The 54,918-nt window shown below is 68.9% G+C and carries 58 protein-coding genes, 1 tRNA gene and 1 pseudogene; 31 read left to right on the forward strand and 29 right to left on the reverse strand.

Annotated elements, in window-relative coordinates; translation table 11 throughout:
- The first annotated feature begins 17 nt into the window (after positions 1-17).
- Positions 18-794, forward strand: coding sequence for a tyrosine-type recombinase/integrase (locus tag RIF23_RS06775; RefSeq protein WP_310912072.1), 777 nt, complete (start codon positions 18-20; stop codon positions 792-794).
- Positions 795-809: 15 nt separating this feature from the next.
- Here RIF23_RS06775 and RIF23_RS06780 read toward each other — a convergent pair.
- Together RIF23_RS06780 and RIF23_RS06785 are read right to left on the reverse strand one after the other, a co-directional pair.
- Positions 810-883, reverse strand: a tRNA-Pro gene (locus tag RIF23_RS06780).
- Between the two features lie 79 nt (positions 884-962).
- The gene (locus tag RIF23_RS06785) at positions 963-1,862 is read right to left on the reverse strand and encodes a metallophosphoesterase (RefSeq protein WP_310912073.1); all 900 of its coding nucleotides are present in this window, start codon (positions 1,860-1,862) and stop codon (positions 963-965) included.
- A 139-nt stretch (positions 1,863-2,001) separates the two neighbouring features.
- Between RIF23_RS06785 and RIF23_RS06790 the strand changes: the two genes are divergently transcribed.
- On the forward strand, positions 2,002-2,454 hold the full coding sequence (locus RIF23_RS06790) for a GatB/YqeY domain-containing protein (protein ID WP_310911551.1): 453 nt from the start codon (positions 2,002-2,004) through the stop codon (positions 2,452-2,454).
- A 108-nt stretch (positions 2,455-2,562) separates the two neighbouring features.
- On the opposite strand, the gene RIF23_RS06795 is transcribed toward RIF23_RS06790, so the two are convergent.
- The 3 genes from RIF23_RS06795 to RIF23_RS06805 all read right to left on the reverse strand — a co-directional run bounded on the left by RIF23_RS06795 (position 2,563) and on the right by RIF23_RS06805 (position 7,372).
- Positions 2,563-4,767, reverse strand: a complete 2,205-nt coding sequence (locus RIF23_RS06795) for a penicillin-binding protein (protein WP_310912074.1) — start codon at positions 4,765-4,767, stop codon at positions 2,563-2,565.
- A 404-nt stretch (positions 4,768-5,171) separates the two neighbouring features.
- The gene (locus RIF23_RS06800; protein WP_310911552.1) at positions 5,172-6,347 is read right to left on the reverse strand and encodes an ArsA family ATPase; all 1,176 of its coding nucleotides are present in this window, start codon (positions 6,345-6,347) and stop codon (positions 5,172-5,174) included.
- Entirely contained in the window at positions 6,344-7,372 is a 1,029-nt protein-coding gene (locus RIF23_RS06805) for an ArsA-related P-loop ATPase (protein ID WP_310911553.1), read from the reverse strand. The genes RIF23_RS06800 and RIF23_RS06805 overlap by 4 nt, the downstream gene beginning before the upstream one ends.
- A 96-nt stretch (positions 7,373-7,468) precedes the next feature.
- Here RIF23_RS06805 and RIF23_RS06810 point away from each other — a divergent pair, with 96 nt between their 5' ends.
- From RIF23_RS06810 to RIF23_RS06825, 4 genes are all read left to right on the forward strand, one after another.
- Complete coding sequence (locus RIF23_RS06810) at positions 7,469-7,645, forward strand: DUF4177 domain-containing protein (RefSeq protein ID WP_310911554.1); 177 nt, start codon at positions 7,469-7,471, stop codon at positions 7,643-7,645.
- Positions 7,642-8,106 (forward strand): RidA family protein, encoded by a 465-nt coding sequence (locus RIF23_RS06815; protein WP_310911555.1) that lies wholly within the window; start codon positions 7,642-7,644, stop codon positions 8,104-8,106. Before RIF23_RS06810 ends, RIF23_RS06815 begins: the two co-directional genes overlap by 4 nt.
- 75 nt (positions 8,107-8,181) lie before the next feature.
- Entirely contained in the window at positions 8,182-8,994 is an 813-nt protein-coding gene (locus RIF23_RS06820; protein ID WP_310911556.1) for an NUDIX hydrolase, read from the forward strand.
- A gap of 29 nt (positions 8,995-9,023) precedes the next feature.
- Positions 9,024-9,848 (forward strand): MBL fold metallo-hydrolase, encoded by an 825-nt coding sequence (locus RIF23_RS06825; RefSeq protein WP_310911557.1) that lies wholly within the window; start codon positions 9,024-9,026, stop codon positions 9,846-9,848.
- A gap of 253 nt (positions 9,849-10,101) precedes the next feature.
- On the opposite strand, the gene RIF23_RS06830 is transcribed toward RIF23_RS06825, so the two are convergent.
- Entirely contained in the window at positions 10,102-10,788 is a 687-nt protein-coding gene (locus RIF23_RS06830) for a Crp/Fnr family transcriptional regulator (protein ID WP_310911558.1), read from the reverse strand.
- A 350-nt stretch (positions 10,789-11,138) separates the two neighbouring features.
- On the opposite strand from RIF23_RS06830, the gene nth reads away from it, so the two are divergent.
- The 3 genes from nth (at position 11,139) to RIF23_RS06845 (ending at position 13,786) form a co-directional block, all read left to right on the forward strand.
- Positions 11,139-11,816 carry an endonuclease III gene (nth, locus tag RIF23_RS06835; RefSeq protein WP_310912075.1) on the forward strand — a complete coding sequence of 226 codons (678 nt, stop codon included), beginning with the start codon at positions 11,139-11,141 and terminating at the stop codon, positions 11,814-11,816.
- A 98-nt stretch (positions 11,817-11,914) separates the two neighbouring features.
- Positions 11,915-12,556, forward strand: a complete 642-nt coding sequence (locus RIF23_RS06840) for an NUDIX hydrolase (RefSeq protein ID WP_310912076.1) — start codon at positions 11,915-11,917, stop codon at positions 12,554-12,556.
- Between the two features lie 51 nt (positions 12,557-12,607).
- Positions 12,608-13,786 carry a MarP family serine protease gene (locus RIF23_RS06845; RefSeq protein WP_310911559.1) on the forward strand — a complete coding sequence of 393 codons (1,179 nt, stop codon included), beginning with the start codon at positions 12,608-12,610 and terminating at the stop codon, positions 13,784-13,786.
- Between the two features lie 40 nt (positions 13,787-13,826).
- On the opposite strand, the gene RIF23_RS06850 is transcribed toward RIF23_RS06845, so the two are convergent.
- On the reverse strand, positions 13,827-14,432 hold the full coding sequence (locus RIF23_RS06850) for an ATP-binding protein (RefSeq protein ID WP_310911560.1): 606 nt from the start codon (positions 14,430-14,432) through the stop codon (positions 13,827-13,829).
- A 19-nt stretch (positions 14,433-14,451) separates the two neighbouring features.
- The gene (locus tag RIF23_RS06855; RefSeq protein WP_310911561.1) at positions 14,452-14,799 is read right to left on the reverse strand and encodes an STAS domain-containing protein; all 348 of its coding nucleotides are present in this window, start codon (positions 14,797-14,799) and stop codon (positions 14,452-14,454) included.
- A 237-nt stretch (positions 14,800-15,036) separates the two neighbouring features.
- Here RIF23_RS06855 and RIF23_RS06860 point away from each other — a divergent pair, with 237 nt between their 5' ends.
- On the forward strand, positions 15,037-17,388 hold the full coding sequence (locus RIF23_RS06860; protein ID WP_310911562.1) for a DEAD/DEAH box helicase: 2,352 nt from the start codon (positions 15,037-15,039) through the stop codon (positions 17,386-17,388).
- A gap of 62 nt (positions 17,389-17,450) precedes the next feature.
- Here the strand turns inward: RIF23_RS06860 and RIF23_RS06865 are convergent, their stop codons facing one another.
- The 3 genes from RIF23_RS06865 to RIF23_RS06875 are packed head-to-tail and all read right to left on the reverse strand — an operon-like array spanning position 17,451 to position 18,491.
- Positions 17,451-17,861 carry an Rv3654c family TadE-like protein gene (locus RIF23_RS06865; RefSeq protein ID WP_310911563.1) on the reverse strand — a complete coding sequence of 137 codons (411 nt, stop codon included), beginning with the start codon at positions 17,859-17,861 and terminating at the stop codon, positions 17,451-17,453.
- The gene (locus RIF23_RS06870) at positions 17,858-18,229 is read right to left on the reverse strand and encodes a TadE family type IV pilus minor pilin (protein ID WP_310911564.1); all 372 of its coding nucleotides are present in this window, start codon (positions 18,227-18,229) and stop codon (positions 17,858-17,860) included. Before RIF23_RS06870 ends, RIF23_RS06865 begins: the two co-directional genes overlap by 4 nt.
- Positions 18,222-18,491 (reverse strand): DUF4244 domain-containing protein, encoded by a 270-nt coding sequence (locus tag RIF23_RS06875; RefSeq protein WP_310911565.1) that lies wholly within the window; start codon positions 18,489-18,491, stop codon positions 18,222-18,224. Before RIF23_RS06875 ends, RIF23_RS06870 begins: the two co-directional genes overlap by 8 nt.
- 117 nt (positions 18,492-18,608) lie before the next feature.
- Between RIF23_RS06875 and RIF23_RS06880 the strand changes: the two genes are divergently transcribed.
- Positions 18,609-19,532 carry a LysR family transcriptional regulator gene (locus RIF23_RS06880; RefSeq protein ID WP_310911566.1) on the forward strand — a complete coding sequence of 308 codons (924 nt, stop codon included), beginning with the start codon at positions 18,609-18,611 and terminating at the stop codon, positions 19,530-19,532.
- A gap of 48 nt (positions 19,533-19,580) precedes the next feature.
- On the opposite strand, the gene RIF23_RS06885 is transcribed toward RIF23_RS06880, so the two are convergent.
- From RIF23_RS06885 to ssd, 4 genes are read right to left on the reverse strand one after another with little or no spacing between them, the layout of a single operon-like run.
- Positions 19,581-20,363, reverse strand: coding sequence for a type II secretion system F family protein (locus RIF23_RS06885; RefSeq protein WP_310911567.1), 783 nt, complete (start codon positions 20,361-20,363; stop codon positions 19,581-19,583).
- On the reverse strand, positions 20,360-21,136 hold the full coding sequence (locus tag RIF23_RS06890) for a type II secretion system F family protein (protein WP_310911568.1): 777 nt from the start codon (positions 21,134-21,136) through the stop codon (positions 20,360-20,362). The genes RIF23_RS06885 and RIF23_RS06890 overlap by 4 nt, the downstream gene beginning before the upstream one ends.
- The gene (locus RIF23_RS06895; RefSeq protein ID WP_407659414.1) at positions 21,133-22,332 is read right to left on the reverse strand and encodes a TadA family conjugal transfer-associated ATPase; all 1,200 of its coding nucleotides are present in this window, start codon (positions 22,330-22,332) and stop codon (positions 21,133-21,135) included. Before RIF23_RS06895 ends, RIF23_RS06890 begins: the two co-directional genes overlap by 4 nt.
- Positions 22,329-23,432 carry a septum site-determining protein Ssd gene (gene ssd / locus RIF23_RS06900; RefSeq protein WP_310911569.1) on the reverse strand — a complete coding sequence of 368 codons (1,104 nt, stop codon included), beginning with the start codon at positions 23,430-23,432 and terminating at the stop codon, positions 22,329-22,331. The genes RIF23_RS06895 and ssd overlap by 4 nt, the downstream gene beginning before the upstream one ends.
- 169 nt (positions 23,433-23,601) lie before the next feature.
- On the opposite strand from ssd, the gene RIF23_RS06905 reads away from it, so the two are divergent.
- On the forward strand, positions 23,602-24,207 hold the full coding sequence (locus tag RIF23_RS06905) for a TenA family protein (RefSeq protein WP_310911570.1): 606 nt from the start codon (positions 23,602-23,604) through the stop codon (positions 24,205-24,207).
- Positions 24,208-24,752: 545 nt separating this feature from the next.
- Here the strand turns inward: RIF23_RS06905 and RIF23_RS06910 are convergent.
- Positions 24,753-25,658, reverse strand: coding sequence for a Fic family protein (locus RIF23_RS06910; RefSeq protein ID WP_310911571.1), 906 nt, complete (start codon positions 25,656-25,658; stop codon positions 24,753-24,755).
- A gap of 248 nt (positions 25,659-25,906) precedes the next feature.
- Between RIF23_RS06910 and acs the strand changes: the two genes are divergently transcribed.
- The 5 genes from acs (at position 25,907) to RIF23_RS06935 (ending at position 33,055) form a co-directional block, all read left to right on the forward strand.
- The gene (gene acs / locus RIF23_RS06915; RefSeq protein WP_310912078.1) at positions 25,907-27,835 is read left to right on the forward strand and encodes an acetate--CoA ligase; all 1,929 of its coding nucleotides are present in this window, start codon (positions 25,907-25,909) and stop codon (positions 27,833-27,835) included.
- A 245-nt stretch (positions 27,836-28,080) separates the two neighbouring features.
- Positions 28,081-28,599 (forward strand): phage holin family protein, encoded by a 519-nt coding sequence (locus tag RIF23_RS06920; protein WP_310911572.1) that lies wholly within the window; start codon positions 28,081-28,083, stop codon positions 28,597-28,599.
- Positions 28,600-28,828: 229 nt separating this feature from the next.
- Positions 28,829-29,338 carry a DUF309 domain-containing protein gene (locus RIF23_RS06925; RefSeq protein ID WP_310911573.1) on the forward strand — a complete coding sequence of 170 codons (510 nt, stop codon included), beginning with the start codon at positions 28,829-28,831 and terminating at the stop codon, positions 29,336-29,338.
- A gap of 644 nt (positions 29,339-29,982) precedes the next feature.
- The gene (locus RIF23_RS06930; RefSeq protein ID WP_407659436.1) at positions 29,983-32,364 is read left to right on the forward strand and encodes a sodium-translocating pyrophosphatase; all 2,382 of its coding nucleotides are present in this window, start codon (positions 29,983-29,985) and stop codon (positions 32,362-32,364) included.
- 184 nt (positions 32,365-32,548) lie between these two features.
- The gene (locus tag RIF23_RS06935; protein WP_310911575.1) at positions 32,549-33,055 is read left to right on the forward strand and encodes a SixA phosphatase family protein; all 507 of its coding nucleotides are present in this window, start codon (positions 32,549-32,551) and stop codon (positions 33,053-33,055) included.
- 190 nt (positions 33,056-33,245) lie between these two features.
- Here the strand turns inward: RIF23_RS06935 and serB are convergent, their stop codons facing one another.
- The 3 genes from serB to RIF23_RS06950 all read right to left on the reverse strand — a co-directional run bounded on the left by serB (position 33,246) and on the right by RIF23_RS06950 (position 36,131).
- Positions 33,246-34,457, reverse strand: coding sequence for a phosphoserine phosphatase SerB (gene serB / locus RIF23_RS06940; RefSeq protein ID WP_310911576.1), 1,212 nt, complete (start codon positions 34,455-34,457; stop codon positions 33,246-33,248).
- A gap of 120 nt (positions 34,458-34,577) precedes the next feature.
- Positions 34,578-35,216, reverse strand: coding sequence for a DUF1707 SHOCT-like domain-containing protein (locus RIF23_RS06945; protein ID WP_310911577.1), 639 nt, complete (start codon positions 35,214-35,216; stop codon positions 34,578-34,580).
- Between the two features lie 138 nt (positions 35,217-35,354).
- Positions 35,355-36,131, reverse strand: a complete 777-nt coding sequence (locus RIF23_RS06950; protein WP_310911578.1) for a hypothetical protein — start codon at positions 36,129-36,131, stop codon at positions 35,355-35,357.
- An 87-nt stretch (positions 36,132-36,218) separates the two neighbouring features.
- Between RIF23_RS06950 and RIF23_RS06955 the strand changes: the two genes are divergently transcribed.
- From RIF23_RS06955 to RIF23_RS06970, 4 genes are all read left to right on the forward strand, one after another.
- Entirely contained in the window at positions 36,219-37,004 is a 786-nt protein-coding gene (locus tag RIF23_RS06955) for an ABC transporter ATP-binding protein (protein ID WP_310911579.1), read from the forward strand.
- A 188-nt stretch (positions 37,005-37,192) separates the two neighbouring features.
- Entirely contained in the window at positions 37,193-37,720 is a 528-nt protein-coding gene (locus RIF23_RS06960; protein WP_310911580.1) for an SPFH domain-containing protein, read from the forward strand.
- A gap of 199 nt (positions 37,721-37,919) precedes the next feature.
- Positions 37,920-38,981, forward strand: coding sequence for an SPFH domain-containing protein (locus RIF23_RS06965; protein ID WP_310911581.1), 1,062 nt, complete (start codon positions 37,920-37,922; stop codon positions 38,979-38,981).
- 536 nt (positions 38,982-39,517) lie between these two features.
- Positions 39,518-40,288, forward strand: coding sequence for a sulfite exporter TauE/SafE family protein (locus RIF23_RS06970; RefSeq protein ID WP_310911582.1), 771 nt, complete (start codon positions 39,518-39,520; stop codon positions 40,286-40,288).
- A gap of 9 nt (positions 40,289-40,297) precedes the next feature.
- On the opposite strand, the gene RIF23_RS06975 is transcribed toward RIF23_RS06970, so the two are convergent.
- The 3 genes from RIF23_RS06975 to RIF23_RS06985 all read right to left on the reverse strand — a co-directional run bounded on the left by RIF23_RS06975 (position 40,298) and on the right by RIF23_RS06985 (position 43,564).
- Positions 40,298-41,185 (reverse strand): alpha/beta hydrolase family protein, encoded by an 888-nt coding sequence (locus RIF23_RS06975; protein WP_310911583.1) that lies wholly within the window; start codon positions 41,183-41,185, stop codon positions 40,298-40,300.
- 144 nt (positions 41,186-41,329) lie between these two features.
- Positions 41,330-42,289 carry a TetR/AcrR family transcriptional regulator gene (locus tag RIF23_RS06980; protein ID WP_310911584.1) on the reverse strand — a complete coding sequence of 320 codons (960 nt, stop codon included), beginning with the start codon at positions 42,287-42,289 and terminating at the stop codon, positions 41,330-41,332.
- A 162-nt stretch (positions 42,290-42,451) separates the two neighbouring features.
- Positions 42,452-43,564, reverse strand: coding sequence for a CapA family protein (locus RIF23_RS06985; RefSeq protein WP_310911585.1), 1,113 nt, complete (start codon positions 43,562-43,564; stop codon positions 42,452-42,454).
- Between the two features lie 913 nt (positions 43,565-44,477).
- On the opposite strand from RIF23_RS06985, the pseudogene RIF23_RS20780 reads away from it, so the two are divergent.
- A pseudogene (locus RIF23_RS20780) lies at positions 44,478-45,125 on the forward strand (chaplin family protein); the annotation flags it as partial.
- 31 nt (positions 45,126-45,156) lie between these two features.
- Here the strand turns inward: RIF23_RS20780 and RIF23_RS20785 are convergent.
- A complete protein-coding gene (locus RIF23_RS20785) occupies positions 45,157-45,555 on the reverse strand; it encodes a pentapeptide repeat-containing protein (RefSeq protein ID WP_407659437.1) in 399 nt (132 codons plus the stop codon).
- 84 nt (positions 45,556-45,639) lie between these two features.
- Here RIF23_RS20785 and RIF23_RS06995 point away from each other — a divergent pair, with 84 nt between their 5' ends.
- The 3 genes from RIF23_RS06995 to RIF23_RS07005 are packed head-to-tail and all read left to right on the forward strand — an operon-like array spanning position 45,640 to position 47,550.
- Positions 45,640-46,455, forward strand: coding sequence for an SURF1 family cytochrome oxidase biogenesis protein (locus RIF23_RS06995; RefSeq protein WP_456085736.1), 816 nt, complete (start codon positions 45,640-45,642; stop codon positions 46,453-46,455).
- Between the two features lie 7 nt (positions 46,456-46,462).
- The gene (locus RIF23_RS07000) at positions 46,463-47,302 is read left to right on the forward strand and encodes a class I SAM-dependent methyltransferase (RefSeq protein WP_310911588.1); all 840 of its coding nucleotides are present in this window, start codon (positions 46,463-46,465) and stop codon (positions 47,300-47,302) included.
- The gene (locus tag RIF23_RS07005) at positions 47,299-47,550 is read left to right on the forward strand and encodes a Smr/MutS family protein (RefSeq protein WP_310911589.1); all 252 of its coding nucleotides are present in this window, start codon (positions 47,299-47,301) and stop codon (positions 47,548-47,550) included. The genes RIF23_RS07000 and RIF23_RS07005 overlap by 4 nt, the downstream gene beginning before the upstream one ends.
- Here the strand turns inward: RIF23_RS07005 and RIF23_RS07010 are convergent.
- The 4 genes from RIF23_RS07010 to RIF23_RS07025 all read right to left on the reverse strand — a co-directional run bounded on the left by RIF23_RS07010 (position 47,547) and on the right by RIF23_RS07025 (position 49,494).
- The gene (locus tag RIF23_RS07010) at positions 47,547-47,969 is read right to left on the reverse strand and encodes a type II toxin-antitoxin system VapC family toxin (protein WP_310911590.1); all 423 of its coding nucleotides are present in this window, start codon (positions 47,967-47,969) and stop codon (positions 47,547-47,549) included. The two genes, RIF23_RS07005 and RIF23_RS07010, sit on opposite strands and share 4 nt — an antisense overlap.
- Complete coding sequence (locus RIF23_RS07015; RefSeq protein ID WP_310911591.1) at positions 47,966-48,199, reverse strand: FitA-like ribbon-helix-helix domain-containing protein; 234 nt, start codon at positions 48,197-48,199, stop codon at positions 47,966-47,968. The genes RIF23_RS07010 and RIF23_RS07015 overlap by 4 nt, the downstream gene beginning before the upstream one ends.
- A 77-nt stretch (positions 48,200-48,276) precedes the next feature.
- Entirely contained in the window at positions 48,277-48,501 is a 225-nt protein-coding gene (locus RIF23_RS07020; protein WP_407659415.1) for a hypothetical protein, read from the reverse strand.
- 306 nt (positions 48,502-48,807) lie between these two features.
- A complete protein-coding gene (locus RIF23_RS07025; RefSeq protein ID WP_310911592.1) occupies positions 48,808-49,494 on the reverse strand; it encodes a class I SAM-dependent methyltransferase in 687 nt (228 codons plus the stop codon).
- Between the two features lie 56 nt (positions 49,495-49,550).
- On the opposite strand from RIF23_RS07025, the gene RIF23_RS07030 reads away from it, so the two are divergent.
- From RIF23_RS07030 to RIF23_RS07045, 4 genes are all read left to right on the forward strand, one after another.
- Positions 49,551-50,393: an SDR family NAD(P)-dependent oxidoreductase gene (locus tag RIF23_RS07030; protein ID WP_310911593.1), complete on the forward strand. Its 843-nt coding sequence runs from the start codon at positions 49,551-49,553 to the stop codon at positions 50,391-50,393.
- A 177-nt stretch (positions 50,394-50,570) separates the two neighbouring features.
- On the forward strand, positions 50,571-50,834 hold the full coding sequence (locus RIF23_RS07035; RefSeq protein ID WP_310911594.1) for a phosphoribosyl-ATP diphosphatase: 264 nt from the start codon (positions 50,571-50,573) through the stop codon (positions 50,832-50,834).
- A 110-nt stretch (positions 50,835-50,944) separates the two neighbouring features.
- Positions 50,945-51,799, forward strand: coding sequence for an ATP phosphoribosyltransferase (gene hisG, locus RIF23_RS07040; protein ID WP_310911595.1), 855 nt, complete (start codon positions 50,945-50,947; stop codon positions 51,797-51,799).
- 50 nt (positions 51,800-51,849) lie between these two features.
- Positions 51,850-52,509 carry a spermidine synthase family protein gene (locus tag RIF23_RS07045; protein ID WP_310911596.1) on the forward strand — a complete coding sequence of 220 codons (660 nt, stop codon included), beginning with the start codon at positions 51,850-51,852 and terminating at the stop codon, positions 52,507-52,509.
- Between the two features lie 55 nt (positions 52,510-52,564).
- On the opposite strand, the gene trxA is transcribed toward RIF23_RS07045, so the two are convergent.
- Positions 52,565-52,942 carry a thioredoxin gene (trxA, locus tag RIF23_RS07050; RefSeq protein ID WP_310911597.1) on the reverse strand — a complete coding sequence of 126 codons (378 nt, stop codon included), beginning with the start codon at positions 52,940-52,942 and terminating at the stop codon, positions 52,565-52,567.
- Positions 52,943-53,139: 197 nt separating this feature from the next.
- Here trxA and RIF23_RS07055 point away from each other — a divergent pair, with 197 nt between their 5' ends.
- Together RIF23_RS07055 and RIF23_RS07060 are read left to right on the forward strand one after the other, a co-directional pair.
- Positions 53,140-53,478, forward strand: a complete 339-nt coding sequence (locus RIF23_RS07055) for a YidH family protein (protein WP_310912079.1) — start codon at positions 53,140-53,142, stop codon at positions 53,476-53,478.
- Complete coding sequence (locus RIF23_RS07060; RefSeq protein WP_310911598.1) at positions 53,475-53,864, forward strand: DUF202 domain-containing protein; 390 nt, start codon at positions 53,475-53,477, stop codon at positions 53,862-53,864. The genes RIF23_RS07055 and RIF23_RS07060 overlap by 4 nt, the downstream gene beginning before the upstream one ends.
- Before the next feature lie 23 nt (positions 53,865-53,887).
- On the opposite strand, the gene RIF23_RS07065 is transcribed toward RIF23_RS07060, so the two are convergent.
- Positions 53,888-54,877, reverse strand: coding sequence for an NAD-dependent epimerase/dehydratase family protein (locus RIF23_RS07065; protein ID WP_310911599.1), 990 nt, complete (start codon positions 54,875-54,877; stop codon positions 53,888-53,890).
- Between the last annotated feature and the right edge of the window lie 41 nt (positions 54,878-54,918).

Below are 54,918 nucleotides of genomic sequence, written 5' to 3' on the forward strand. Positions count from 1 at the left end.
ACCTGGCAGGAATCCCGATGGCATCCCCGACCGCTCGGCCCGTGGTACTCGACCGCGCCACGGCGCTCGCGGCGCACGGCCACGGTCACACGATCCCGTGCCACCGGACCCCTACGACGACCCGGAACAGCCTGCCCCACCAACCCCCAGCACCCGGCCACCTCCCCCCAACGCAACACACACGCGGCACCCCAAATGGAGGGACAGTCCAAGACCGGACACCAGCCCACAGCCCGCCCCACCCCCACGACGGCGCGGAGCGCCACCACCGGGACCGGTGGGGCGACCTTCTGGAACAGCTTCCCAAGACCGATGAGCGGCGGACCGTACCCATTCCCGCCTCCCTCGTCCCAGAGCTGAAACCGCTGGTCGACAGGCGCGGCGATGACGCCCACGTCTTCACGACCAAGCGGGGCGCTCCACTGCGCAACGCGCGCCGGGGGCAGTGGGAGCCCATCAAAGCCGGACTCACCCCTCACGGCCTGCGGCACTCGCACAAGACGTGGATGATCGAGGACGGCATTCCCGAGATTCTGCAACACGAGCGCCTCGGCCACGAGCTTGGCGGCATCGGCGCGGTGTACTCGCACATCACCGAGCGGATGCGGCAGCAGCTGCGGGACGCGCTGACCGCGCGATGGGAGCAGGCGCTGGAGGAGCGCGCGGCGCTCGCGCCGGGCTCGGCAGTGAGAGTGCTGGAGCGGCTTCTCGGCGACCTCGACAAGAAAAACTCTAGAAAAACAGAAGAAAAGGCGGTTACTCGCCTCCGTTCTCGGAGGCAAGTAACCGCCTGACCTGCTACTGCGCTGTCGGGGTGGCGGGATTTGAACCCACGACCTCCTCGTCCCGAACGAGGCGCGCTGCCAAACTGCGCTACACCCCGTGTGCTCCGCACCGCAGTCTAGCGGACGTAGCTGGGTGCGCGCATCCTGGACGACGTCTCCTTCGCTGGGGCGACCGGATCAGTCCCGGGGCACCAGGTCGAGCAGGCTGGCCTCCGGTCGGCAGGCGAACCGCACCGGGGCGTACGGAGAGGTGCCCAGCCCGGCCGAGACGTGCAGCCACGCCCCCGCGTACCTGCTCAGCCCGCGGGCGCGACGCCGGTCGATTCCGCAGTTGGTCACCAGCGTGCCGTAGCCCGGCAGGCACAGCTGCCCCCCGTGGGTGTGCCCGGTCAGCAGCAGATCGTAGCCGTCGGCGGCGAACCGGTTCAACACCTCGGGTTCCGGGGAGTGGGCCAGGCCCACCCGGATGTCGGCGTCCGGGGCCGGGCCGGCAATACGGTCGTAGCGGTCCAGCCCGATGTGGGGATCGTTCACACCGGCCAGCGCCACCGTGTTCCCGTTCACATCCAGGCTGCCCACAGCGTTGTTCAGGTCCAGCCAGCCGGCCCGTGTCATGCCCGCTCCGAGGTGTTGCCAGGGTAGATCGGGAACACTCCGGTGTGCGTAATCCCCGGCACTGTCCCCCCACAGGTAGCGGGCAGGGTTCTTCAGGCGCGGCGAGAACAGGTCGTTCGACCCGTACACGAACGCCCCCGGTCGTTCCAGGAGCGGACCCAGCGCATCCAGAAACGGGTGTACCGCCTGAGGGTGCGCCAGCGAGTCGCCCGTGTTCACCACCAGATCCGGATCGTGTTCGTCAAGGCCACGGATCCAGGTCCGTAGCAGCCGACGATGCGGGGTGAGGTGGGCGTCGGACAGGTGCAGGATCCGGATTCGGGGCTGGCCGGGCTCCAGAACCGGGATTTCGTGGTGGCGCAGCCGGAACCAGTTGCGTTCGACGATCGCGGCGTATCCGAGGCCGACCGTCCCTGCCGCGGCCAGCAGGGCCGCGCCCCGCCCAGCGCCGCGCAGGGTCATGCGCAGGGTGCTCACTGTGGGGTGCCTCCTTTGGTTGTGTCCGTCATGGTGCCAGACCGTGGCGGTTCCGGAGACAGAGGCGAGGATCCCCTCGCGGTTGGCGCACGGCCGCTGCCCTGGTGGTCTATGCTCACGTGACATGGCGCACCTCAAGGAACGGCTCCAGGCCGACCTCACCACGGCGATGCGGGAACGCGACGACGTGCGAACCCGCACCCTACGAATGGCTCTCACCGCGATCACCAACGAGGAGGTGGCGGGCACCTCCGCGCGGGAACTCTCCGACGAGGAGATTGTGACCGTACTCACCCGGGAGGCCAAGAAGCGTCGGGAGGCCGCTGAGGCCTTCACCGACGGTGGGCGGACCGAACAGGCAGCCGCGGAGCGCGCCGAGGGTGAGGTCCTGGCCGAGTACCTGCCCGCGCAGCTGGACGACACCGAACTGGCCGACATCGTCGCGGCCGCCATCACCGAGACCGCAGCCAGTGGACCATCCGCGATGGGATCGGTCATGAAGCTGGTCAAGCCACGCGTTGCCGGGCGCGCCGAGGGCGGCCGGATCGCGGCCGAGGTACGCCGCCAGCTGGGATAGGCACTGCGATCCGATCCGGCGTGGGGCTGGACTGGCCCGAGACGCCGGCGCGCACAGCGTCAACCGTCCCGGGCCACCGACCGCGGTGACCGCGGCAGGGCACCATCCCTAGCCGACGGTGGGTTGGAGCGAGATCGGATCGCCGGGGATCGCCGAGGTCGCGTCGGTGTTGTCATCGGCGCTGAGGAAGACGTTCACGGTCGCGCCGGACGGCAGCGCCGTTCCGGGATTCGGGTTCACCGCGGCGACACTGCCGGCGGCCTCCTCCGAACGGATCGGATTGTCGGACACGTTCACCGTGTAGCCGGCCTCCTCCAGTGTGCTGACCGCGGCCTGCTCGGACTGGCCCACCACATCGGGCACTCCGCCGCTCTGCTGGCTGGCCTGGGTCGCGTTCCCACCGCCGGAACGGTACTGCGACGGTGCAGCCGGGAAGTCCTCATTGGGGATGTGCTGCACCGACTCCTGGAAGGTCTCCTGCCAGATGGGGCCGGGAATCGTGGCGCCGTAGACGAAGCTGTAGTGACGCCCCCCGAGCGTGATGTTGCGCAGCGGGTAGTTCTGCGGCCCGCGCGGGTCACCCACGAACACCGTTCCGGCCAGGTTCGGCGTGTAGCCCGCGAACCAGGCGGCCGCCCCGCCGTCCGTGGTTCCGGTCTTTCCGGCCGCGGGGCGTCCGATCTCCAGACCGTCGGCCGTGCCTCCGCTGAAGGTCTGCTGGAGCAGGTAGCTCACCCCGTCCGCCACATCGGAGTCGATGACCTGTTCACAGTCGGACTCCAACTCGATGGTGGTGTCTGACTGGTTGTCTTCGATCCTGGTGAACGGCAGCGGCTCGCACAGCTCGCCGCCCGAGGCGAAGGTGGCGTAGGCGTTGGCGAGCCCCATCGGGGAGATCTCCTCACTGCCCAGGGTGAACGAGTTGTTCGCCTGGGTGTTGGGATTGTCGAAACTGGTTCCGTCTCCCCGCTGGAGTCCCAGGGTCTCGGCCATCTCGATGGTCTCGCACAACCCAACATCGGCTTGGAGCTGGGCGAAGTAGGTGTTGGAGGACTGCTGGGTCCCGCCCACCATGTCCAATCGGCCCGCGTCACTGTCGCCCGCGTTGCTCATCGTCCAGGAGGGCAGTCGCCCCCCGTTGCAGTTGACCTGGCCGCTCACCGTGGTGCTGCCCGGGGAGTCGTAGGAGGTACCGAAGCCCATTCCCTGGTCGAGCGCGGCGGCCAGGGTGATCGGTTTGAACGTGGATCCGGGCTGGAAACCGGTGCTGCCGCCATGGTCGTAGTCGGCCATGAAGTTGATGGAGGTCTCACCGAGGTTGCTCTCGTCGGGCCCGTAGTCGCGGCTCTGGGCCATCGCGCGGATCTCACCGGTTCCGGGCTCGATCAACACCTGGGCGGCGACCTTACGTGACTCGTTGTCCCGCGGCACCCAGGAGTCCACCGCATCCTGCGCCGCCTGTTGCATATCCGGGTGGAGGGTGGTGTGGATCTCCAGCCCGGCGGTGCGCAGCCACCGCGCCCGCTCGGCGGCATCCTCACCGAACTCCTCGTTCTGTTCGATCTCCCGCACGATGTAGTCACAGAAGAAGGGGGCGGTTGCGGGCATGCATCCGTTGTCGGGCTCGCTGACGTCGAGGTCGAGCTCCTCCTCCGCACGGACCTCGTCCGCCTCCTCCTCGGTGATCATCTCCGCGTCGACCATGCCGTTGAGTACGGTCTGCCGGCGGTCCATGGCCTGTTCCGGATTGGTGCGGGGGTTGTACTGGTAGGGGTAGCGCACGATCCCGGCGAGCAGTGAGGACTGGCTCAGATCCAGCTCGTCGGCGCTGACTCCGAAGTAGTGCTGGGCGGCGGACTCCAGGCCGTAGGCCCCGTCCCCGAAGTAGGCGATGTTGAGATAGCCCTCGAGGATCTCGTCCTTGGTCATGTCCTGTTCCAGGCTGGCCGCGTAGCGCAGTTCCCGGATCTTACGGTCGAGAGTCTCCTCCCGCGCCGCCTCCAGCTCCTCCTGGGACTCGGCGCTCTCGATCAGGATGTTCTTGACGTACTGCTGGGTGATCGAGGAGCCACCCTCGGTCTGCCCCTGGAGGGTGCGCAGGGCCGCCCGGAAGGTCCCCTGGAAATCGAACCCGCCGTGTTCGTAGAACCGGTTGTCCTCGATCGCGATCATGGCGTCCTGGGCGATAGGCGCCATGTCCTCGAGATCGATGAGCTCGCGGTTTTGGTCATAGATGTCCGCGATCACGCCACCCTCGGTGTCGAGCATCGTCGAGCGTTCGGGTGGCGGCGGGGTCTCCAGGTCTGCGGGCATGTTGAGGAAACTCGTGGCGATATTGCGGGCCGTGATTCCGGCCCCACCGAGCGCGGGAAGAGCGAGCGCAGCAACAAGCACCCCCGCAACGACACTGACCCCGACGAGCTGACCGACCTTGTGCAGTGAAATCCCATGCCCCACTCTTCTAGCCTACGTCCTTAACGCCAGGGATTGGCAGGTATGTGTGCCCTCGGCGCGTGATTTGCGGCCCGAGTTTCGGTTTGGTGCGGCGACCGGGTGCGGCAACCGGGTGCGGGGCACGCCACCGGCCACGGCGGACCCGAGGCGACGACGCCCGGGATGAACCGGAGGTTTCGGGGTCCGACCGTGCAGCGAACCTCCGAAATCCCGCCATCCGGGACGCGAGATGGTGCGCGGCACCGCCGTCCTTTCGCCGGTCCTCAGGTGGACTCCGCGCCGGAGCCGCTGCCCAGGTCGTGCCCGACACGGCGCAGCCCCGTCAGGTCAGCCACGGCATCGGGTTGGGCGGGGACCTCGACCACGGGGGTGGTGGGGTGGGCCGCGACGAAGCTGGACCGTTCCCGCGCCTCCGCCGCCTGGGTGTCCATCCTACGGGCGTGCAGCCGCAGGGCCGCGGCCGCGAGGGTGTGTTCCCCCAGATCCTCGAGAGTTTCGGCCGCGGCGTCGCTTCGGGCTGCGGACAGGCGCGCCGGCGTGGGGGCCGCGCCGTGGCCGTGGGTCTTGTTGAGTACCAGTCCAGCCAGGGGCATTCCTTCCGCGGCGAGCCGCTCCACGAAGTAGGAGGCCTCCCGGAGCGCGTCCGACTCCGGGGCCGCCACCACCAGGAACTCGGTCCCCGGGGCCTTGAGGAGCTCGTAGGTGTGCCGGGCCCGATCCTGGAAACCACCGAATACGGCGTCGAACGCCGAAACGAACGTACGCACGTCGGACAGGAGCTGAGCCCCGATGACCCGGTTGATCACCGTGGTGATCAACCCGAAGCCACTGCCCAGCATCCGCAGGTAGGACCGGCCACCGGTCCCGCCGAGCATCCGGATCAACCGTCCGTCCAGAAATCGGCCGAGCCGGTTGGGAGCGTCCAGGAAGTCCAGGGCGGAGCGGCTGGGCGGGGTGTCGACCACGATCAGGTCCCACTCCTCCGAGGCACGCAGCTGACCCAGCTTCTCCATCGCCATGTACTCCTGGGTTCCGGAGAAGCTCGTGGATAGGGACTGGTAGAAGGGGTTGGCGAGAATCTGTTCGGCACGTTCCGGGTCGGCGTGCGCCCGCACCACCTCATCGAAGGTGCGCTTCATGTCCAGCATCATGGCGTGCAGCGTGCCCCGCCCCGAGTCCCGCGGCCCCAGGTCGATCTGTCGCGGCGTGTTGTCCAGCTCGTCCAAACCAAGCGACTGGGCGAGACGACGAGCCGGATCGACGGTGATGACCACCGCCGTTCGTCCCCGTTCCGCCGCTCGCAGCGCCAGCGCGGCGGCCGTGGTGGTTTTGCCCACGCCACCGGAGCCGCAGCACACCACGATGCGGGTCTGGGTGTCGTCCAGGAGGGCGTCCACGTTCAGGGGCGGGGCTTCCTGGTGAAGCTTCTGCACGGTCACACAGCCCCCTGAGTTCGTAGCACGTTCGCCAGGTGGTAGAGGCCTGCGAGGTCAATGGGCCCCTCGAGTAACGGCAGGTCGAATGTGGGGCGCTGTGCGGCCTCCAGGCGCTCGCGCAGCCCCTGCTCGGCGGCGACGGTATGCGCGTGGGCCAGAAGTTCGGGCACGAGCTCCTGCGCGGTCTGCTCGGCCTGCTCCAGACCGGCTGCCTTGAGTCCGCGGGCCAGGGCCTCGGTGTCGACCCGTCCCTCGGCTGCCGCCCGTTGGTCGGTCTCGTTCAGGAACCGAGGGCGCCGCATGTTCACCAGGATGGAGCCCACCGGAATGTTGACGTCGGTGATCTGCTCGACACCGTCGAGGCACTCCTGGACCGGCATGTCCTCCAGGGTGGTTACCACGTGCACGGCGGTCTGGGCCGAACGAATCACCTCCATCACGCGGTCCGCGTGGTGATGGACGGGACCCATGCGGGCGAGGCCGGCCACCTCGGTGTTGACGTTCAGAAACTGGGCGATCCTCCCGGTCGGGGGAGCATCCAGAACCACCGCGTCGTACACGAACGGGGCGCGTCGCGTCGCATCCCGCGGTGTCCGCCCGCGCTCCTCGCCCTGACGGCGACGGACGGCCTCCGTGACCTTGCCGGTCAACAGGACATCCCGGGTGCCCGGAGCGACCGTCGTGGCGAAGTCCACCACTCCGAACCGCGTGAGCGCGGCCCCGGCCCGCCGCAGGCCGTAGAACATCTCCAGATAGTCGAGGAGGGCTGCCTCGGCGTCGATCGCCAGCGCGTAGACGTCGCCTCCGTCCGGGGCGACGGCCACGCGCCGTTCCGCGTAGGGCAACGGTGCGCAGTCGAACACCTGGGCGATGCCCTGGCGCTCCTCCACCTCGGTCAGCAGCACCGTGCGTCCCGACGCGGCGAGCGCCAGGGCCAGGGCCGCCGCTATGGTTGTTTTCCCGGTGCCACCTTTGCCGGTGACGACATGAAGTCGGGCATCGTTCCAGCCCCGGTCACGCACACTCACCCTCCAGAAGTTTACGCACGCCACCGCGGTTTCGGGGAGTGCCGTTCCCGCTTGGCGCGGTGAGGCCGCGCGAGCCGGGTGAGTAGGGTGGCGCCCATGACGAAATGGGAGTACCAGACAGTGCCGCTGTTGGCACACGCGACCAAGCAGATCCTGGACAACTGGGGAGAGGACGGCTGGGAGCTCGTCGCAGTCGTTCCGGCTCCGTTGCCGGAGGGCACCGACCCCCGGAACCAGCAGTACGTGGCCTACATGAAACGGCAGCAACAGTGAGCCCCACCCCGGAACAACGGCTGGCCGAGCTGGGCCACGAGCTGCCCCAGGTTGTCCGGCCGTTGGCGTCCTACGCGCCCACGGTCCGTTCCGGTCCGCACATCTACGTGGCCGGACAGCTGCCGTTGGTGAACGGGGAATTGCCGCATCGCGGCAAGGTGGGAGCCGAGGTCGATCCGGAGACCGCACGAGACCTGGCTGCGACCTGCGCGCTGAACGCCATCGCGGCGGTCCGGTCCGAGCTGGGAGAACTGTCCCAGGTGCGCCGGATCGTGAAGGTTGTGGGATTCGTGGCCAGTTCTCCCGACTTCACCGGGCAACCCCAGGTCATCAACGGGGCCAGCGAGCTCCTGGGGGCGGTGTTCGGGGACGCGGGTGTGCACGCCCGCAGCGCGGTCGGCGCGGCTGCCCTGCCACTGGACGCCCCCGTCGAGGTGGAGATGATCGTCGAGGTCGTCTAGAAACGAGCCGAGACAGGGATGGCTGGCGTGGGTCGCCTGATCCGGGCGGCCCAAACAGAGAGCAGGGACGACGCTATGACAGAGACCGGTGCGGCAGGAGCTTCGGAGTCGCCGCGGCCGCGTGACTCCGCGACCGTGATGCTGCTGCGTTCGGTGGCGGAACCGGCAGGGTCGGGCTTCGAGGTGTACCTGCTGCGCCGGGCCTCGTCGATGGCCTTCGCTCCCGGGGCGCACGCCTTTCCCGGCGGGGGCGTGGACCGGCGTGATGTGGAGCTGGCTCCCGGCTGGACGGGCCCCAGCCCTCAGGTGTGGGCCCAGCGGCTCGGCGTCGATACCGCCACGGCCCGGGCTCTGGTGTGTGCTGCGGTTCGGGAGACGTTCGAAGAGTCGGGGGTGCTGCTCGCGGGACCGTCCACGCGGGAGCTCGTGGCCGACACCCGCGACGAGGCATGGGAACGGGACCGCCGGGCGCTGCTGGACCGCTCCCTGTCCCTGGCCGAGCTCCTGGCCCGGCGTGGACTCGTGCTGCGGTCCGACCTCCTGTGCCCCTGGTCGCGGTGGATCACTCCGCGGGGGCAGCCCCGACGCTTCGACACCCGGTTCTTTGCCGCCGCGCTGCCTGCGGGGCAACAGGCACGGGATGTCGGGGGAGAGGCCGACCGGGCGGCTTGGTACGCGCCTGCGGCGGCCCTCTCCGCGTGGAAGCGAGGTGAGCTGCCGATGCTGCCTCCGACCATGATCTCCCTGCGCCAGCTGGCGGAATACACCGCGGTAACCGAGGTTCTGGCGGCCCACCGAGACCTGACCCCGATCGAACCAGAGCTGGACCGGGTGGACGGTCGGGAGCGGGTCCTGCTGCCGGACGGGACCACACACCCGCTACGGTGAGCCCGAGGCCTGCCGGACGAGCGGACGAGGTGACCACTGTGATCGACGGCTCGGGAACACTGCGTGCACACTGCCTGCTGTGTCCCAACCCGGGACCGATGACCCTGTCCGGTACCAACACCTGGGTGTTGCGGGAGCCGGGAGCAGATCGGGTTGTCGTGGTGGATCCTGGTCCCCAGGACGAGCGGCACCTGGAGCGGGTGGCGCGTTCCGTGCAGGAGCAGGGGGCCCGCGTGGTGCTCACGCTGCTCACGCATGGACATCCCGACCATAGTGAGGGCGCCCGGTACTTCTCCGAGCTGACGGGCGCACCCGTGCATGCTGTGGACCCTCGGCTCGGCATTGCCGGGGAGGGGCAGGACGCCACGCTGACCGACGGCCAGGAGTTCGAGGTCGACGGCCTCCACCTACGCATTCTGGAAACCCCGGGACACACGCCCGACTCGGTGTGTGTCCAGGTGGGCGCGGACGACGTCCTGCTGACCGGGGACACGGTCCTGGGGCAGGGAACGACGGTCATCACGGAGGACGGGCTCGGCGCCTACCTGGACTCCCTGCGCCGGCTCCGAGACCTCGTCGCCGCCTCCGGGATTCGCGCCCTGTTGCCCGGACACGGACCCATCTGCCCCGACCCCGCGCAGCGGCTCACCGAGTACCTGACCCATCGGGAACAGCGCCTGGAACAGGTCAGCGCCGCGGTGGCCGCCGGTGCGCAGGAGCTGCGTGGGGTCGTAGCCCGCGTCTACGGTGACCTGGACCCCGCACTGGTCCCGGCGGCGGAGTCCTCGGTGCGGGCACAGCTGCGCTACCTGGCCGCGCGGGGCGAGGTTCCGGCCGAGTTGGCCCGGTCCTGACCCGGGGGCGTGCACACCTGCGGGCCTGTGGGCGGCCCGCACCCCGACCGGGGCTCCATGGCGACACGGTCGCAACGAGGCCCGGGCGGGAATGCGTGCGTCACAGTCACGTCACGCCACAGCACGCCACGGCACACTGGGATACACGGTGGCGAACCGTGACATCACACCACGTGGTTGGCTGTGCGTGCGGCTCCATGCCGCCAGGATCGTCCTGCGGGGCGCGAGCCCGGAACGGTTCACCGAACACGCGCTACCGCGCGCGGCGCCGCATCCGCTCCACATCCAGCAGCACCACGGCCTTGGCTTCGATGCGCAGCCAGCCACGCAGCGCGAACTCGGCCAGGGCCTTGTTGACCGTCTCCCGGGAGGCTCCCACAAGCTGCGCGAGTTCTTCCTGGGTGAGGTCGTGGTGGACGTGGAGCCCGTCTTCGCCCTCCTTGCCGAACCGGTCGGCCAGATCCAGAAGGGCCTTGGCGACCCGTCCCGGAACGTCCGTGAACACGAGATCGGCCATCACGTCCGTGGTACGCCGCAGCCGCTGCGCCAGCGCCCGCAGCAGATGGATGGCGACCTCGGGCTGGCTGGTCACGAACGGGCGAAGTTCATCGTGCCCCAGGCCGGCGAGCACCACGTCGGTGACCGCGATCGCGCTGGCCGTGCGTGGGCGGGGGTCGAAGAACGACAGCTCGCCGAACATCTCGCCCGGGCCAAGAACGCTGACCAGGTTCTCCCTGCCGTCGACCGCGGCCCGGGTCAGCTTGACCTTCCCGCTCAGGATGACGTAGAGGCGGTCCCCCTCGTCTCCCTCGTGGAACAGGGTCTGCCCCCGTCCGAGCCGGACTTCTGTGACCGAGTTGCGCAGTGCCGCCGCGCCGTCCTCGTTGAGCGCCTCGAACAGCGGGGCGCTACTGAGCACCTCATTGGTCTTGTCCACCATTCCTCCTTGCACACCTGACCGTCAACAGTGTGACCTATATCGCATCCGGTTGGGAAACGACGTCATTACCTCGGCTTGTCGCCTCGTAGCACCCCCGTGTCACGGTCGACGTCAGCAGATACGATCTTAGATGCTCCACGGGACGGGCCGTTTCGGTGCTCCCCGCCCCCAACGTCGGGATCTGTCCGCCGGTGGGGCACGGTACGTAAGCTTGGGGGGTGTCTCGTGATACCTCGACAGCGTCCACAGGAGCTGCTGCGTCTCGCCCGTCCCGGCGCCGGACCGCGTCCGAGTCCCATCCGCACGACGGCGCATCGCCGGAAACACCCACCGGTGAGTCCCGTCTTGCGCTGGTCCGTCGCGCCCGCCGGATCAACCGGGAGCTAGCCCGGCTGTATCCGGACGCCGGATGTGAACTCAACTTCAGTACCCCACTGGAACTCCTGGTCGCCACCATCCTGTCCGCACAGTGCACGGATAAGCGGGTCAACGCCGTCACTCCAGCGCTCTTTGCGCGGTATCCCGACGCGGCGGCCTACGCGGGAGCCGACCGGGCTCAGCTGGAGGAGCTCATCCGCTCCACCGGCTTCTTCCGGTCCAAGGCCAACAGCCTGATCGGGCTGGGGCAGCAACTCTGCGACCGACACGGTGGGGAGGTGCCCAGTACGCTCGACGAGCTGGTGCAGCTTCCGGGGGTAGGCCGCAAGACCGCGAACGTGGTGCTCGGCAACGCCTTCGACGTGCCGGGGTTGACCGTGGACACGCATTTCTCGCGTCTGGTGCGCCGGTTCGGATGGACGGATCAGACCGACCCCGAGCGCATCGAGTCGGACGTGGCCTCCCTGTTTCCGCCGGCTGACTGGACACTGCTGTCCCACCGGCTCATCTGGCACGGGCGTCGAATCTGCCACGCGCGCCGGCCGGCCTGCGGGGTGTGCACCCTGTCTCGGCTGTGTCCGGCCTACGGCACGGGGCCCACCGACACGGAGGCCGCCCGGCGCCTGGTGCGTAACGGACCCTTCTCGTGACCAGGCCGGGGGCGGCCTGCGCGGGAGGATCCGATTCCGGGGCCCCGCAGCACGAGCCGCCGAAGCCCACGCAGGCAGCTAACCCAACAGCGGCCGGGATGCGCCAGGAGGACGTACGGGCCGGAGCGGCGCCCGAGTGGCTGCGGGAGGTGGCCGCCGCGGCGAGCTCCATGTCCGTACCCGCACGGATGCGCCCCAGCGCGACGGAGGGACGCCCATCCGCGGTACTGGTGTTGTTCGGGTGGCAGCCCGTCGACGATGTGGACGTGCTGCTGATCCAGAAGACCGCCGGGCTGCGTCGCCACGCGGGGCAGCCGGCGTTTCCCGGCGGCGCCCAGGAGCCGGTGGACAGTGGCCCGGTCGCCTGCGCCCTGCGGGAGGCGCAGGAGGAGACGGGACTCAACCCGTCCGGGATCGAGGTCCTCGACCCGTTGCCGGAGCTCTATCTGCCGCACAGCGGTTTCCGCATCACACCGGTGCTGGCATGGTGGCACACCCCCACACCCGTGCGTCCTGCCGATCCGGGCGAGGTGGCGGCGGTGAGCCGTGTACCCCTGACGGAACTCGCGGACAACCAGGTGCGGGTGCGGCATCCGGACGGAAGCACCGGGCCGGGGTTCCGCGTCCGTCGGATGCTGGTGTGGGGTTTCACTGGGGTGATCCTCCGTCACCTGCTGGTACTGGGGGGGTGGGTTCCGGAACGGGTGCCGGACCACGCCCCACTCGTGACGCCGCCGTGAACCGTGGGCGAGTGCCGGCCGGTTGGATAACGTGACGGGATGGAGGGCGTCGTGCTGGACGCGATCCTGATCGTGGTCGTGTTGCTGTTCGCACTGTCCGGGTACCGGCAGGGCTTCATCGTTGGGATCCTGAGCTTTGCGGGTTTCATCGGAGGGGGTGTCCTCGCGGCCCTCTTCGCCCCCGCCTATATCCAGGAACTCGTGCTCACCCCCAGCAACCAGGCCCTGCTCGCGGTATCGGTGGTGTTCCTGGCCGCCGCGCTGGGCCAGTTCGTAGCCTCCTACCTCGGTGCGCTGGTGCGAAACCGGGTGACCGGGGATTCCGGGCGGGCGCTGGACGCCCTGGGGGGCGCCGTGGTGAGTGCGGTGTCCGTGCTGCTGGTTGCCTGGCTGATCGGTAGTGCGCTCGCGAACTCGGCCCTGCCTCAGGTGGCGCACCAGGTGCAGAACTCTCGGGTGCTCCAGACGGTGGACCGTGTCGTACCCGAGAGCGTCAGCATGTGGTTCTCCACCTTCCGGCGGCTCGTGGACCAGAGTGCCTTTCCGGAGGTGTTCGGGGGCCTGGGGCACGGCCCCACGGTCGAGGTTGAGCCGCCCGACCCCGAGGTGTTGGACACACCCGAACTCCGGGAGGCGAGCCAGAGCGTGCTGAAGGTGCTGGGGACGGCGCCCGACTGTGCGCGGCGTGTCGAGGGAACCGGGTTCGTCTACGACGATGACCGGGTGATCACCAACGCGCATGTGGTCGCCGGCGTTCGGGAGGACCTGCGGGTCGTCACCCGCTCCGGTGAGCAGGTGCCGGCCACGGTGGTGCTCTACGACCCGCAGCAGGATCTCGCCGTGCTGGCGACGGAAGGGCTGGCGTCCACCCCGCTGGACTTTGCCCATGACGCCCAGTCCGGAGACGATGCGGTCGTTGCCGGGTTTCCTCGAAACAGTGGGTTCACCGTGTCCGCAGCCCGCATTCGCGCCGAGCAGACCGCGCAGGGGCCGGACTTCTACCAGTCCCAGCAGGTGAGCCGGGAAATTTACCAGATCCGGTCCGACGTCCAACCCGGGAACTCCGGTGGGCCCCTGCTGTCCCCGGAAGGGGAGGTCTACGGGGTGGTATTCGCTGCTGCGACCGAGGAGGCCGAGACCGGATACGTACTGACGGCCGACGAGGTGGCCGAGAACGCGGAAGCCGGGCGCACGGCGAATGATCCCGTCTCCACCCAGGAGTGCGACTGATCACGCTGCGCCGCACCGGATTCCGCGGTGACCGCTGCGATCAGCCGGGAGCGGCGTTGTCGGTGTGGCCGTGGTGCTCCCCGGCTGGATCGGCCCCCTCCTCCTCATCGGGGAAGGGCCAGCTCATGCGGACGACTGTTCCCGTGTCCCCACGGTCCACGGTCGTCTTGTCGGCGAGCCCGGTGATCACCGCCAGGCCCACTTCCGGTGACAGTCCGGAGACGCCACCCGGTGGGGTGTTGAGGTGCAGATAGGCCTCCCCGTGAGGTACGGCCTGCTCGCGCGCCCCCGGATCCGCGGGCGCCTGCGGTGCCGGCGCGCGGTCGGTGACAATCACCTCGAACCGGCCCGGGCCGTGGGTCGGGGGGGCGCTGGACCGTGCCCCCGCACCGTTGCCGCCGGACGTGGGCGGCAACTCGGCCGGTACCGAGTCTCCACTGGCCACCAGGTCAAGCTGGATCGGCTCCTTGGGGCACAGGGCACGGTGGGCCTCGACGGCACGCGAGCACGCCTCGCCAACCGCCAGGCGGATCTCGTCGAGTGTGGATTCGGCGATGCCCGCCCGGCGCGCCACGGACGTGGCCATGAGCCGTGCCGTTCGCACATGGGCGGGCAACGCACTGATAGTGAGCTGGACGACGGCCATCGCTCGCTCGTTAGCCCCGCTACTTCGACTTACGCTGGGCGATGGCGTCGGCCACGGAATCGTGGATACCGAACACCTTGGTCAGCCCGGTTATCCGGAAGATCTTGAGAATACGTTCCTGGGTGCAGACGAGGTCCAGGGTCCCGTCGTGCGCCCGCACTCGCTTCAACCCGCCCACGAGTACACCGAGCCCGGTCGAGTCCAGGAACTCGACCTTCTCCATGTCCACGACAAGATGGAAGTTTCCGTTACTGACCAGGTTGATCAGGAGCTCACGCAGTCGTGGCGCGGTATAGACGTCGATCTCACCCTCAACGACCACGATCTCGGTGTCGTCCTCGGTGTGGTGGTCAAGCTTCAAGTCCACTAGTCCTCCAGCGCGAACCGCGACCTCGGGTCGCGGGTGATCTCTGCGGGCGATACCCCTCAGGTCCGCATTCAATCACGCCTGATCGGTGTGTCCGTTGGTGTTCCACAAGAAACCGGCGGTGCCGCCCGTGTCTTCCCCGCCGGTGACACACTGAAACCAGCCGAACGGTGGGTCGCTGTTCGGCCGCCTGTTCGTGAAGGGGGTTTGGTGAACCCGCGGGAGACAACGCTTGGCATGCTCTGGCGTGACCCTACCCGCCTGTCCCAGGTCACGCACACGGAGGATGTGCCGGAGCGTCCAGGGGTAACAGAAGACTGGCCGCGGTGGGTAGCCCCCGAGCTCGTGACGCGGCTGCGGGAGGCCGGAATCGCCGCTCCGTGGTCCCACCAGGTCGCGGCGGCGGAGCTCGCATGGAGCGGTCAGGACGTGATCGTGGCCACCGGAACCGCCTCCGGGAAATCGCTGGCGTTTCAACTTCCGGGGCTGTCCGCGGTGTTGGGCGGTGCTGGCGGTGCTGCCACCATGCTCTACCTGGCCCCCACCAAGGCGCTGGCCGAAGACCAGCGGCGGCTCCTCGACGGCTTGCGCCTGCCAGGGCTGTACGCCGCCACCTACGACGGGGACACCCCCACCGCGGAGCGTGCCTGGGCGCGTCAGCACGCCAACGTCGTCCTGACGAACCCCGATATGCTGCACCACGGTGTCCTGCCGGGGCACGCATCCTGGCGGCGGTTCCTGCGCCGGCTGAGCCTGGTCGTCATCGACGAGGTCCACCACTATCGTGGGGTGCTGGGATCGCACGTGGCCCACCTGGTGCGGCGCCTGCGGCGCATCTGCGCCCGGTACCGTCCGGATGACCCCGGCCCCACCTTCGTGCTCGCCTCCGCGACAACCGCGGCCCCGCAGGAGTGCGCACAGCGGATCGTGGGCCGTGCTGTGCGGGCCGTCACCACCGACGGGGCGCCGCACGGCCGGATGGAGTTCGCCCTGGTGGAGCCGGCTCCCATGCGGGAACAGCCGCCGGCATCCCCGGACAGCGCGCCCGAGGGCGCCCTCGACGGGGACGCCCCCACAGTTCAGAACCCCCAGAGCCCCCAGAGTCCGCCGGTGCGGCGGTCCGCAACGGCCGAAGCCGCCGACATTCTGGCGACCTTCGTTGCGGCGGGGCTGCGCACCCTCACCTTCGTGCGCTCTCGCCAGGGAGCTGAGGCCGTGGCCCTGTCCGCCCAGCGTCACCTGAGCGACCGTGGCCAGTCGCACCGTGGCCAGCGGGTGGCGGCCTACCGTGCCGGATACCTGGCGCAGGATCGTCGCTACCTCGAGTACGCACTGCGTGAGGGGGAACTCGTCGGTGTGGCGACCACCAACGCCTTGGAACTGGGCATGGACATCACCGGCCTCGACGCGGTGATCATTGCCGGTTGGCCGGGGACGTTGGCGTCCCTCTGGCAGCAGGCGGGACGTGCCGGACGCGCCGGACAGCATGCCGTGACCGTGTTCGTGGCCCGGGAGGATCCGCTGGACACCTATCTGGTCCACCATCCGGAGGCGATCTTCGGGCGTCCGGTGGAAGCCTGTGTCCTCGACCCGGACAATCCGTACGTGCTGGGACCGCACCTGTGTGCCGCCGCGGCCGAGCTGCCCCTCACCGAAGCGGATCTGGAGCTGTTCGGCCCGGAATCGGGTCGTGTCCTGGAGCGGCTCACCGAGCAGGGAATGCTCCGCAGACGCCCCCGAGGCTGGTTCTGGACGAGTTCACAACGCGCAACTGACCTGGCCAGTATTCGGGGCGGGGAGGGTGCGCAGCTCCACATCGTCGAAGCGGAAACCGGCCAGCTGCTGGGCACGGTTGATGCCTCCGCCGCCCACACGAGTGTGCACCCGGGAGCGGTCCACCTCCACCAGGGCAACACCTACCTGGTCCGGGAACTGGACCTCGATGGGCAGGTCGCGCTGGTCACCGAGATGGAGGTGCACTATCGCACCTGGGCCCGCGAGGACACCGAGCTGGCGATCCAAGGTGTGCACCAGACCGTCTCCTGGCAGGGAGCCACAGTGAATCTCGGTGCGGTCCAGGTTCGGCGCCGGGTGGTGGGATACGTGCAGCGGGACGGACGCACCGGGGCGGTGCTGGGGGAGCACCGGCTCACGCTTCCGGAACGAACCCTGGACACGAAAGCGGTGTGGTGGACGATCCCCCAGGACACCGAACAGAGACTCGCCCGTACCGGGGTGGATCTGCGCGGGGCCGCACATGCCGCCGAGCACGCCGCGATCGGCCTCCTGCCCCTGTTCGCCACCTGCGACCGGTGGGATATCGGAGGGGTGTCCACCGTGGCACATCCCGACACCGGTCGGCTGAGCGTGTTCGTCTACGACGGACACGCGGGCGGGGCCGGCTTCGCCGAACGGGGCTACTCCGCGGCCCGGGAGTGGCTGGTGGCCACGCGGGAGGCGATCGTCGCATGCCCCTGTCCGGACGGATGCCCCTCCTGCGTGCAGTCCCCCAAATGTGGCAGCGGGAACGAACCGTTGAGTAAACACGGGGCCGTGCAGCTCCTGGACGCGCTGCTCCCTCAGTCCTGACCCGGGGCCGATACCGGCCCGTCCGCGACCACTGCACGGACGGGACCGCGCCCCACCGCGGTTCAGGGCGGTTCCGGGTGGGGGGCGTCCGTACTCCCGTCTCTCGGCGTGGCGGGAGGTGCGGGCGTAGCGGCCGGACCGGCGCGGGCCCGAGCCCTGGCCTGGCCCTGCGGCCACAGCCGGGGCTCGACGGTGACACTCACGATCACCTCAGTCCCGTGCACCGCACACTCCTGGAGCACGGCGTCGTTGGCGTGTGCCACCCACCGAGCCCGGACACAGGGGTCCGTAGTTCCCACATGCTGTGCGGCCGCCAGCGCCGCCAGGTCCGCAGCGGTCGCGGCACGCTGACGGTCCACCCGAAGACTCGCGGACACCAGGGCAGTCGCGGTGACGAACCAGATCACGGCACACAACAGGACCATCCACACCACTGCCGCGCCCCTGTCGTCCCGTTCGGACCCGCGGGTCACGACCCTGGTTCCGCTGGCGTGACCGCACGTCCGGTGACTCGCAGCCCGGTGGGCAGCGGAGCCAGTCGCACCGGAGCCGACACGGTGACCCGGGCATGCTCCGCCTGAACCTCCAGAACCATCGTGGAGCTTTCTGGGGCGGTCTGCCGGATTAGCTCCCGAGCCACCTGGGGGCTGTCCCCACGGGCCAGGGATCGTGCACCCAGGCGCGCCGAGTCCACACACGCCACCTGGGTGGCGCCGGCCTCGACTGCGCCGAGCGCGACCGCCAGGAGGAGCGCCAACGCGGGCAGTGCCACCGCGACCTCGACCGTTACCGTTCCGCGGTCCCTGCCGCCCGTCTGTTCGGCCGGCGTCGGCTCAGCCATGGGTGTTCAGGGCACCGGTGACCATGTCCAGAAGTACCTGGCGTACCTCGTCACTGGTGAGGACGGCGTACAGCACCACGGCGAAGGCGGCGGCAGCCAGTGTGCACAAGGCGTACTCCACCGTGGACATACCCCGGTCCCCAGGGTGGGGACGCGGCGCCGTGGTGGGGTGGTGGTTGCGGGCCGGCGACGACGGTGCCGGTGTGCGCATGACTCCCCCTCGGGTTGGGAACGTCGGATGGACGGACGCGTCGATACGCATCACTGTGCGACGTGTCGTGGGGGTGTGCCCACGCGAATCCACCACCTGTGGATGATGTGTCCGAGAAAACCCGGATCCGGGGATGGCAACGAAAGCTGAAGATGCAACGCTAAGCCTGTGGCTGTCTCCCTCGACGCGCTCCGTGCATTCCTGATCGTGTACCGGAGCAGGTGTATGACCGGCGCTGCCGACCAGCTCGACGTCTCCCAGTCCGCCATCTCCGGCCAGATCCGGCAGCTGGAGCGGGACCTGGGCTACGCGCTGTTCCGGCGGCTGGCCCGCGAGGTTGAGCCCACCCGCGACGCGGACCGGCTCGCCCGCCGTCTCGGACCGTCCCTGGACCGCATCGATACCGCGCTCGTTCCCTCGACCTGCCCGGGGGAGCCGGTTCAGGCCGTGCATCTGGGTGGCCCCACGGAGGTTACGGGAGCCGTTCTCGTCCCCGCGCTGGCCGACCTGGTGCGCGAGGGCCTGCGTGTGACCGTCACACCCGCTCCCGCGGCGGAGCTGGAGGCGGCGCTCATGGGCGGACGTCTTGACCTCGTGCTCTCTACCCGGCCGTCCACGGACCGGGACCTGGCCTGTGAACACGTCGGTGACTCGGAGCTGGTGCTCGTCACCCGCTCGGACTTGGCGCATCGTCTCGGTGCGCCGTTGCGTCCGGACGTGCTGCCGCAGGCGCTGCGTGGTGTTCCGATTGTGGGGACCGGGGCCGGGGCAGGGGCAGGGACGGGGACGGAGCAGGCCCCACTGGCCCAGTACGGAACCCAGGCCGGTATCCCGGTTCCCCAACGCCCCGCCGACTTCATGCTCGAGGACCTACGGGCCGTGCGTTCGGCGATTCTCGCCGGCGCCGGGGTTGGTGTGTTGCCGTACTACCTGTGCGGTGGTGATCTGGCGTGCAACGCGGTGCGGCCCGTGTGTGTGCCGCGGGTTCCGCCCCGGTCCTCGCTGTATCTGACGCGTCGCGTGGACGCGGCACCCGTGTTGGCGGTGGAGACCGTGCGCAGCCGCATCCTGGGTCAGGGGCGACTGTGGTGATACGGCGGAGGTTCCTCGCCGCAGTTCCGAGGGCGGTGGGCGCAGACCTCAGGGCAGGCTCAGCTGATCGGCCAGTCCCACCACGAATGGCAGCACACCCAGCAGGAGAAAAGCCGGGAGGAAGCACAGACCAAGCGGCAGCACGACCAGGACTGAGACCCGTTGCGCCCGGGCCGTGTACTGGGCGCGTAGCCGGTCGCGACACTCCTCGGCGAACGCGGCGAGGGCGTCGGCCGGGGAGGCCCCGGTGGCCCCGGTCCGGGTCAGGACCCGCCCCAGCGCCGCCAGTTCGGGAGGATCGCCGGATCGCCCCCAGACCTCGTCGGCGCGGGCGCCGAGGTGCAGCTGCCGGGCAGCCCGCTCCAGCGACGCGCCGAGCGGCCCTCCGATCGCCGTCCCCACGGTCGCGAGGGCACCCGCGTGGTGGCTCCCCGCTCGAATCGCCGAGACCAAGAGGTCCACGGCGATCGGGAGGTCCGTGCGGATCCGGTGTTGCTGGATCCGGTTCCGGGCGGCGTGCCTGAGGCGGTGCCGGACCCACCCGCCGGCGGCCAGGATCGTTGCCGCCAGGAGCGCCAGCGGCCAGCCCAGCAGGATTCCGGCCGTCCCCAGCACCGTGGCCGGGATGAGGAGCGAGGCCACACTGGGCCCAGTCCGGAATTCGTGATCCGAGATGGGGGCGGGCCGGGCGCAGGCCCGGAGGGCGTGCAGCCGCCGGCTCGCGCACCAGGTGGTCGTCGCGGGGAGCAGCACGACGGCCACCGCGGCGACGACCGTGACCCCCGCGGCGAGGTTGGACAGGTTGGGGACGAGGGCCGGGGCGGGGGTCACCGTTGGTCCTTCCACCACGAGGCCGCCTGCCCGGGGGCGAGCGCACCACGGACCATGCGCCTGGTCCAGTACAGGCCGGCCAGGTCGAGACCGAGGCCGACGCACAGGAGGACGAGCCCCGTAGGCGTGGTGAGGAGAAACTCCAGTGGTTTCGCTCCCGTCGCGGTGGCGAGAGCCAGCCCCAGGATGGGGAGGAGGGAGACCAGCAGTGCCGTAGCTCGGGGCCCGGCGAGCTGGGCCCGAAGTTCTCGGCGGTTCGCCTGTTCGGCCGCCAAGCCCACCCCGAGCTGGGTCACCGCGTCGGCGAGTGAGCCGCCCGCTGTGGCGGCGACCCGCCAGCACGCCGCCAGGTGGCACAGTCCCTCTGCGCCGGGCCGCAGTGCGCAGCGGTGGAGTTCCGGCACGGGATCGTGCCCGGCCGCAGCGGAACCCCGCAGGACGGCCAGTTCGGAGCGTCCTCGTTCGGCGAGGCTGTCCACCGCTGCGGCAAGTCCGGATGCGGGTGGATGGCCCGCCCGCAGTTCCCCGGCCAGTGCCTGACACAGTTCCACCACATACTGGGCGCGGTCCCAGGCCGTGCGCTGGGACCGCGCCCGCAGCCGGGACGACACCACCTCCCGCCAGGTTCCGCATCCAGGTTGCCGTGTCTGCCGGCGGGTCGTCCCCGCGCGCAGGACCCGCAGTCGGTGCTGGGCCGGATCGGGCGTCGTGTCCAGGAGAAGCAGGGCCGCACCCGCGACGGCCGTAAGGGTGAGGCCCGTCGCTGTGCTCACTGTTCGGCCTCCCCGGGCTCGGGGGCCTGCGGCCACCAGCGCCCCAGACGGTGGGCGAGTTGGGTCTGACCCGGCCCCGGCCGGCTCTCCCCGTCGTCGTGAAAGCGCACCGCGGGTACGGCACGGACCAGGTCGCCGTCGTCGCGGGTGAGAACGCACAGTTCGGTGAGGCGGCGTCGTCCTGTGGTGGTGCGGCTCAGGTGGGCCACCACGGCGCGGGCGGCAGCCAGCTGACTGTGCACCGCCTCCCGGCTCAGCCCGGCGGCACACCCCAGGGCCTCGATCCGCGCGGGGACGTCCGTGGCCGCGTTGGCGTGCAGGGTGGACACGCCCCCCTCGTGGCCGGTGTTGAGTGCGGCGAGCAGGGAGACGACCTCCGCGCCACGTGCCTCACCCACCACCAGACGATCCGGCCGCATACGCAGGCCCTGACGAACCAGATGCTCGACCGTGACACTGCCGCTACCCTCCACGTTCGGCGGGCGAGCCTCCAGCCGGACCACGTGCGGGTGATCGGGCCGAAGCTCGGTGGAGTCCTCGATGAGCACCAGCCGTTCCGTGGGCGACACCAGGCCCAAGAGGGCGTTGAGTAGGGTCGTCTTTCCAGTACCCGTGCCACCGGAGACCAGGAGCGTGGTCCGGGTGGCAACGAGCCCGTGCAGGAGCTGCGCTCCGAACCGGCCAAGGCCTCCCCGACTCCTCAGCTCGTCCAGGGACAGCCCTCTACGGTGGGGAAGGCGCAGGGACAGGCAGGTGCCGTCCCGGGCGACCGGGTGCAGGACCGCGTGCAGGCGTACCCCGTTGTCCAGCTGTGCATCGACCCAGGGCGAGGCCGCGTCCAGGCGCCGTCCCGCCTGTGCCGCGAGACGCTGCGCCAGGTCGCGGACCTGGGCCTCGTCGGTGAAGGTGATCTCGGGCTTTCTGCGCAGGCCGGTTCCGTCGTCCACCCATACCGGTCCGGCGCCGTTCACCAGGATGTCGGTGGTGGCCGGGTCCTCGAGGAGGGGTTCCAGTGGGCCGGCCCCGGTCAGGTCCGCCCGCAGGGTCCGTACCGTGTCCAGGACTTCGGCGCTTCCCAACACCCCGCCCTCGGCGCGGAGGGCTGCGGCGACCCGCGACGGGCTGGGCTCGGCGGCCTCGCGGGCGAGTCGACGACGCACGGCCGCCAGCACGCCGGGCGCGGGTGCGGTATTCACGAAGACACCCCCGCCGGGCTGAGCTCGGCCACCAGCTGGGTGGCCAGAGTTCGCAGCGGTGAGCGGGCCCGGCTTGCCGGAACATCCCCCCGGTCGAGCAGCCGCTCCAAGCCCGGTTCCGGAGTCAGCTCCCCGGCCAGGGGGATACCGGCCGATCCCGCCACCACGTCCGCGTCCAGCCCGCCGGTCGGGCGGGAGCGTACGACGGCCCGAAGTCGTGTGGTGCGCCCACGCAGGTCCCGGGCCAGGCGGCTCGCCGCGATCGTGGACCGGACGTCGGCGGGAATGACCACGAACACGGACCCGGCCTGCCGCAGGACCTCCTCGGTGGCCGGGGCGCAGCTGCGTGGGAGGTCGGCGACGACGAGTTCGGTGCCGCGGGTAGCCGCACCGAGTATGGACCGCATGGCCTGGGCGGGAATGGGTGTCGTCGCATCGTGGGACCAGGTGAGCAGGGCCATGCCGTGGACGTGAGGGAGGGCGTTCCACAGGGCTTTGGGGCTGATGCGGCCCTGGCGCTCGGTCAATTCGCCCCACCGGGCGCCGGAGGCGTGTTCCTCCCCCAGAACGAGGTCCAGGCCGCCACCGACGGGGTCGACGTCGATCAGGAGTGTGCGCAGCCCGGCACGGGTTCCCGCCATCGCCAGGGCCACGGCCAGCAGGCTCGCGCCGGCCCCACCCCGCCCGGCCATCACCCCCACCACGGGAGCCGCGGGTGCGCGCCCTTCGACGGCTTCGGCGATGATCTCGGTCAGTTCCTCGTTGTCCGCGGGCAGGGTGTACACGTTGTGTGCCCCCAGTCGGACCGCCTGCTGCCAGATCTCGTCCGGTGGTGAGCCGGCCGTTTCGGAACGTCGCGCGAGGACCAGGTTGGGATGGCGGTCCGGGAGCACCAGGCTGGGAGCCAAGTCGGTGCCGACCACCACCAGCGGTGTCTCCGGGGTGTGTAGGGCGTGCGATGGCGTGTGGGCCACACTCGCCTGGACGTCGGCGGCGGCGGTGAGCTGGAGGAGCTGGTCCAGGAGCGTGCCATCGTCGGTGACCAGCAGTGGCCGTACGTTTGGGGGTGGTGCGTCGGGCGGGGCCGGGGTGGTGGACATCGGTGCCTCCTGCCGCGGTTGGCGCGGGACGTGCGAGGTAACGCATTAGAGCCGATCCGCGCGCACAACAGCCAGGCAGAATGTCGGGGCTGTGGAACAGTGTCGCCGGGCGCCCGTGCCGACCCCGCCCAGGCTTCCCCGCCGGCCGCGGGCTTCCTACGATGGTCGGGTGACACTCTCCGCCGAGCTACACGAATATGGCGCCCCCCACGTGCGGGCGCAGCTGGAACACCCCACGGTCGCCGGGATCCGACGTGGGGATCTTCCCGAGACCAGCTTTCGCTCCTGGCTGGAACAGGACTACCTGTTCCTGCTGGACTACGTCCGGGTCTTCAGCCGTCTCGCCTGGCAGGCACCGGCCGAACATCTCGGCGACCTTGTGGATCTCGCCCACGCCACCTGGCACGAGGAACTCGACCTGCACCGTTCCCTGGCCGCGGAGTTCCACGCCGATCTCGAGGGGGCACAGAAGGCGGCCCCGTGCCGGGCCTACACGGATTTCCTGCTCACGTCCGCGGCGAACTACGCCGAGGGGTTGGTCGCGCTGTATCCCTGCATGTGGGGATACTCGTCGCTGGGGCAGATTCTCGCCGAGGATCCGCCCGAGGACACCCGCTACCGCACCTGGATCGATACCTATGCCGACCCGGGATTTGCCGAACTCACGCAGCGGATCGCCCAGATGATCGACGAGTGCGAGATCGACCGTGATCGCGCTCGCGCCCTGTTCGAGGAAGGCATGCGCCACGAGTTGGAGTTCTGGAACCTTCCCTGAGGTAGGTGACGGCCCCCGCCGGGGGGAGAGCGGGGGCCGTCTGACGGTCCGGCTCCGGGGGGGTAGAGCCGGCTCCGTTTTCCAGGGAGGGTTCTCGGAGGCGGCGAAGGCACGCACGGGCGAACCTGCCGGCGCACGTACGGGGACGGACCTCAGGGTCCACGGACAGTCACACCGCGGTTGCCGGCGCGCGCGCCGCCGCAACTAAGGTAGCAAAGCTAGCACGTAACGTTAGCACGGATAGCGAACTAATGCCCGTTGCGGTGCTGACGCTGCGTGCACCCCCTTTTCAAAACGCCCGATAGGACGTAGAAAGGAATTAGCAGGTGGGAGCGCCCACCAGGGACATGGCAGCCGGGTACCCACGCGTCACCACGCCGTAAGAGGCCCGTCTGAACACAGGTAGTACCTGGTCAGAATTGCGAATGCACGCATGTTAACCCGGACTGACATGGTGAAAGGCGGCGTCTCGACCGAGTGCGCGAAACTCCTTGTCGGGACGCCGTCCCCATGTGCGGCGCCTACGTTCTGTGACCGTTGGTAGGTCAGCCGCGCATCAGTGCCTCACACGTCGCCAGGGTCTCCCGGGCTCCGCTGGCGACAGCCTCGGAACAGTGCGCGATCCACTGGCTGATGCCCTCCGGTGTCCCGGACCGATACGCCGCCAGGGCCGTCCGGTACTGCTGAAGGTCCTGCGCGTGCCCGATCTCCGTGGGCGCGAGCGCCTTGGGGTCCAGACCCAGATCGATGAGGGTGAGCCGTTCCGCCGCCCGGGCCACCAGTCCATCTCCCCAGCCGAATGGCCGCAGCACCATCAATTCGCCGTGCACCACGGAACTCGTCACCAGTGCTGGCGCCGCACTGCGGGTCGAGACCAGCTGTCCGAGAGCCTGGAGCCGCGCGGTGAGTTCGGCGGAGGCTGGCGGTTCGCCCAGCGGGCCGTCCGCGGCGGTCGTGGATTCGAGATCAACCACCGGCGGCGCATGGCCGGCCTCGCGGGGGCGGCCGAGGTGCTCCGGGGCGACCAGGTCCGCCGCCGCCAGGGTGTGCAGCCGAGCCAGGACCTGTCGCGGTGCGGTACTCCACGTCTGGACCAGCGGCCCCAGGTCTCCGTAGATACGCAGCGCTCCCCGAACCCGCGCGTCGGTGGTGCCTCCGTCTGTCGTGGCCACGGTGCCAGCGCCGTCGGCCGCGTCGTCGGGATGCCGTTCGCCCGTCTCCCCGGTGTCTGCCGCTCCCTGGGCCCGCAGCACCTCCAGGGGTACGTCGGCGCCGGCCAGGGCGGCCGAGGCGCGAGCCCCCCGAAGCGTTGCCTCCATCGCAACATCGCTTCCCCTGCGCCGCAGCACCCGGTGCCCGAACAGCCGGTCCACGGTGGTGCGCGCGTGCTGCACGGCCTCCTGCACGGCGGGGAGTTCCGCGATGCGGGCCAGGGGATCCACGTTGCTCATTCCTCGTACTCTATGTCCTCCCCCATCCCTGGCTCTGACGGGTCAGGGGTTGTAGCGTTCCCCTTGTGAGTGGCGTCACGTGCCCGCTCGGCTGAACGGGACAGTCGTCGGGTGGACCTACAACGACCCCTCTAGAACTAAGGAGCACGACCGTGGCCGAGACCCATTCCGGGCGCGACGCGGCGTCGGATCAGGGCGCCGCAGTGGTGGCGGGATCGGATTCGCAGACCCAGGCGTTGTCCAATCTCATGCAGGAGTCGCGCAGCTTCCCACCACCGGCCGAGCTCGCTGCGCACGCCAATGTCCAGGCCGACGCCTACGCGCGAGCCGCGGCGGACCGGCTCGGATTCTGGGAGGAACAGGCACGCCGACTCACCTGGGAACGGACCTGGGACACCGTGCTGGAGTGGGACGCGCCGTTCGCCTCGTGGTTCACCGGTGGCCAGCTCAACGCGGCGGTGAACTGTCTGGACCGGCACGTCGAGCAGGGCAACGGCGACCGGGTCGCCTACTACTGGGAGGGTGAGCCGGGGGATACCCGCACCATCACCTACGCCGAGCTCACCGACATGGTCTGCCAGGCGGCCAACGCCCTGCTGGAACTGGGGGTCAGTAAGGGCGACCGGGTGGCGATCTACATGCCGATGATCCCGGAGACTGTCGTGGCCATGCTGGCCTGTGCCCGCATCGGTGCGATCCACATGGTGGTGTTCGGCGGCTTTTCCGCAGACGCACTCGGCAGCCGGATCGACGACGCGGAAGCCAGCGTCGTCATCACCGCGGACGGTGGCTACCGCCGAGGGACAGCCAGTGGCCTGAAGCCCAATGTCGACGAGGCCCTGCGTTCCCGTTCCGGGGTTCGACACGTTCTCGTGGTGCGGCGCACCGGCCAGGACGTCGACTGGACGGACGGGCGGGACGTCTGGTGGCACGACGTCGTGGACCGCCAGCCCACGAAGCACACCCCCGAAGCCCACGATGCGGAACATCCGCTGTACATCATGTACACCAGCGGGACCACGGCGAAGCCGAAGGGAATCCTGCACACCACGGGCGGATACCTCACCCAGGTTGCCTGGTCGCACTGGGCCGTGTTCGACCTCAAACCGGAGACGGACGTCTTCTGGACCGCCGCGGACATCGGCTGGGTCACCGGGCACTCCTACATCGTGTACGGACCGCTCGCCAACGGCGCGACCTCGGTGATGTACGAGGGCACTCCGGACACGCCGCACAGGGGACGGTTCTGGGAGATCGTCTCCACCTACGGGGTGAGCCTGCTGTACATGGCTCCGACCGCGATCCGCACCTTCATGAAGTGGGGTGAGGAGATTCCCGCGGGCTACGACCTGTCCACGCTTCGGGTATTGGGCACGGTCGGGGAGCCAATCAACCCGGAGGCCTACATCTGGTACCGGCGCAACATCGGCGGGGACCAGACGCCCGTGGTCGACACCTGGTGGCAGACCGAGACGGGGGCGATCATGGTCTCCCCCCTGCCCGGTGTGACCTCGGGAAAGCCGGGAGCGGCCATGCAACCCCTGCCGGGGATCGAGGCCGACATCGTGGACGAGGAGGGAGCCTCGGTCCCCAAGGGAAGCGGTGGCTTCATCGTTGTTCGCGAGCCCTGGCCGGCGATGCTCCGCGGGGTGTGGGGGGATCCGCAGCGGTACCGCGACACCTACTGGTCCCGGTTCGAGGGGCTGTACTTTCCCGGCGACGGCGCCAAGCGAGACGAGGACGGCGACTTCTGGCTGCTTGGCCGTGTGGACGACGTCATGCTCGTGTCCGGACACAACATCTCGACCACGGAGGTCGAGTCCGCGCTGGTTTCCCACTCGGCTGTCGCTGAGGCAGCCGTGGTTGGGGCCAGTGACCCGGTCACGGGCCAGGCCATCGCCGCGTTCGTCATCCTGCGGGGTGAAGCCGGCGACGGTGGCGAGGAGCTGGTGCAGGAGCTGCGGGAGCATGTCCGGGCCGCCCTGGGGCCGATCGCCAAGCCCCGTCAGGTCATGATCGTTCCGGAACTCCCGAAGACACGCTCGGGCAAGATCATGCGCCGCCTGCTGCGGGATGTCGCGGAGAACCGGGAACTGGGGGACGTGACGACCCTGACCGACTCCTCGGTGATGGAGTTGATCTCCCAACAGATCCCCAGCTCCGGTGGTGACGACTGAGTCGTGGGCCGAAAGCGGGGTGAGCGGATCGCTTGATCCCCGCGTCTGTCGTCCGGTGGCACGGGACGCCGAGCAGCGGTCCCGTGCCACCGGGTCTGTTCGCGTGGTGGGGTCGAGAGCAGGGTGCTGGAGCCCGCGGATTGGGGGAGGTCAGAACTGACGGCGCTGCCGTCCGATTCCGCGCGCCTGAGTATGCGAAGATGCACGGGCGAACGCGTGTGGCAACGGTGAAGGGAGTGACCTCCATGGCCGGGACTCAGCCAGAGGGCCGGAATGCGGGGAACGCCTCCCCCCGCGACGAGCGTGGTGCAGAATTCGAGCAGGAGCAGACGCAGCGCCACGAGCAGACGCTGCGGGAACTGCGGGAGGCGGCCAGCGCGGATCTCCAGCGCCTGGTCGAACTGCAACGCGAGATCGCGGCTCTGGAACTGTCCCGTGAGGGACGGACGATGGCCATCGGCTCGGGAATGCTGGTGGTCGCCCTGGTCGTGGGGCACCTTGTACTGATCCTCGCCTCGGTGACGATCGCCCTGGGGATCACGGCGGCGGGCCTCGCCGCATGGCTGTCTTTCCTGATCGTGACGGGGGCCTACCTCCTGTCCGCGGTGCTGCTGCTGTTCCTGGGAGTACGCCGGTTCAAGCGACGGCAGGGGATTCCCCAGACCAAGGCCGCGGTGCGGGAGATTTTCGGGGTCCTCCGGCGGCGGGAGCCCACGGGCAGCCTGCTTGACCTGGTGGGGGACCGGCAGCCGAAGCAGACCTAGGGTGCGGGGACTGCTGCGGTCGCCCCCGGGGTCGGGGCGGCCACTACTGACCTGCGCTCTTCCTGGCCGGATACGGTTGGCAGTGCCGCAGTGCCGCAGTGCCGTGCTGTGCTCCACGCACGGTCGGGCCGCAGGACGACGACATGGCCGTACCGGCATACCGGCGTATCGCCGTATCGTCGTAACGCCGCGTACCGGCGCGGGGCAGGGACATTGATCGGATGGTTGCATGCCACAGAATCGGATGACTGACCGGGACCGTGACGTCGAGGGCCGGGCGCAGAACCAACGCCCGCGGGATGCCTACGGGCGTCCGCTGCCACACGGGTCGCCGCAGGGCGCGCCCGTCATCCCGGAGGACGCCGAGTACACGCCGGCCGAGGGTCTCGCCAGGGCGCAGGAGCTGCTCGACGAGGGATACGCCTTCACCGCACACGAGGTGTTGGAAGCGGTGTGGAAGTCGGCCGCCAGTACGGAACGGGAGCTGTGGCAGGGACTTGCCCAGGTCGCTGTCGGACTCACCCACGTCCAGCGGCAGAATCTGACCGGCGCGGTGCGTCTGCTGCGCCGGGGTGCGCAGCGTGTCGCGGCATTCGCGGACGAGGTGGGAGGTCCGGTTCCGCACGGCGTCGCGACCGCTGACGTGGCGGCCTACGCCCTCCACCTCGCGGACGAGGTGGAGGCCGGCCGCAGGACGACTGTGGATCCGGCGCAGCTGCGCCTACGCGCCGATAACTAACCGCGGAATCCCAGCCGCGTCTGGGTGGGATTGCGGCGGTTAGGACCCCTCGGGGCGGCCCCTCAGGCCATGGAAATGGCCAAAGGCCGATGAGGGTGTCGGAAGGCCGATGGGGGAAGTTCGGGTGCTGGAAGTGGACTAGACCACAGTTGTGCATAGGGTCTGGTCTCTCGCATTGCGAACTGGGAGGCTTGGTTTCTGACAAGCCGCGGCCTGGGTGCGGCGCGCTGTGCGCCCCCGGTCGGGGATGTGAATCCTGTCTCATTTGTCCTTTATATTGCCAAATGAGTTTTTTGTGAGGAAATTCTGCATTGCGGTTTTGGAATGCTCTTTTTCTTCATGTGTAATTTCTTGGTTTTTTAAGATCACTGCGGGATCACAACTTCCGTTGTTGGCGTGGCTTATGGCATCCGCGCTCGGCGTTCCGCGACGGTGATGCGTAGAATTCCCGGCACGCCGCGGCCGTTTGGCGACGGCGGTACCGGTGTGTTCAACCCGTAGTCGCGGTGGCACCTCCCCTTGTTGCCTCACCGCCAGCTGCGCTGATGCGCGAGCTTGGGGGCGTGCACCCGCTCGAGGAGGACGCTTTGTCTGAGCAGAACCCAGCCGCCGCGGATGGCGGGCCGGTGCTCAATCTGAGCGGTATGGATCTCGGGCTGGTGGTTGCGGTCCTGGTGGTAGCGCTTCTGGCGCTCGCCGTGGCCGCCCGACTGGTCCGCGAGGTCCTGAACGCCGGTCAGGGCACCGAGCGAATGCAGAATATTGCGCGGGCGGTGCAGGAGGGTGCGAGCGCTTACCTTCGGCGCCAGTTCCGTACCCTCATTGTCTTCGTGGTCGTGATTCCGATCCTCCTGCTGTTCCTTCCGGTCCCGGACAGCGACATGAGTGAACTCTGGGTGCGGATCGGCCGTTCCCTGTTCTTCGCGATCGGAGCGGGCTTCTCCGCGGTCACCGGCTTTGTCGGTATGTGGCTCGCCGTGCGCGGGAACGTACGCGTCGCGGCGGCGGCCCGGGATGGCGGGCACAATCGTGCGATGCGCATCGCCTTCCGTACCGGCGGCGTCGCCGGGATGTTCACCGTCGGACTTGGGCTTGCAGGAGCGGCCCTGGTGGTGCTCGCCTACACGGGCGACGCGCCGATCGTGTTGGAGGGCTTCGGATTCGGTGCCGCGCTGCTCGCGATGTTCATGCGGGTTGGTGGTGGCATCTACACCAAGGCAGCAGATGTCGGGGCGGACCTGGTCGGCAAGGTGGAGCAGGGGATCCCCGAGGACGATCCCCGCAACGCAGCCACCATCGCCGACAACGTTGGCGACAACGTGGGGGACTGCGCCGGTATGGCAGCCGACCTGTTCGAGTCCTACGCCGTGGTGCTGGTTGCGGCACTGATCCTGGGCGGAGTCGCCTTTGGCCAGGAGGGACTGGTGTTCCCGCTGCTGGTTCCAATGATCGGTGTGATCACCGCAGTGATCGGGATCTTCGCGGTCACCCCGCTGGCCCGCGACACCACGGGTATGTCCGCCATCAACCGTGGCTTCTTCATCTCCGCGGTGGTCTCCGCGGTGCTGGTCGCGCTCGCCTCCTTCCTGTACCTGCCGAGCAGTTTCGACCAACTGACCGGGGCGAGCGCCGAGATCGCCGATATGGACGGGAACCCGCAGCTGTTCGCGGTGGGCGCCGTTCTCCTCGGGCTCCTGCTCGCAGCAGCGATCCAGGTGCTGACCGGGTACTTCACCGAAACGAACCGGCGACCGGTGCGGGATATCGGCAAGAGCTCGGAGACCGGTCCGGCCACCGTCATTCTCTCCGGGGTCTCGGTGGGACTGGAGTCGGCCGTGTACTCCGCACTGTTGATCGCGGGGACCGTCTACGGCGCCTTCCTCCTCGGCGGGGGCAGCACCACCCTGAGCCTCTTCGCCGTCGCGCTGGCCGGAACCGGACTGCTCACGACCGTCGGTGTGATCGTGTCTATGGACACCTTCGGCCCGGTGGCGGACAACGCCCAGGGCATCGCCGAGATGTCGGGAGACGTCGAAGGGAAGGGCGCCGACGTCCTGACGAGCCTCGACGCTGTCGGTAACACCACCAAGGCCATCACCAAGGGGATCGCGATCGCGACCGCGGTGCTCGCGGCCACCGCCCTGTTCGGGGCGTTCAAGACCTCGGTCCAGGGGGCCCTCGAAGTCACCGGCCTGGACCCGGAGAGCTTCTCGCTGTCCCTGGACGAACCCAACGTTCTGGTGGGCGTGATCATCGGCGCCTGCGTGGTGTTCCTGTTCGCCGGACTGACGATCTCGGCGGTCGGTCGGGCCGCCGGTCAGGTGGTCGAGGAGGTGCGCGCCCAGTTCCGGAGCCGGCCGGGCATCATGGACGGCAGCGAGAAGCCGGAGTACGCCCGCGTCGTGGACATCTGCACCCGGGACTCCCTGCGCGAGCTCGCCACACCCGGCCTGTTGGCGGTGTTGTCCCCCATCGCCGTGGGATTCGCCCTGGGGTATGCACCGCTGGGCGCCTTCCTCGGCGGTTCCATCACCGCCGGCGTACTGATGGCGGTGTTCCTGGCCAACTCGGGGGGAGCGTGGGACAACGCGAAGAAGCTCGTCGAGGACGGGGAACACGGCGGCAAGGGGTCCGAGGCCCACGACGCCACCGTGATCGGCGACACGGTGGGGGATCCCTTCAAGGACACCGCCGGTCCCGCAATCAACCCCCTACTCAAGGTGATGAACCTCGTCGCGCTCCTGATCGCACCGAGCGTGGTTCTCTACGCTGACAACCTGCTGCTGCGTCTCGGTGTGGCCGCTGCCGCGGTCGCGATCATCGCCGGGGCGATCGTGTGGTCCAAGCGGCGTTCGAGTGGCGACGCGGCACAGGTGGACGCGGCGGGGCCGGGGGCCACTCCACCCGCGGCCACCGGTGCGGCCGAGGCGGACCCGCCTGCGGGCAACGGGGAGGTCATCCCCGGGCTGCGCAGTGCGGACACCGCAGAACAGGCCACGGTCAGCGACGGCCGGAACGACCAGTAGTCAGACGCTGCGCAGCATCTGACCAGCCAGGACGCCGGGGTTCCCACGAGGGTTGTGGGGGCCCCGGCGTTGTTCCGTGTCACACTGGGACCATGCTTTCTGGACGAGGCGGCCTGGTGGTCGTCGTTGGGCTGATGCTGCTCATCCTGGTCGGGTTTGCTGCGGCGGCGATGGTGGCCGCACCGTGAGTTCCCAGAATTCCCAGAGCTCCCGTTGCCTGGTCGTGATGCGGCACGCGCACGCGGAGCCGGCCAGCGCCCCCGGAACCGACGAGCAGCGGCCCGTCACTCCACAGGGACGCGACGCGGCGGCCGCGGCGGGGGCCCGGCTGTCCGCCGCGGGACTCAGCCCGGACTATGTGCTGTGCTCAACGGCGCGCCGGGCCCGGGAGACGTGGACGATGGTACAGCCGGCGCTGTCGACCGAGCCGGTTGTGGAGCTGGACCGGCGGCTCTACGGAGCCGGGTTGGACGAAACCCTGGCCCTGGTGTCCGAGACACCGGCCACGGTCAGCACCCTGCTGGTCATCGGGCACAATCCGACCATGGCCCACCTGGCCGGTGCGTTCCCGCACGTCGGAGGGAACGGCGGTGTGGATTCGGACTTCGCACCGGCGAGTCTCGCCGTGATCGACCTGGATGTCACCTGGCTGTACACGGCACCGGGCGCAGGAACCGCCCGGCGGCTCTGAGCTCGTGGCCACGCGACGCCGTCCCCCACCGGCCGGCGTGTTCGCCGTGCCGACGCACCAGGACCGCCAGGTGTGGCAGGAATACCAGGCATGCGCTGTGCCCGGCCACAGCGGTGGGACGAATCCGGCGGTGGCGCGGTGGCGGTGACACCCCCGGCCCGTGCCCGACGGAGCACCGCCCCGCGCGTGGCTACTGGCCGGTGTTCCCGTCGGCGTCCTCGATCTCCTCGCGGGAGATCCCCAACAGGAACACGATGGTGTCCAGGTAGGGAACGCTGACGGAGGTGTCGGCGGCCTCCCGCACCACGGGTTTGGCGTTGTAGGCGACACCGAGCCCGGCCGCGGCCAGCATGTCCAGGTCATTGGCGCCGTCACCGATCGCGACCGTGCGGTTGAGGGGAACTCCCGCCTCAGCCGCGAACCGACGCAACGCCGCAGCCTTGCCGGGACGGTCGATGATCGGCCCGACCAGTTCCCCGGTGAGCTTGCCGTCCACCACCTCCAGGGTGTTGGCCGCCGCGTAGTCCAAGCCGAGGTCGGTCACCAGCGCGTCGGTGACCTGGGTGAAGCCGCCGCTGACGATCGCGCATTCGTATCCGAGCCGCTTCAGCGTCCGAACCAGGGTCCGGGCCCCGGGAGCGAGCACCAGCTTCTGGCTCACCTCGTGCAGCGCGGTGGCGTCCAAGCCCTTGAGCAGGGCCACCCGGCGGCGCAGGGACTCTTCGAAATCCAGCTCACCGCGCATCGCCTGTTCGGTCACCTCGGCGACCTGGTCCAGACAGCCCGCGTGTTCCGCGAGCAGCTCGATCACTTCACCCTGGATGAGGGTGGAGTCAACGTCCATGACGATCAGGTGCTTGGCGCGGCGATGCAGGCCGCTGGACTGGACCGCCACGTCGATGGCCTGCGTGGAGGCTTCGGTGGCGAGCTCGGCGCGGAGCTGTTCGTGATCGCCACCGGAAATCGTGAGCTCGATTGCGGTTACCGGATAGTTCGCCAGCCGCTCGATCCGGTCGATGTTGGCGTCTCCGCGGGCCACGCAGGAGGTGATCGCCCCGAGCGCGGCCGGACGCAGTGGGTCGGCAAGCAGGGTCACGTGCAGGCGTTCGGCAATCGGCACTCGACTGTCCGCGGCCCCGTCACCGAACTCCACATCCAGTCCGAGGTCCGCGGCGGTCTTGCTGATCTCCTCGCGTGCCTCGGCGAACAGCCGGTCGTGGCGCACCCCAGGGGCAACGCGTTCATCAACGGCCAGCTGGGCACCGAGAACGAGGCGGTCCCCGATCACGACCTGCTCAAGGTCAACGATAGTGAGGGGAAACGCACCGAGCGTGGTGAGCAGCCGTGCGCTCACGCCCGGGCGGTCCTCTCCGGTCACGGTCACGAGTAGTGAGGTATCCATCGCGAGCCCCAACTTACTCGCTGCCGATTGCGCGCCTTCGGGCAGGGCCACATGTTGGACCCACCGTCTCGGCGCGTGCACCAACGGTAGGTGCGGCGCGGTTGGGGAGCGCCCGCGTGGTCAGCAGCCCGCACGCTCGGCGCTGGGCGTGGTGTGCACGTCGATTCCACCAAGCAGACAGGTCCCCGTGAGTCGGACCGTGGGGGCGTCCGTTGTGGGCGTCTGGAGTTCGGAGGCGACCTCCACACCGCCGAGGACGCTGTTGACCTGATTGACGACCCGGATCCCCGGCGGGACCGTGAGGTCCGCTCCACCCAGGATGACGGCGCACTGGATGACCACCTGCCGTTCGGCGAGCACCGCCTCCCGCAGGTCCAGGTCCGCTCCACCCAACAGGACGGTGAGCTGGGTTTGTGGCTCCACGAGCCAGCGGCCGGTGCGGTCTGTTCCGCTCAGTATCGCCACGATGCGATCCTGGCCCGTACTCTGGGCAGCCAGCTCTCGGGCGTGCGGGGTGTCGAGCTTCGGCCCCGGCGTCCCCGTTGGCCCGGTCGCTGCCGTACTGCCGGTGGTCTGCGGCAGGTCGGTCGTGAGATCGGCCAGTTCCGCGAGGGTCCGTGCGGAGTACAGCCGGTCCACCCGCTCTCCGTGTTCTTCGGGGGTCAGGCGTCCCTCCGCCAGGGCGTCCCGGAGCCGTTCGGCGACCTGGTCCCGATCGGCGTCCGAGGCACGGACGTTTCCCTGGTCGTGTGTAGCCATGTTGGGCTCCCTTCGGGGCTGGGCGCTGCGCGGTGGGGCGCCGTGTCCAGTATCGGCCTGTGGTGGTGTTCCGGAAAAGGCCGCGTGCCCCTGGGAGAACCCGGAGATTCTCGGACGTGGGGTCAGGGTTGTCGCGCGTTACTGGTTCGCGGCGCCATAGGCCGCGACGCGGGCTCGTCGCACGGCCCGATCCAACATGCGCAGGGCGGTCGCATGGGTTGCGATCTGGTGGGTTGTGATGCCCGTTCCCGCGTCCGCGTCGGCAAGTCGGACCACCACGGTCAGCCGCTCCGCCAGGGCAGCTACCCGGTGTGCGCGCTGGGAAGAGCCGGGCGGTAGTCCGTCCCCCGGGGCCTGTCGGGGATCCCGGAGGTCCTCCAGGGCCGCGGTCACCTCCGGTCCCCAGTCCGCCAGTTCCGTGACCTGTTCGAACAGGGGAATGCAGTCTCGGATCGCGTGTGTGAGCTGTTGTTCTGCCTCAGGCAGGGAGGGAATCTGGGGGGTGGTGTCCGTGGCCGGGTACGGAGTCCAGCGCACTCCGACATAGGATGAGCCCCGCCGGTCCTCGGCGGGCACCAGCCCCAGTTGCCGGTCGTACATCCGTACGAGCACCGCCTCCCGAGCTTCGATTGCCGCGATGTTGAGTTCCGCCTCGCCCACGAGCCCCAGTGGGTCACCGGGTACTGGCAGACACAGGCGCAAGGCGCTGATGCCGTGGCTGCGCAGGTCCGCGAGGGCATTGCGCAGTGGTTGCTCCCCGGTCACCCCCGGGACGAGGCCCGTGTCCGGGGCGGCGAGAATATGCGGCCCGGTACCGTGCTCGACGGTGTCCACGGCATCATCCAGCCCGGCCTGGCCGGTGAGCCAGGCATTACCCCAGGCGACCAGGGTCGCCGACGACAGTTCTCGAAGCACCACGGTTCCAGCTTAGGTGGCTGGGGTGTTCGTCCAGGTAGGCAGAAGGCAGGCCGGGGCGGGGGTCCTGGCGGGGGAGGAGCAGCAATGCACGGACAGGTACTGCGAATGCGTGGCGTCGGCGTCCGGAGGGGGCAGTCGTGGCTGGTGCGGGACATCGACTGGGTTATCGAGGAGGACGACCGGTGGGTGATCATCGGGCCGAACGGCGCCGGGAAGACCACCCTGCTGCGGATCGCGGCCGCGCAGCTGTTCCCGACCACCGGGGAGGTCGATCTGCTGGAGGAGCGGCTGGGCTCCAGCGACGTATTCGAGCTGCGGCCACGCATCGGATTCGCGAGTGCCGCACTGACCGAGCAGATTCCCGAGACTGAGCGCCCTCTGGATCTGGTTCTCAGCGCTGCCTACGCCGTGGTGGGGCGGTGGCGGGAAGAGTATGCGGGCATGGACGAGGACCGTGCGCGTTCGCTGCTGCGGGACTGGGGCATGGACACGCTTGCCGAACGATCGTTCGGAACCCTGTCCGAGGGGGAGCGTAAGCGAGCCCAGATCGCGCGCGCGATGATGTCCGATCCGGAGTTGTTGCTGTTGGACGAACCGGCCGCAGGGCTGGATCTGGGGGCGCGCGAGGAGCTCGTGGGCCGGCTCAGTGCACTGGCGCAGGACATCGATGCGCCCGCCACCGTGTTGGTGACCCACCATGTGGAGGAGATTCCCCCACATTTCACCCACGCGATGTTGGTTCGTTCCGGGGGTGTCGTCGCCGCGGGGCCCATCGAGGAGGCACTGACGCCGGAGCATCTGAGCGACACCTTCGGGATGCGGCTGAAGGTCGAACAGGTCGGGGACCGTTGGAGCGCCCGGGCGGACTGAGCTCGGATCCGGATTCTGAAAATTCTCTGTCCGTGGTGTCCGGAAACAGATCCTGAGTCCGAATCCAGGCGATCGTGTGGGATTTGATGCCGGATCCGCCTAACGGCACGGCGTGGTGGGATTTATGATCGCGGCGTGGGAATTTCCGTGCGCGCCGCTCGTGCGGGGGCGTCCTGGGGGCGTCCCTGATGGAGAGCCCGCTCCTGTACGTATTTCTCGGCTTGCTCGTTGTCCTGGTGGCCTGGAGTTCGATCCGGTTCGTCCGGCCCGGGCACGTCGCGGTCGTGACGCGCCGCGGCCGGCTTCATCGCACCCTGAGGCCAGGGCTCAACCCGGTCGTTCCGCTGCTCGACCGGATCGCCGCGCACGTGGACCAGGCCGACCAGGAGCTTCGGCTTTCGCACCAGGCTGCGCTGACCCGTGACGGCCACCCGGTAGCCGCGACCGCGACCGTGCGCTATCGGATTGTGGATGCCCGCACCACGCTCGCCACCATTGGGAATCACCGCAGCGCGCTTACCGAACTCGCGGGTAACGCCCTGCGCCTACTCCTGGAGGACGTCTCGCACGAGGAGATTCCGGCGACGCGGGGACAGCTCGACGATCGGGTGTGGTCGGTCATCGACGAGTCCGTGACCCGCTGGGGAGTTCAGCTGGTCGCCGTCGAGGTCACGATCCGCAGGCCCCCGGAGAATCCCCGGGAGGGGACTGAGTGATGTCTGCCACCAGTTTCCGACTCCCGTCTTTCGACGAGTCCAGCCACCTCCGGGCCGGAGCGGGAGTATCCAGGCTGACTTCGCCTGTGTCCGGCGCCCCGTCCCGGCGTTGTGACCCTGGCCGGTGCCGTCCGTGCGCGATACCGGCCAGTACCACCTGTTCCCCGACCCCTCGACCTCTAGAGCCGGAGTCGTCTCGATGGAAATCCTCATTGCAATTGCGATCTTCGTCGCAATCACCGCGTTGGTGCTGTGGCGCAGTATCCGGATCATCCCCCAGGCCCAGGAATCCGTGGTGGAACGGTTCGGCAAATACCACCGAACCCTGAAGTCCGGCCCCAAGGTCGTGATCCCGTTCGTGGACCAGATTCGGGTCGACGTCGACAAGCGGGACCAGGTAGTCAGCTTCCCGCCCCAGGCCGCCATCACCCAGGACAACCTGGGGGTGAGCGTGGACACGGTGGTCTACTACCGGGTCACCGACGTGTACAACGCGACGTACAAGGTCTCGAACTTCATCACCGCGGTCGAGCAGTTGGTATCGGCAACCCTGCGCAATGTCATCGGTGGAATGGACCTCGAACAGACACTGACCTCGCGGGACCAGATCAACCGCGAACTGCGTTCGGTCCTGGACGAGGCCACGGCGGACTGGGGCCTCAAGGTCACCCGGATCGAGCTCAAGGGAATCGACCCCTCGGAGTCCATCCAGGAGGCCATGGAGAAGCAGATGCGCGCCGACCGGGAGAAGCGCGCCCAGATCCTGCAAGCGGAAGGTGATAAGCAGTCCGCGGTGCTCCGCGCCGAGGGGGAGAAGTCCGCACAGGTGCTGCGGGCCCGCGGTTCGGCCGAGGCGGAGACCGTGCAGGCCAAGGCCGAGGCCGAGGCGATGACCCTGCGTGCCCGAGGTGAGGCCGACGCGATCTCCATGGTGTTCAAGGCCATCCACGCCGGTGGGGTGGACAAGGACCTGCTGGCCTACCAGTACCTCCAGAAGCTGCCCGAAATCGCCAAGGGTGATTCCAATAAGCTCTGGATCGTCCCCACGGAGATGGGTGCGAACTCCTCGTTCTGGCCGTTCGCGAACCAGATGGACGAGATTACCGACGCCCTGCGCGGGGGGCAGAAGGCCGCGACGCCGACCGAACAGCACGACGCCGCGGACACCTCCGAGGCACCCGGCAGGCCCGTCGTGGACCCGGGTGTGGACCTGCCCACCGCGGTGGAGCTCGACGCCCCGGAGAACGACCAGAACTCCTAGGCGTGGTTCTTTGGAAGGTCTGCGGGGCGGGGGAGTGCTCCCCCGGTGACGACGTCCCCGAGGCCGCCCCGCCCCCACGTCCCACTGCCCGTCGTGCAGAAGACCATGGTGCCCGCACCACGGAGGCACCCTCCCAGCCATCGCCCCACGCCTCGCTGGCCGTCGTGCGGGGGAGCGCCCCGGAAACAGGACACCATCGGTGACCACCGGGGCGCGACGCCGCCGGCGGCCGACACGGCGCGTGCGGATCGGTGGTTGCCGCAACCACAATCCCCGCCCCTCCCCGGGGATGGTGGGGCTGCGGTGGCCGTGGGGCGCATCCCGCTGCCCGGCACGGCGGCCAGCGGGACCGGAGACGGGGTGGACATCGCCAGACCAGGCCCACCCCCAAGAAACACGACCTAGCGCCACCGCGACGTTCGGCTCCGGGCGGCTCGCGGGAAGCGCCGCTCGCGGGGTGTCCCCTGGGCCGGGCGGGCATTTCCGCGACCGTCGACGTTCGTAGACTGTATACAGAATCCAGGAAAGGTGGCGGAATGGGGCTATGGGAAGCCTTGGCCATACTCGCGGCGGGAGTCGGCGCGGGCGCGATCAACGCGGTGGTGGGCTCGGGAACCCTGCTGACCTTTCCGGTACTGCTCGCCCTGGGGTATCCACCGGTCACCGCGACCATCTCCAACAGCGTGGGCCTGGCTCCGGGCGCGCTCAGCGGGGCCCTCGGCTACCGGCGAGAGTTGGCGGGACAGCGTCCACGGCTGCTACGGCTCGGCGCGATGTCGGCCCTGGGTGCGGTCACCGGGGGCACCCTGTTGTTGGTCCTGCCGGCAACGGTGTTCATGGCTGTGGTTCCCGCCCTCATCGTCGGGGCGTGTCTACTGATCGTGTTCCAGCCGCGGCTACAGGGCTGGGTGCGTTCGCGGCGGCCGAGCAGCAGCAATGGTGGTCGACTCCTGCCCCTGGGGATCTACGGGGCGGGGACCTACGGCGGATATTTTGCCGCGGCGCAGGGAATCGTGCTGCTCGGGCTGCTCGGCACCGCGCTCGACGAGGATCTCCAGCGCGTCAACGCCCTGAAGAACGCGCTGACTTTTGTGGTCAATGCTACGGCCGCCGTGTTCTATATCGTCTTGGCCAGCCCCGTGTGGTCCGTCGTCGCACTCATTGCTCTCGGATCGATTGCCGGGGGGTACCTGGGTGCGCGGTTCGGGCGACGCCTGCGCCCCGAGGTTCTGCGACTACTGGTCGTGGTGATCGGGCTGACCGCGGCCGGACAGCTCATCGTCGACCTGCTGACCGGCACCGGATAGCGGGCCGGCCTACTGCTGCTGCCCCACCGGCCGGTGCAGGGTGTGTGTGGTCGCCGCGCCCGACGCCAGGTGCAGATGGAGCCACTCCACCAAGGCGCGGTCGGTCAGGACCGTGGCGGGCGTGGCGGGGCCGGGGTCGAGACCCGGTTCCGGGCCCATGGTGTGCGCCAGCTCGGGAATGGTGAGATGCCGCAGCGTCCCGGGAGCGAAGTGGGGCGCGAGCTGCTCGTGGAGGCTCTGCCCCCGCTGGGGCACGATGACCTCGTCCTGCCCACCGGTGACGAGGAGCAGGGGAGAGGGTTGGGTGAACTCCTCCGCACGGCGGGTGAAGTCCAGCCGGGCAGCGACCTCCCGGGCGCGGGGGGTCCAGGAATAGTCCACGCCGAGACGCTGGCGGCGAGCCTCCAGCACCGGCGTCGGCTCGATGATGGGATTTACCACCCCCACCGCCCCGATCGGGGCCTGGCTCTCCAACGCGGCCAGCAGGGCAACGGTCCCACCCGCTCCGGCTCCCAGGACACCAATCGGGCCGTCATGGACCGGGAACCACTCCCGTAGCTCGTGCAGCGCGTAGGCCAGCTCCGCGGCGGCCTGTTCGACCACGGGCCCGAACAGCAGGTTGAGGTAGTCGGTGTGGCCCAACCTGTTGATCTCGGCGACCCCGCCGGCCGGGAGCCGGCTGCCGAACAGGGGCAATCCCAGATAGAACCGCCAGGCGTTCAGGCCGGACAGGGGCAGGGTCCCGGCGAGCGCGGCCTCGCTGCGTGGCGGTTCGAAGGCGTGCCAGGCCACCACCACGGGGGCGGGCGAGTTCTGGTCCGGCGGCGGTACAGCGAGATAGGGAACGCCGGCTGCTACTCCGGTGAGCGGACGGGTGAGTGTACTTTCAGCTACCACTGTGGCCCCTTCCCTGTCCTTACTGCATGAGTGGCCGGGTGCGAGTGGGACGTCGGTTGGTGGATGAGCGAGGCGGCGCGGCCTGCGGGCATGGAGCTCCCACACCGCTGTCCCCCGTGTTGGTCCGGGACGGGCCCCATCTCGTCACTCCCCCGTGGCGGCACGCGTCGACGGAAACAACCCCGCCCTGTCCATAGTGCCAGGGGGGTGTTCGTTCTGGTGCGGATCCTGGATGTGGAGTGCGGTGGCTACCCTATCGCCGCCGCCGCGCGGTGGGCTGTGTCCGGGGGCCCCGGACCGTCCCGGGGTAGTGTCCTGGTCGTCCTGGTCTTGCGGTGCGGCGTCGCCCGCTGCGGCCAACTGTGGGGTGCTGCACTGCTGCTCCCCGGTATGGGCGGCGAGGTAGCTACGGACCAGGATCCGGCACTCGACGAGGAGCTGGCTCTGCCCCTGGGGGGTGTCCCGGAAGGCGAGCCGGAGAACGGCGTCGGCCGCCTGTGTCGCCACGCCGATGAGTCGATCGAGGTGACAGTCCTCGGGCAGACTTTCCCCGAGGACCGACCGCAGCAGATCCACGATGACCTGGTGGCTGGTCTCGGAGACGTCCAACAGGCGGGCGTCCACATCCTCGCCGAAGTGCAGGGTGCGGAAACCGGGCGCGTGTCGGTGCATGTCGATATAGGCGTCCAGCACCGCGTCCACCGTCTGACACCAGCCGGTTGGCTGCACCTCCGCCAGGCGTCGTTGTGCCCACGAGCGCAGGGTCTGCGCGTGGATCAGGGCCAGTGCGCGGGCGACCGCCTGGCGGTCGGGGAAGAACTGGTAGACCGAACCGATCGCGACGCCGGCGCGTTCGGCGATGCGTGTGGTGGTCAGGGCCGTGTAGCTGCCCTCGTCGAGGAGTTCGGCGCAGGCTGTGAGCATCCGGTGGACCCGCTCACGGCTGCGTTGTTGGGTGGGCAGGCGGCGCAGTGGCACCTGCGTCAGGGCGGTACTCGCCAGGTTCGCGGCCTCGGGTCCGAACAGTACGGCTGTTGCGGTGGTCGGGTCGGGCGCAGGATCTGCGGCCGGAGGTAGGTCCGTTCCGGTGGCGCTGTCGCTCATCACACCGAATCAGATGTGCGTGCGGGCCCCACAGGTTCCCAGAGATTCGGTGCCGTTGTGCCGCGCGGCGCGACCCCACGGATGAGGCCCGGACCCGGCCGAATCCGCCGGGTCGCGGGGATGCGCGTGGCGGCCCTTGCCCACGGTGTCGGACTGTGAGCACTACCGTGGATCGGCGTGCAGGTCGAGACCACAGTCGCGGCGCAGCTCCTCCCAGTCGCCAATGGCCTCCGCGCGCTGTTCCTGCTCGTAGCGGACCGGGACCCCACCCTCGATGCGGGCGGGAATCCACTCGTCGTCCAGGACCTCGTCCTCGCGCATCGTGAGGCGCAGGACGCCGCTCTCCGCCGTGGGCCCGGAGAAGTTGTAGAAAACGAAGTTGCCCAGGCCGTAGTGGACGTAGGCGCCGTTCACGTAGCCCCCCGGGCTGAGGACGTGGGCGTGTCCGCCGACGACGGCGTCCGCCCCGGCTTCGATGATCTGTTCGGCGAGTTCGGGGGCGTGTGGGAGGGGGCAGTGGTCGCCCTCCAGCCCCCAGTGCAGGTAGACCAGGACGGTATCGGCCTGCGCGTCGGCCGCGCGGACCTCTTCCAGCATCCGGTCCAGCGCGGGGCCCTTGGTGGAGGCAAGGCCCGGCTGGTCCTCCTGGGCCGTCCACTCCGGGATCAACCGGGTGTCGAGGACGTCGGTGGCACCCAGGATCGCCACGTCGTTGCCGCGGACCTCCGTTCGGTAGGGCGCGTACGCGTCGTCGGCGTCGTGGCCGATCCCGACGATGGGGAAGTCCGCGTCCTCGGCATGGGCAATGGTGTCGTCGAGACCCTGCCGGCCGTAGTCCATTCCGTGGTTGTTGGCGAGGGTGGCCACGTCGATGTGGGCGGATTCGAGCGCCTGGTACGCCTCCGGTGGCGCGCGGAAGACGAAGTCCTTTCCCGGGGATGGTGTGCCATCCGTGGTGATGGCGGTCTCGAGGTTCACCATGCCGAGATCCGTGTCGGCGAAGACCTCCGAGATCGGTCCCACGGCAGTGGTGGGGTCCTCGCTGAGTCGGTTGGCGAGCATTCCCTCGAAGTGCACATCGCCGCCGAAGGCGACAGTGAACGCCTCCGGTTCGGGGGCCTCGGGTGATGGCTGGCTGGGTGCGGGGTGTCCGCCCGAAGAATCCGGCTGGCTGTCCGGGAGGCTGGTGCCCGATCCCAGGGTTAGCACCACCAGGCACAGAACGACCAGGGGCCCGCCACGATGCCAGCGTGGCGACAGTGTGGAGGGGGGCATTCGCGCTCCGGGGCGTGTCGGCGGTTGGTTCGGGTGGCTCCGGAGTGTGCGTGGGACCCTGACGTGGCACTGGATGTGTGCCCCAGGCCCCGGTTCGGGGTTCGGAGTCGGGGCCATGGTCGCAAGTTGGTGGCGATTGTGGCCACGGCGCGTTGTGCATCTGTCGCCGGTTCGTCATCCGGTGGTCGAGCTGGGACACGCCATCCGTGGGGCACCTCCCGGGGTGGGTGCAGGGGGCGGGTTCCGGATTGCCGCGTGATGGCCGCACGTGTTTCGTGTTCGCCGTGGCTGGTCCCGGGATGGGGTATCGGGCCGTCGCATTCGGCGGTGTCCCCCGTCCCGCTGACCGCGAGCCGCGCGGTTTGGGGTCGTTGTGGTCGTGGAGCCACCGCGCGGGGGCCGGGAAACCTGGACGCTCCCGCAATCCTGCCCGAGTGTGCCCTCGTTCGTCGGTGTTGTCGTCATTGTTCTATTTATTCTTCTCTGGTGGTGAATTCGCTCGCTCGGCGGCTCTGGACGCGGCATTGAGCCCTGGTGCACCCTTGGGTTGAACGTTCGTTTCCGTGTCCCGCGTCCGTCGTTTGTCGGTTTTGCCCCGGGTATTTTTTGAGATCGGCTTGGACGTTTTTCGGTCATCTGGTTACCGTTGTGGCGCGGTGCTGCTACCGTGACTTTTCCGGACGGTCGCTCATGTATCCGTTTCAGGAGCGCGTGACCGTCATGCGTGTTTTGGGGAATTGTTTCGGTGCTTTCCGTTGTGTCCCCCGGTTGTCATGTGCAGAGATCATGCCGGGAGCGCGAACTTCCCATCGAGAACTTTATGAATGTTCTTAGTAACACACTTCCAACGCGAGAGGACGTGCCTCACATGCGTAGTGGACTCATCATCCCCGCCTCCGTTGCCGCCATGGGTATGGCGCTGGCCCCAGCCGCCCATGCGGACCAGGACACCGACGGTTCCGGGGGTGTGGGTAGCGGCAACCAGATCAATGTCCCGGCCGACGTCGAGGCAGAACTGTGCGGCAATGCACTCGCCGCACTCGGAATCTCGCAGGCCGAGTGCACGGAGATCGCCGAGACGCTCTACGCGGCCAGTGACGAGGGCTCGGAGGGGCAGTCGTCGGATGGTTCCGGGGGTGTGGCCAGCGGAAACCAGATCAACATTCCGGTCAGCGCAGCCCTGGACGTGTGCGGCAACGCCGTTGCCGTGGGGGGAGTTTCCCAGGCCAAGTGTGAGGATGTCGTGACCGCCCTGGAGGAGTCCGAGGAGAACGAGGGCTCGGAGGGGCAGTCGTCGGATGGTTCCGGGGGTGTGGCCAGCGGAAACCAGATCAATGTCCCGGTCGACGTCGCGGTGAACATGTGCGGCAACGCCGTCTCGGTGCTCGGGGTGGCTCAGGGCGAGTGCAGCGACGTGGTGATCGCCCTGGAGGAGTCCGAGGAGAACGAGGAGTCCCAGGGGCAGTCGTCGGATGGTTCCGGGGGTGTGGCCAGCGGAAACCAGGTCAACGTCCCGGTCGACGTCGCCGCGGACATCTGCGGCAACGCCGTGTCTGTGTTGGGGATCGCGGAGGCCGAGTGCACGTCCACGATCAGTGAGGACGACAACGGCGAAGGCGACAACGGCGAAGGCGACAACGGCGAAGGCGACAACGGCGAAGGCGACAACGGCGAAGGCGACAACGGCGAAGGCGACAACGGCAAGGACGACGAGGACGACAACGGCAAGGGCGACAACGGCAAGGACGACGAGGACGACAACGGCAAGGACGATGAGGACACCGAGCCGGAGGCGGACGAGGCGACACCTCCGGACCAGGCCGACGGTGGCGACACGCTGCCGGTGACGGGTGCCGCCCTGGGTGGGCTGGTCGCCGCCGCAGTGGCCGCACTGGGGCTGGGCGGACTCGTTCGCTACCTGATGCGCCGTTCCGGGACGGCAGCCGAGCCAACCGCCTGAGCGGACTCCCGCGGCCCGGGGCCAGAACCACCCCGGGCCGCGGAATGGTGTCCGCACCCGATGCCCTGGCGGGGGCATCATCCCGGGACAACTGGGGTCACATACCCTCGGGGGCGTGCTTCATGTTCTACGCACGCGGCGGGTGCTCGGATTCGCCGCACTTGTGCTCGTACTCGTCCCGATTTTCATCGCGCTGGGTATGTGGCAATGGGACCGGTTCGAGGAACGGTCTGCGGCCACGCAGCGGCAGGAGGCGAACGCCTCCGCCGAACCGGTCCCGTTCGCCGAGCTGACCGAGGTCGGCGGGAACGTGTCCGAGGAGGACCGCTGGCGGGCGAGCACGGCGACCGGTCACTACGACACCGAGCATGAGTTCCTGGTCCGGCACCGGAGTACGGACGGGGGTCCCGGCTTCTATGTCGTTACCCCGCTGGTGAGTGCCGATGGGGATGCCGTCCTGGTCAACCGGGGGTGGGTTCCCCAGGAGGGCGCAGCGACCGACGGGCCGGATGTTCCGGAACCGCCCGGCGGCGAGGTCACGGTTACAGGCAACGCCCAGTTCGCCGAAACCGAGGAGAACACCGGGATCAGGGACCGTGGCGGGCTGCCCGAGGGACAGATCATGCTGATTAACTCGGACGTACTGGCCGAGCAGCTGCCCTATCCCGTGTACGGGGGGCACCTGGAACGCACCAGTGAAGACCCTGCTCCGGAATCCGCCCCCATGGCTCTCGAACCGAGTGGGTACAACTACGGTCTCAACGCCGCCTACGCGGTTCAGTGGTGGGTGTTCGCATTGATCGCGATCGGTGGCTGGTGCTTCCTGGTGCGCCGGGAACTGTACGAGCACCGCCGGGGCGGGACCAGCCCCGGCGGGGACGAGGATCCGGGGTCACACACCCGGGTGCAGACCGGGGCCTCGCTGCAATAATCGCACCATGACCGAACAGCCCGAGGCCGGTCCGGAGCTGGCGGCCGTCACCCGTCGCCGTCCCGATCCGGTGGAGAGCGCAGCAGCCAGCAAGCTGTGGTGGGAACACGTTGCGGACGAGTACCAGGCCGAAGGGGCGGTGTTCCTGCGCGATGTTGGATTCGTGTGGGGGCCCGAGGGTCTGGACGAAGCCCAGGCGCGGTTGCTCGGAGACCCCCAGCACCTCGCCGATGCCCGCGTCCTGGAAGTGGGATGCGGGGCGGCACAGTGCGCACGCTGGCTGCGTTCCCAGGGCGTTGCGGACGTGGTCGCGATCGATATCTCCTACCGGCAGCTCCAGCATTCGCGCCGCATTGACGACCACACCGGCTACGACGTCACCGTGGCCCAGGCGGATGGGCAGTACCTTCCCTTCCGGGACGCCAGCTTCGACGTACTGTGCTCGGCCTTCGGGGCCTACCCGTTCGTGTCCAACGCGGCGGCTTCCCTCCGTGAAGCAGCCCGGGTCCTTCGGCCCGGGGGCCGGATGGTGTTCTCCACCAGCCACCCCATCAAGTGGTGTTTCCCCGACGATCCGACCGAGCGTGGCCTGACCGCGGATACGCCCTACTTCGATCGCCGATCCTATGTGGAGGAGGACGCGCAGGGACGCGCGATCTACGTGGAGCACCACCACACGCTGGGGGACTGGGTCCGGGCCATCGCCGGGGCCGGCCTGCGGCTCGTCGACCTCGTGGAGCCGGAGTGGCCCGAGGACAATCACCAGGTGTGGGGTGGCTGGAGCCCCGTCCGGGGCCGCATTCTGCCGGGAACCGCGATCTTCGTGTGCGAGCGGGAGTCTGGATGAAGCTCAAACTGGACCTGCACGATATCTACAACAAGGGGCGGGACATCGACCGCGCCCTGAACGACATCATGACCGAGGCCATCCAGAAGAAGGCCAAGATGGTCGAGATCATCCCAGGTAAGGGCTCGGGACAGCTCAAGAAGCGCGTGCTGCGCTTCCTGGACCAGAAGGACGTCAAGCAGATGTACCACCGGGTGGAGAAGGACTCCAAGAACTTTGGCCGGTTGTTCGTGCACTTCAAGCACTAGGGGGACGGTGTGACGTCCTGCGGGTAGTGCAGGATCTGGGCCCGGTGCCCCGCGGCTTTGGCAAGCTTGGCGTCGTCGGTGAGGAGCGGGAGATCGAGGGCTTCGGCGAGCGTGATGTACATGGCGTCGTAGGCGGTGAGGTTGTCGCGAAGCTCGTGTACGCGTAGTTGCAGCGGTGTCATGGGATGACGTGTGATGTGCAGCCCCTGGTAGCGGTCCAGCATCGTTCGGGCTCGTTGCTCGGAGATCCGTACGTTGGGCTTGCTCGTGATGGACAGCCCGCGGACAACGCTGGAGACCTCGGCGTCGAGTAGCGTTGGGGCGTGTACCCGGCGCATGAGGCGACGGCGGAGTAGGTCGTCCTCACGGCGGGCCGCCAATAGCCTGATGATGATCGAGCAGTCAACGACGTAGCTCATCGACGACCGTCAGTCATGAAGTCTTGTAGGTCCTCGGTCGTGTAGTTGACGGGTTCATCCTCAGCGAGGCGCGCCATCACCTCGTCGACCGCCGGGAGAGACGCCTCCTCCAGGATCAGCTCACGCAGGTACGCGGCCAGCGGCAGTCCGCGGCGGGCGGCTCGCGCCTTGAGAGTTTCGACCGCCTCGGCGGGAACATCTCGAACTTGGACAACCGTCGTTTCGCCCATAGAGCCAGCATAGCATGCATTTCGCATGCATTATTCGGTATGGTGTGGCAACCGGTAGGCCTGCGTCACCTGCTCGGTCACGACACCTCCGGTTCGGTAGCGACGGTGACGGCGCGGGCGGCCCGCCGCTTGGCGGAGCGCTGCCCGTACCGGCGGGCGCACAGCGCGGTCAGGACCTCGGTCATGTCCCGCACCAGATCGTTGTCGGTGCCGTCGTCTTCCAGGACGACCAGGCGCCGACCGGTGGCTGTGAGCACTGACTCCAGGTGCTCCACGCCCAAGCGTGCAAGCCCCTTCGGCATACATTCCGGGGGCAGGGGCGTCGTGGTGGCGCGGTTCGCACTGCCGATATCGGCTGCATGCGCATCGTGTCACCGACCGTGGTCAGCTATTCGGCACCCGCCCGAACTTTCCGTGTGGGGCCGTGCTGGGGGGTGGGCGTGGGCGTTCCCACCGTAGTGACTGCTGCCTGCGCGGGGTCGGGAGCGGCGACGTCCCGAGTCCGCGCAGGCGGTTGACCCCGCGGATCCATGTCCGGGGTCCGTTCCCGCTGCCCGCTACGATGCCGCCCGAACACCCGACCCCAGGGGGCCGTGGAAGCAGTGCGATCAGGGCTTGCGCAGATGGTGCACCCAGGCCGGCGGGACGTTCGCGGCGATACGTTCCCGATCCACGCCGTATCGGGCGATGTACTCCTCCACCACCCAGGTGGACTGTGCCTGGCGCAGGTACTCGTCTCGGCGCCCGAACACCGCCCGGAACTGCTTTGTGCCCAGGTACCCGTAGAAGGACACGTGCCCACCCGGCCGCAGCACATCGAAGTAGTACTCCAGGATCGCCCGCACCTCGGACTTCTCGAAGTTCGCGAAGGGAAGACCGGAGACGATCAGGTCAAAGTTGCGCTCCGGTGGAAGCTCGGTGACCAGGCAGTGGTGGATGGAGGTCCGGTCCGCCACGGTGGCGAACGCCGGGTCCGTTGCCACCACCTCCTCGAGTCGGCTCACGAACCTTCCGTTCGACTCGACCAGGGCGAGGCTGTCCTTCTCCTGCATGGAGGCAGCGATCGCGACGGAGACCGGGCCGGTTCCAGCCCCCGCCTCTAGAATCTCCAGCGGGGCGTCCGCGGGATCGCGTTCACGGACGTAGCGGGTCAGGGCATTACACAGTGGAGCCGCACTGGGGGTGATGGATCCGGTTTCCCGGAAGGTTCGGAACGCCTCCTGGAGGAACATCCCGGCGTCCCGAACCTGGTCGGTGATCTGGCGGCTGTCGATGGGGCTGTCGCTGGCTGTCATGGCAGCCACCGTACCGCGCAACGGCTGGCCCCGCCGGAGCGATAGGGTACAGCGGCATGAGCTCCGACCAGCAGACCCCCCGCACCGCACTGATCACCGGAGCCTCCACCGGTATCGGCGCCGCCTACGCCCGACAGCTGGCCAGCCGCGGTCATTCGTTGGTACTCGTGGCGCGTCGGGAGCAGGCCCTCAGCGAGTTGGCGACCGAGATCCGGGAACGCTTCGGCGTCACCGCAACCCCGCTGGTTGCTGACCTGACCCAGGCACAGGACCTCGCACGGGTGGAGCGCCGGCTGGCCGTCGGCAACCCCGATGACCCAGCTGCCTCGGGGGAGTACCCGGAGACAGCGCCCATCGACCTGCTTGTGAACAACGCCGGGATGGGAGCCGGTGGGGCTGTTGCCTCCCAGCCGGTCGCGGAGTTGGACCGGCTCCTGGAACTGAATGTACGCGCACTGGTTCGACTGACCCGCGCCGTACTTCCGGCGCAGCTGGCCCGTCGCAGTGCCGGGATCACGATTCCCCTCGGCGTGGTCAACGTGTCCTCCATGGCGGCCGCACTGCCGGCTGTTCCCGGTAACGCGGCCTACGGGGCGTCGAAGGCGTTCGTGCGTTCGTTCAGTGAGAGCGTGGCCGCCGAGGTGCGTCCGCAGGGCATCACCGTCACCGTGGTCCTCCCGGGGTACGTGCGCACCGAGATGACCCGGGAGATGCAGGAACAGGGCGCGCCCGAGATCGCGTGGGTGGACAAGGACCGCGTGGTTGTGGACTCGCTGCGTGCGTGGGCCACCGGGCGCTCCAGCGTGACGCCCGGTGCGCAGTACAAGCTGGCGGGCGGGGTACTGCGCCTGGTGCCGTCGAGCGTGGCCCAGGCAGTGTTCGGCCGTCGGCGCGAGTAGAGGCGACACCGGCCTCCGGTGCTGTGCCGGCTGTCGTCGCCGCGTACCTCGTTCCGGTCTTCGTGCGCAGGGACGGATCCCGCGTTGGTCCCGGCGGGCAGCGGGGAGTCCCGGTGTGCGGGCGGGCGGTACCGGTACCGTAACCTGGAGGAGCGTCATCCACCGAGGAAGAGCACGATGAAGACCTTTGACGATCTGTACGCCGAGTTGGCGGAGAAGGCGGCAGCCCGCCCCGAGGGCTCGGGAACCGTGGCGGCGCTGGACGCCGGGGTCCATACCATCGGCAAGAAGATCGTCGAGGAGGCTGCCGAGGCGTGGATGGCCGCCGAGTACGAGTCGAATGACCGAGCGGCCGAAGAGATTTCCCAGTTGCTCTATCACCTCCAGGTGTTGATGCTGGCGCGCGGGCTGCGGCCAGCGGACGTCTACGCGCATCTCTAGGCCGGTTTGGGGTCGTCGCATCCGCAAACCGGCCGGTGCCGTCCGTGCTCGGGGCGTGTCCTCGCCCCGACGCCGCCCACGTCCGCCCCGGAAACCGCGAGGAATACCGAATGCCTGACCAGCTCCGTATCGCCGTACCGAACAAGGGACAGCTCGCCGAACCCGCCGCCGACATGCTGCGGGAGGCCGGCTACATCCAGCGCAAGGACTCCCGGGATCTCGTCCTGGTGGACCCGGACAACAACGCCGAGTTTTTCTTCCTGCGCCCCAAGGACATCGCCGTCTACGTGGGGGAGGGCATCCTCCAGGTCGGTATCACGGGCCGGGACATGCTGCTGGACTCCCAGGCCGCCGTGGAGGAGGTCCTTCCCCTCGGCTTTGGCGGATCCACGTTCCGGTTCGCCGCTCCCGGAGGCCGGGACATGCGTGTGGAGGACCTCTCCGGAAAGCGCGTGGCCACCTCCTACTCCGGTCTGCTGACCCAGTACCTCCGGGAGCGCAACATCGACGCGCGGGTGATCCACCTGGACGGTGCCGTGGAGAGCTCCATCCAGTTGGGGGTGGCCGACGCCGTCGCCGATGTCGTGTCCACCGGAACGACACTGCGGAACGCCGGACTCGAGACCTTCGGTGAGCCGATTCTGGAGTCCGAGGGAGTCGTGGTGCGGCAGTACGGCGCCGACACCGACCCGTCCGTCGAACAGCTGCTGCGGCGGCTGCGTGGTGTTCTCGTGGCCCGGGACTACGTGATGATGGACTACGACGTGCACGCCGAACGTTTGGACGACGCCGTGGCGCTCACCCCGGGAATGGAGGGTCCGACCGTCTCCCCGCTGCACCGGGAGGGGTGGGTGGCGGTCCGCGCGATGGTTCCGCGTCGGGATGCTCAACGCATCATGGATGATCTGTGGGGTATCGGGGCGCGCGCGATCCTGGTGACCGACATCTACGCCTGCCGGTTGTGAACGGCGCGGTTCCCCAGCCCGACCACGCCCCACGTGTTGTGGAGCGCACCATGGGGGTTTGCGGTGAGCTGGTGTTACGTGAGGTGGACGGCCAGTACGAGATTATCGCGGACGGGATGTTCCTCATGGACACCCGGGACGGCCGCTCGGAACGCGCGATGGTCAGTGCCGGCCTGCGAGCCCTACCCCGGGGACGCGTGGGCGTGCGGGTGCTCGTTGGTGGGCTGGGAGTTGGTTTCACGGCGCGGGCGGCCTTGGACGAGCCGAGTGTGGACCATGTCCACGTCCTGGAGCTCGAGCCCCGGGTGATCGCCTGGCATCAGGGACCGTTGGCGGCTGGGGCCGGTCACCTTCTGGCCGAGGACCGCTGCCTGATCGAGTGCGCCGACCTGGTGGCCTGGCTGGATGCGGCCGGATCCGTACCGGAAACGGCCGGCTACGACTTGGTCTGTCTCGATGTGGACAACGGTCCGGACTGGACGCTACGTACGGCCAATGCGTGGCTGTACGGGGATGATGCCCTGGAGCGGCTACGGGCGGTGACCCGACCGGGGGGAGTGGTCGCCTTCTGGAGCTCCGCACCGGCGCCCGGATTCGTCCGGTGGCTCACACAGCGCTGTTCGCCCCACGGGGGCACGGTGGAGACGGTGACGGTGCCCACCGACCGGGGGGAACCCGACACGGTTTACGTGGCACGCCTGGGGGGCTGACCCCGCGGTGTGCGACTCCGCCCCGGCGCCGGACGACACCGGGGCGGAGGTTGCCTCAGCTGGCGTCGTCCGAGCTCTGCTGCTTGGCGATCTCGGCCCGTACCTGCTCCATGTCCAGTTCGCGGATCTGGCGGATCAGGTCCTCCAGCGACTCTTCGTTCAGGGCACCGGCCTCCTGGTACAGCACGGTGCGCTCCCGGACCGCCATGAGTGTCGGGATGGAGCTGATCCCGAACTCGCGGGCAATCATCTGCTGTGCCTCGGTGTCCACCTTGCCGAAGACGATGTCCGGGTGCTTCTCCGAAACGCGTTCGTAGACGGGGCCGAACTGCTGGCATGGACCGCACCACTCGGCCCAGAAGTCGACCAGGACGACGTCGTTCCCGGTCAGGGTTTCGTTGAAGTTCTCGGTGGTGAGCTCGAGTGTTGCCACTGTCTGCCCCTATGTCATATCGATGTGCTCGGATGAGCGGTGCATGCTCTCCCTGCGCTACAGCGGCACGGAACCATGGATTGTTCCTGGCCGCTGGATCCGGCCCGTGAGCACCCCGGTGCGGACACGAAGGAGCCCTGGTGAGTACGGTCTCAGCACAGTCCGGTGGCGATGACCCACCGGAGCCGAATCCAGACGTGAAGTCGCGTCAGGTCAGGGAGCCAGACTATCGGTTCACGCTGGCCAACGAGCGTACGTTCTTGGCCTGGATGCGTACGGCACTGGCGTTGTTGGCGGGCGGTGTGGCCGTGTTGTATCTGGTGCCCCTGGACTGGGGCGGTCCGGTGCGGCTCCTGGTCGGCCTCTGCCTCACGATCCTGGCCCTGGTGGTGGCGTGTTGGGCGCCGTTGCGGTGGACACGGGTGCAACGTGCGATGCGGCGAGAGGAACCGCTGCCGACGTCGCTGCTGCCCCTGTTCACGACGGTGGCCCTGGCCGGGGTGATCCTGGTTGTTCTGGTGGGACCCCTCCTGTGAGTGGGAGTCGCGCCGGGGGCGAGGATCCCGGTCTCCAGGCGGAACGTACCCTGCTGTCCTGGCAGCGCACGGTGGCGTCGTTGGTGGTCGTGGCGGCTCTGTACCTGCGGGACCCGGGCGTGCTGGTTGTGGCGGGCACGCATCGGCAGGTGGACGGCCGACTGCTGGTGGTGGGTCTGCTCCTGGCCGCGGCTGGGGTCCTCATCGCCGTGCTGCGCGTGCGGTGGCGCCGTACCCGGCACGGTGTCCTGGACCACCGGACGGGGGCCCCGCCGGCCCCGTTGGCACCTCCGTGGCTGATCGTGGCGGTGAGTGGGATCGTCGTTGGGTTGGGTGTGGCGGTCCTGGCCGATGTTGGACTGGGATGGACCGGGGTGCCCCCGTGACCAGGGGCGCCCCCGCGCTGCTGCTACCGGGGTGTGGCCGGAATCCGCGTTGAGGGGGTGCCGGCGGGCCGGGCCTCGATGATGGAGGTGATGATGCGGTCCAGGTCGTACTCGGGCTGGTAGCCGATCAGTTCGGTGGCGAGCGAAATGTCGGGCATGCGGCGCTGCATGTCCTCGTAGCCGGGGCCGTAGGCCTCCGTGTACGGAACGAAGGAGACCTCGCTGCGGGAGTTGGCGAGCTCGCGGACGCGGTCGGCCAGCCCCTTGATGGAGACCTCCTCGACACCGCCGAGATTGACGGCGCGATGGTGGGCGGTAGGGGTATCGAGCAGCGCCACGATGGCGGGCACCACGTCGAAGACGGAACCGAAGCAGCGCCGCTGGGTGCCGTCTCCGTAGACGGTGATCGGAGCGTCCTCCAGGGCCTGGGCAACGAAGCGGGGAACCACCATGCCGTAGCGTCCGGTCTGTCGGGGGCCGACGACATTGAAAAAGCGCAGGATCACACACGGCAGACCGCTCTTCTGGCCGTGGACGTAGGCCAGGAGCTCGTCCAGTCCCTTGGCCGCGGCGTAGGACCAGCGGCTCTTGAGGGGTGATCCGAGGACACGGTCGGCGTCCTCCCGCAGCCCCGGGCTGTCGTTCTTACCGTAGACCTCGCTCGTGGAGGCGACCGTGAACCGGGCGCCGTGGCGTACCGCCGCCTCGACGACGTTCTCGGTTCCGGTGAGATTCGTGCGCAGCGACTCCAGGGGACGATCCACGATCGTATGGACACCGACGGCCGCGGCCAGGTGGAACACCGTGTCCTGGCCTCGCACGCACTCCTCGACCCGGTCCTGGTCCAGGATGGAACCGTGCACGAACCGGATCGCCCCGTCGAGCTGGTGCAGATTCGCCATGGACCCGGTGGACAGGTCATCGAGGACCGTCACTTCGTGTCCGTTCGCGACCAGATAGTCGCACAGGTGGGAGCCGATGAATCCGGCACCGCCCGTGACCAGAGCCTTCACTGAAATACCCTCCGTGAGAAACAAGACGAGCTGCGGCTCAG

This window comes from Lipingzhangella rawalii (assembly GCF_031628175.1).
In the GTDB taxonomy this organism is placed as follows: domain Bacteria; phylum Actinomycetota; class Actinomycetes; order Streptosporangiales; family Streptosporangiaceae; genus Lipingzhangella_A; species Lipingzhangella_A rawalii.

Excerpts from the sequence above, each read along its gene's own strand:
- RIF23_RS06785 (WP_310912073.1), bottom strand. The coding sequence starts at position 1,862 with ATGACCCTGCGCGGCGCTGGGCGGGGCGCGGCCCTGCTGGCCGCGGCA.
- RIF23_RS06870 (WP_310911564.1), bottom strand. The coding sequence starts at position 18,229 with ATGGCTGAGCCGACGCCGGCCGAACAGACGGGCGGCAGGGACCGCGGA.
- RIF23_RS06985 (WP_310911585.1), bottom strand. The coding sequence starts at position 43,564 with ATGCCCCCCTCCACACTGTCGCCACGCTGGCATCGTGGCGGGCCCCTG.
- RIF23_RS07005 (WP_310911589.1), top strand. The coding sequence starts at position 47,299 with ATGAAGCTCAAACTGGACCTGCACGATATCTACAACAAGGGGCGGGAC.
- RIF23_RS06790 (WP_310911551.1), top strand. The coding sequence starts at position 2,002 with ATGGCGCACCTCAAGGAACGGCTCCAGGCCGACCTCACCACGGCGATG.
- RIF23_RS06955 (WP_310911579.1), top strand. The coding sequence starts at position 36,219 with ATGCACGGACAGGTACTGCGAATGCGTGGCGTCGGCGTCCGGAGGGGG.
- RIF23_RS07030 (WP_310911593.1), top strand. The coding sequence starts at position 49,551 with ATGAGCTCCGACCAGCAGACCCCCCGCACCGCACTGATCACCGGAGCC.
- RIF23_RS06960 (WP_310911580.1), top strand. The coding sequence starts at position 37,193 with ATGGAGAGCCCGCTCCTGTACGTATTTCTCGGCTTGCTCGTTGTCCTG.
- RIF23_RS06775 (WP_310912072.1), top strand. The coding sequence starts at position 18 with ATGGCATCCCCGACCGCTCGGCCCGTGGTACTCGACCGCGCCACGGCG.
- RIF23_RS06970 (WP_310911582.1), top strand. The coding sequence starts at position 39,518 with ATGGGGCTATGGGAAGCCTTGGCCATACTCGCGGCGGGAGTCGGCGCG.
- ssd (WP_310911569.1), bottom strand. The coding sequence starts at position 23,432 with ATGTCCACCACCCCGGCCCCGCCCGACGCACCACCCCCAAACGTACGG.
- RIF23_RS06820 (WP_310911556.1), top strand. The coding sequence starts at position 8,182 with ATGACAGAGACCGGTGCGGCAGGAGCTTCGGAGTCGCCGCGGCCGCGT.
- RIF23_RS06810 (WP_310911554.1), top strand. The coding sequence starts at position 7,469 with ATGACGAAATGGGAGTACCAGACAGTGCCGCTGTTGGCACACGCGACC.
- RIF23_RS06860 (WP_310911562.1), top strand. The coding sequence starts at position 15,037 with ATGCTCTGGCGTGACCCTACCCGCCTGTCCCAGGTCACGCACACGGAG.
- RIF23_RS07000 (WP_310911588.1), top strand. The coding sequence starts at position 46,463 with ATGACCGAACAGCCCGAGGCCGGTCCGGAGCTGGCGGCCGTCACCCGT.
- RIF23_RS06930 (WP_407659436.1), top strand. The coding sequence starts at position 29,983 with ATGGATCTCGGGCTGGTGGTTGCGGTCCTGGTGGTAGCGCTTCTGGCG.
- RIF23_RS07035 (WP_310911594.1), top strand. The coding sequence starts at position 50,571 with ATGAAGACCTTTGACGATCTGTACGCCGAGTTGGCGGAGAAGGCGGCA.
- RIF23_RS07015 (WP_310911591.1), bottom strand. The coding sequence starts at position 48,199 with ATGGGCGAAACGACGGTTGTCCAAGTTCGAGATGTTCCCGCCGAGGCG.
- RIF23_RS06945 (WP_310911577.1), bottom strand. The coding sequence starts at position 35,216 with ATGGCTACACACGACCAGGGAAACGTCCGTGCCTCGGACGCCGATCGG.
- RIF23_RS06925 (WP_310911573.1), top strand. The coding sequence starts at position 28,829 with ATGCCACAGAATCGGATGACTGACCGGGACCGTGACGTCGAGGGCCGG.
- RIF23_RS06920 (WP_310911572.1), top strand. The coding sequence starts at position 28,081 with ATGGCCGGGACTCAGCCAGAGGGCCGGAATGCGGGGAACGCCTCCCCC.
- RIF23_RS07045 (WP_310911596.1), top strand. The coding sequence starts at position 51,850 with ATGGGGGTTTGCGGTGAGCTGGTGTTACGTGAGGTGGACGGCCAGTAC.
- RIF23_RS06830 (WP_310911558.1), bottom strand. The coding sequence starts at position 10,788 with ATGGTGGACAAGACCAATGAGGTGCTCAGTAGCGCCCCGCTGTTCGAG.
- acs (WP_310912078.1), top strand. The coding sequence starts at position 25,907 with ATGCAGGAGTCGCGCAGCTTCCCACCACCGGCCGAGCTCGCTGCGCAC.
- serB (WP_310911576.1), bottom strand. The coding sequence starts at position 34,457 with ATGGATACCTCACTACTCGTGACCGTGACCGGAGAGGACCGCCCGGGC.
- RIF23_RS06910 (WP_310911571.1), bottom strand. The coding sequence starts at position 25,658 with ATGAGCAACGTGGATCCCCTGGCCCGCATCGCGGAACTCCCCGCCGTG.
- RIF23_RS06795 (WP_310912074.1), bottom strand. The coding sequence starts at position 4,767 with ATGCCCGCAGACCTGGAGACCCCGCCGCCACCCGAACGCTCGACGATG.
- RIF23_RS06965 (WP_310911581.1), top strand. The coding sequence starts at position 37,920 with ATGGAAATCCTCATTGCAATTGCGATCTTCGTCGCAATCACCGCGTTG.
- RIF23_RS07020 (WP_407659415.1), bottom strand. The coding sequence starts at position 48,501 with ATGCCGAAGGGGCTTGCACGCTTGGGCGTGGAGCACCTGGAGTCAGTG.
- RIF23_RS07025 (WP_310911592.1), bottom strand. The coding sequence starts at position 49,494 with ATGACAGCCAGCGACAGCCCCATCGACAGCCGCCAGATCACCGACCAG.
- RIF23_RS06850 (WP_310911560.1), bottom strand. The coding sequence starts at position 14,432 with ATGGCCGTCGTCCAGCTCACTATCAGTGCGTTGCCCGCCCATGTGCGA.
- RIF23_RS06840 (WP_310912076.1), top strand. The coding sequence starts at position 11,915 with ATGCGCCAGGAGGACGTACGGGCCGGAGCGGCGCCCGAGTGGCTGCGG.
- RIF23_RS06980 (WP_310911584.1), bottom strand. The coding sequence starts at position 42,289 with ATGAGCGACAGCGCCACCGGAACGGACCTACCTCCGGCCGCAGATCCT.
- RIF23_RS06875 (WP_310911565.1), bottom strand. The coding sequence starts at position 18,491 with ATGCGTATCGACGCGTCCGTCCATCCGACGTTCCCAACCCGAGGGGGA.
- hisG (WP_310911595.1), top strand. The coding sequence starts at position 50,945 with ATGCCTGACCAGCTCCGTATCGCCGTACCGAACAAGGGACAGCTCGCC.
- RIF23_RS07010 (WP_310911590.1), bottom strand. The coding sequence starts at position 47,969 with ATGAGCTACGTCGTTGACTGCTCGATCATCATCAGGCTATTGGCGGCC.